Origin of the sequence: Mycobacterium sp. (assembly GCF_052144515.1) — a bacterium.
Classification (GTDB): Bacteria; Actinomycetota; Actinomycetes; order Mycobacteriales; family Mycobacteriaceae; genus Mycobacterium.
The window spans coordinates 1-57,093 of record NZ_JBKQQD010000294.1; the positions used below are offsets into that span (position 1 = coordinate 1).

Annotated in this window: 56 protein-coding genes and 2 pseudogenes (1 of these 58 only partly in view); 31 read left to right on the forward strand and 27 right to left on the reverse strand. The window is 66.8% G+C overall.

Annotation, left to right across the window (positions count from 1 at the left end; all coding sequences use genetic code 11):
• The coding region (locus tag ACLP9N_RS19415; RefSeq protein ID WP_442408936.1) for a GAF domain-containing protein at positions 1-1,140 on the reverse strand (1,140 nt) is incomplete at its 3' end.
• Between the two features lie 463 nt (positions 1,141-1,603).
• The gene (glnA, locus tag ACLP9N_RS19420; protein ID WP_442408937.1) at positions 1,604-3,040 is read right to left on the reverse strand and encodes a type I glutamate--ammonia ligase; all 1,437 of its coding nucleotides are present in this window, start codon (positions 3,038-3,040) and stop codon (positions 1,604-1,606) included.
• 196 nt (positions 3,041-3,236) lie between these two features.
• Here glnA and ACLP9N_RS19425 point away from each other — a divergent pair, with 196 nt between their 5' ends.
• Positions 3,237-3,659 (forward strand): RDD family protein, encoded by a 423-nt coding sequence (locus tag ACLP9N_RS19425; RefSeq protein WP_442408938.1) that lies wholly within the window; start codon positions 3,237-3,239, stop codon positions 3,657-3,659.
• 58 nt (positions 3,660-3,717) lie between these two features.
• On the opposite strand, the gene ACLP9N_RS19430 is transcribed toward ACLP9N_RS19425, so the two are convergent.
• The 5 genes from ACLP9N_RS19430 to ACLP9N_RS19450 form a co-directional block, all read right to left on the reverse strand.
• Positions 3,718-4,470, reverse strand: a complete 753-nt coding sequence (locus ACLP9N_RS19430; RefSeq protein ID WP_442408939.1) for a DUF4191 domain-containing protein — start codon at positions 4,468-4,470, stop codon at positions 3,718-3,720.
• 27 nt (positions 4,471-4,497) lie between these two features.
• On the reverse strand, positions 4,498-5,427 hold the full coding sequence (gene lipA / locus ACLP9N_RS19435) for a lipoyl synthase (protein ID WP_442408940.1): 930 nt from the start codon (positions 5,425-5,427) through the stop codon (positions 4,498-4,500).
• A 9-nt stretch (positions 5,428-5,436) separates the two neighbouring features.
• Positions 5,437-6,141: a lipoyl(octanoyl) transferase LipB gene (gene lipB, locus ACLP9N_RS19440; protein WP_442408941.1), complete on the reverse strand. Its 705-nt coding sequence runs from the start codon at positions 6,139-6,141 to the stop codon at positions 5,437-5,439.
• A gap of 168 nt (positions 6,142-6,309) precedes the next feature.
• Positions 6,310-6,675, reverse strand: a complete 366-nt coding sequence (locus ACLP9N_RS19445; RefSeq protein ID WP_442408942.1) for an ester cyclase — start codon at positions 6,673-6,675, stop codon at positions 6,310-6,312.
• Between the two features lie 72 nt (positions 6,676-6,747).
• Positions 6,748-7,392: an NADPH-dependent F420 reductase gene (locus tag ACLP9N_RS19450; RefSeq protein ID WP_442408943.1), complete on the reverse strand. Its 645-nt coding sequence runs from the start codon at positions 7,390-7,392 to the stop codon at positions 6,748-6,750.
• A 111-nt stretch (positions 7,393-7,503) separates the two neighbouring features.
• Between ACLP9N_RS19450 and ACLP9N_RS19455 the strand changes: the two genes are divergently transcribed.
• A complete protein-coding gene (locus ACLP9N_RS19455; RefSeq protein ID WP_442408944.1) occupies positions 7,504-7,827 on the forward strand; it encodes a winged helix-turn-helix transcriptional regulator in 324 nt (107 codons plus the stop codon).
• A gap of 158 nt (positions 7,828-7,985) precedes the next feature.
• Here ACLP9N_RS19455 and ACLP9N_RS19460 read toward each other — a convergent pair whose 3' ends face one another.
• Positions 7,986-8,897 carry a TIGR01777 family oxidoreductase gene (locus ACLP9N_RS19460; RefSeq protein WP_442408945.1) on the reverse strand — a complete coding sequence of 304 codons (912 nt, stop codon included), beginning with the start codon at positions 8,895-8,897 and terminating at the stop codon, positions 7,986-7,988.
• A 4-nt stretch (positions 8,898-8,901) separates the two neighbouring features.
• Positions 8,902-10,701: a 2-oxoglutarate dehydrogenase, E2 component, dihydrolipoamide succinyltransferase gene (gene sucB, locus ACLP9N_RS19465; protein WP_442408946.1), complete on the reverse strand. Its 1,800-nt coding sequence runs from the start codon at positions 10,699-10,701 to the stop codon at positions 8,902-8,904.
• 156 nt (positions 10,702-10,857) lie between these two features.
• Between sucB and ACLP9N_RS19470 the strand changes: the two genes are divergently transcribed.
• The 5 genes and pseudogenes from ACLP9N_RS19470 to ACLP9N_RS19490 all read left to right on the forward strand — a co-directional run bounded on the left by ACLP9N_RS19470 (position 10,858) and on the right by ACLP9N_RS19490 (position 15,151).
• A complete protein-coding gene (locus tag ACLP9N_RS19470) occupies positions 10,858-12,630 on the forward strand; it encodes an SDR family oxidoreductase (RefSeq protein ID WP_442408947.1) in 1,773 nt (590 codons plus the stop codon).
• Positions 12,631-12,945: 315 nt separating this feature from the next.
• Positions 12,946-13,386: pseudogene (locus tag ACLP9N_RS19475) on the forward strand (AMP-binding protein); the annotation flags it as partial.
• A 51-nt stretch (positions 13,387-13,437) separates the two neighbouring features.
• A complete protein-coding gene (locus ACLP9N_RS19480; protein WP_442408948.1) occupies positions 13,438-13,830 on the forward strand; it encodes a hypothetical protein in 393 nt (130 codons plus the stop codon).
• A gap of 297 nt (positions 13,831-14,127) precedes the next feature.
• Complete coding sequence (locus tag ACLP9N_RS19485; protein WP_442408949.1) at positions 14,128-14,376, forward strand: hypothetical protein; 249 nt, start codon at positions 14,128-14,130, stop codon at positions 14,374-14,376.
• Between the two features lie 31 nt (positions 14,377-14,407).
• Entirely contained in the window at positions 14,408-15,151 is a 744-nt protein-coding gene (locus ACLP9N_RS19490) for a hypothetical protein (protein WP_442408950.1), read from the forward strand.
• Here ACLP9N_RS19490 and ACLP9N_RS19495 read toward each other — a convergent pair.
• The 3 genes from ACLP9N_RS19495 to ACLP9N_RS19505 form a co-directional block, all read right to left on the reverse strand.
• A complete protein-coding gene (locus tag ACLP9N_RS19495; protein WP_442408951.1) occupies positions 15,148-15,519 on the reverse strand; it encodes an aminopeptidase in 372 nt (123 codons plus the stop codon). The two genes, ACLP9N_RS19490 and ACLP9N_RS19495, sit on opposite strands and share 4 nt — an antisense overlap.
• Before the next feature lie 112 nt (positions 15,520-15,631).
• A complete protein-coding gene (locus tag ACLP9N_RS19500) occupies positions 15,632-17,182 on the reverse strand; it encodes a leucyl aminopeptidase (protein WP_442408952.1) in 1,551 nt (516 codons plus the stop codon).
• Between the two features lie 31 nt (positions 17,183-17,213).
• Complete coding sequence (locus tag ACLP9N_RS19505; RefSeq protein WP_442408953.1) at positions 17,214-18,326, reverse strand: adenylate/guanylate cyclase domain-containing protein; 1,113 nt, start codon at positions 18,324-18,326, stop codon at positions 17,214-17,216.
• A 44-nt stretch (positions 18,327-18,370) separates the two neighbouring features.
• Between ACLP9N_RS19505 and gcvT the strand changes: the two genes are divergently transcribed.
• Both gcvT and ACLP9N_RS19515 read left to right on the forward strand, forming a co-directional pair.
• Positions 18,371-19,465 (forward strand): glycine cleavage system aminomethyltransferase GcvT, encoded by a 1,095-nt coding sequence (gene gcvT, locus ACLP9N_RS19510; protein ID WP_442408954.1) that lies wholly within the window; start codon positions 18,371-18,373, stop codon positions 19,463-19,465.
• Between the two features lie 56 nt (positions 19,466-19,521).
• On the forward strand, positions 19,522-20,628 hold the full coding sequence (locus ACLP9N_RS19515; RefSeq protein WP_442408955.1) for a branched-chain amino acid aminotransferase: 1,107 nt from the start codon (positions 19,522-19,524) through the stop codon (positions 20,626-20,628).
• 62 nt (positions 20,629-20,690) lie between these two features.
• On the opposite strand, the gene ACLP9N_RS19520 is transcribed toward ACLP9N_RS19515, so the two are convergent.
• The 4 genes from ACLP9N_RS19520 to ACLP9N_RS19535 are packed head-to-tail and all read right to left on the reverse strand — an operon-like array spanning position 20,691 to position 23,706.
• Positions 20,691-21,434 (reverse strand): adenosylcobinamide-GDP ribazoletransferase, encoded by a 744-nt coding sequence (locus tag ACLP9N_RS19520; protein WP_442408956.1) that lies wholly within the window; start codon positions 21,432-21,434, stop codon positions 20,691-20,693.
• Positions 21,431-22,489 (reverse strand): nicotinate-nucleotide--dimethylbenzimidazole phosphoribosyltransferase, encoded by a 1,059-nt coding sequence (gene cobT, locus ACLP9N_RS19525; RefSeq protein ID WP_442408989.1) that lies wholly within the window; start codon positions 22,487-22,489, stop codon positions 21,431-21,433. The genes ACLP9N_RS19520 and cobT overlap by 4 nt, the downstream gene beginning before the upstream one ends.
• The gene (locus ACLP9N_RS19530; protein WP_442408957.1) at positions 22,486-23,031 is read right to left on the reverse strand and encodes a bifunctional adenosylcobinamide kinase/adenosylcobinamide-phosphate guanylyltransferase; all 546 of its coding nucleotides are present in this window, start codon (positions 23,029-23,031) and stop codon (positions 22,486-22,488) included. The genes cobT and ACLP9N_RS19530 overlap by 4 nt, the downstream gene beginning before the upstream one ends.
• Positions 23,032-23,058: 27 nt before the next feature.
• Positions 23,059-23,706 carry a DUF3043 domain-containing protein gene (locus ACLP9N_RS19535; protein ID WP_442408990.1) on the reverse strand — a complete coding sequence of 216 codons (648 nt, stop codon included), beginning with the start codon at positions 23,704-23,706 and terminating at the stop codon, positions 23,059-23,061.
• A 240-nt stretch (positions 23,707-23,946) separates the two neighbouring features.
• Here ACLP9N_RS19535 and ACLP9N_RS19540 point away from each other — a divergent pair, with 240 nt between their 5' ends.
• The gene (locus ACLP9N_RS19540) at positions 23,947-25,023 is read left to right on the forward strand and encodes a glycerate kinase family protein (RefSeq protein ID WP_442408991.1); all 1,077 of its coding nucleotides are present in this window, start codon (positions 23,947-23,949) and stop codon (positions 25,021-25,023) included.
• Between the two features lie 66 nt (positions 25,024-25,089).
• Entirely contained in the window at positions 25,090-25,449 is a 360-nt protein-coding gene (locus tag ACLP9N_RS19545; protein ID WP_442408958.1) for a HesB/IscA family protein, read from the forward strand.
• On the opposite strand, the gene ACLP9N_RS19550 is transcribed toward ACLP9N_RS19545, so the two are convergent.
• Positions 25,442-26,053 (reverse strand): Rv0361 family membrane protein, encoded by a 612-nt coding sequence (locus tag ACLP9N_RS19550; RefSeq protein ID WP_442408959.1) that lies wholly within the window; start codon positions 26,051-26,053, stop codon positions 25,442-25,444. The genes ACLP9N_RS19545 and ACLP9N_RS19550 overlap by 8 nt on opposite strands.
• 224 nt (positions 26,054-26,277) lie before the next feature.
• Between ACLP9N_RS19550 and ACLP9N_RS19555 the strand changes: the two genes are divergently transcribed.
• Positions 26,278-27,252 (forward strand): carbohydrate kinase family protein, encoded by a 975-nt coding sequence (locus ACLP9N_RS19555; RefSeq protein WP_442408960.1) that lies wholly within the window; start codon positions 26,278-26,280, stop codon positions 27,250-27,252.
• Positions 27,253-27,340: 88 nt separating this feature from the next.
• On the opposite strand, the gene asnB is transcribed toward ACLP9N_RS19555, so the two are convergent.
• Positions 27,341-29,296: an asparagine synthase (glutamine-hydrolyzing) gene (asnB, locus tag ACLP9N_RS19560; protein WP_442408961.1), complete on the reverse strand. Its 1,956-nt coding sequence runs from the start codon at positions 29,294-29,296 to the stop codon at positions 27,341-27,343.
• Positions 29,297-29,504: 208 nt separating this feature from the next.
• Between asnB and ctaC the strand changes: the two genes are divergently transcribed.
• The 6 genes from ctaC to ACLP9N_RS19590 all read left to right on the forward strand — a co-directional run bounded on the left by ctaC (position 29,505) and on the right by ACLP9N_RS19590 (position 33,506).
• Positions 29,505-30,587, forward strand: a complete 1,083-nt coding sequence (ctaC, locus tag ACLP9N_RS19565) for an aa3-type cytochrome oxidase subunit II (RefSeq protein ID WP_442408962.1) — start codon at positions 29,505-29,507, stop codon at positions 30,585-30,587.
• Between the two features lie 8 nt (positions 30,588-30,595).
• Positions 30,596-31,015 carry a cytochrome c oxidase subunit 4 gene (locus ACLP9N_RS19570; protein WP_442408963.1) on the forward strand — a complete coding sequence of 140 codons (420 nt, stop codon included), beginning with the start codon at positions 30,596-30,598 and terminating at the stop codon, positions 31,013-31,015.
• Positions 31,016-31,198: 183 nt separating this feature from the next.
• A complete protein-coding gene (locus tag ACLP9N_RS19575) occupies positions 31,199-32,116 on the forward strand; it encodes an MmpS family transport accessory protein (protein ID WP_442408964.1) in 918 nt (305 codons plus the stop codon).
• On the forward strand, positions 32,116-32,760 hold the full coding sequence (locus ACLP9N_RS19580) for a DUF2561 family protein (protein ID WP_442408965.1): 645 nt from the start codon (positions 32,116-32,118) through the stop codon (positions 32,758-32,760). Before ACLP9N_RS19575 ends, ACLP9N_RS19580 begins: the two co-directional genes overlap by 1 nt.
• Positions 32,761-32,839: 79 nt before the next feature.
• Positions 32,840-33,106 carry a type II toxin-antitoxin system Phd/YefM family antitoxin gene (locus ACLP9N_RS19585; protein ID WP_442408966.1) on the forward strand — a complete coding sequence of 89 codons (267 nt, stop codon included), beginning with the start codon at positions 32,840-32,842 and terminating at the stop codon, positions 33,104-33,106.
• A 4-nt stretch (positions 33,107-33,110) separates the two neighbouring features.
• On the forward strand, positions 33,111-33,506 hold the full coding sequence (locus ACLP9N_RS19590; RefSeq protein WP_442408967.1) for a type II toxin-antitoxin system VapC family toxin: 396 nt from the start codon (positions 33,111-33,113) through the stop codon (positions 33,504-33,506).
• Positions 33,507-33,606: 100 nt separating this feature from the next.
• Here ACLP9N_RS19590 and qcrB read toward each other — a convergent pair whose 3' ends face one another.
• The 4 genes from qcrB to ctaE are packed head-to-tail and all read right to left on the reverse strand — an operon-like array spanning position 33,607 to position 37,916.
• The gene (qcrB, locus tag ACLP9N_RS19595) at positions 33,607-35,265 is read right to left on the reverse strand and encodes a cytochrome bc1 complex cytochrome b subunit (protein WP_442408968.1); all 1,659 of its coding nucleotides are present in this window, start codon (positions 35,263-35,265) and stop codon (positions 33,607-33,609) included.
• Positions 35,262-36,437, reverse strand: coding sequence for a cytochrome bc1 complex Rieske iron-sulfur subunit (gene qcrA / locus ACLP9N_RS19600; RefSeq protein ID WP_442408969.1), 1,176 nt, complete (start codon positions 36,435-36,437; stop codon positions 35,262-35,264). Before qcrA ends, qcrB begins: the two co-directional genes overlap by 4 nt.
• Positions 36,434-37,294 carry a cytochrome bc1 complex diheme cytochrome c subunit gene (gene qcrC / locus ACLP9N_RS19605; RefSeq protein ID WP_442408970.1) on the reverse strand — a complete coding sequence of 287 codons (861 nt, stop codon included), beginning with the start codon at positions 37,292-37,294 and terminating at the stop codon, positions 36,434-36,436. Before qcrC ends, qcrA begins: the two co-directional genes overlap by 4 nt.
• Before the next feature lie 10 nt (positions 37,295-37,304).
• Positions 37,305-37,916, reverse strand: coding sequence for an aa3-type cytochrome oxidase subunit III (gene ctaE / locus ACLP9N_RS19610; RefSeq protein ID WP_442408971.1), 612 nt, complete (start codon positions 37,914-37,916; stop codon positions 37,305-37,307).
• A gap of 127 nt (positions 37,917-38,043) precedes the next feature.
• Between ctaE and trpD the strand changes: the two genes are divergently transcribed.
• Positions 38,044-39,111, forward strand: a complete 1,068-nt coding sequence (gene trpD / locus ACLP9N_RS19615; RefSeq protein ID WP_442408972.1) for an anthranilate phosphoribosyltransferase — start codon at positions 38,044-38,046, stop codon at positions 39,109-39,111.
• Here trpD and ACLP9N_RS19620 read toward each other — a convergent pair.
• Positions 39,049-40,875 (reverse strand): annotated as a pseudogene (locus ACLP9N_RS19620) (DEDD exonuclease domain-containing protein); the annotation flags it as partial. The gene trpD and the pseudogene ACLP9N_RS19620 overlap by 63 nt on opposite strands.
• A 119-nt stretch (positions 40,876-40,994) precedes the next feature.
• Here ACLP9N_RS19620 and ACLP9N_RS19625 point away from each other — a divergent pair.
• The 4 genes from ACLP9N_RS19625 to pimB all read left to right on the forward strand — a co-directional run bounded on the left by ACLP9N_RS19625 (position 40,995) and on the right by pimB (position 44,680).
• Positions 40,995-41,261 carry a hypothetical protein gene (locus ACLP9N_RS19625; protein ID WP_442408973.1) on the forward strand — a complete coding sequence of 89 codons (267 nt, stop codon included), beginning with the start codon at positions 40,995-40,997 and terminating at the stop codon, positions 41,259-41,261.
• A 195-nt stretch (positions 41,262-41,456) separates the two neighbouring features.
• Positions 41,457-42,620, forward strand: a complete 1,164-nt coding sequence (gene ripC, locus ACLP9N_RS19630; protein WP_442408974.1) for a peptidoglycan hydrolase RipC — start codon at positions 41,457-41,459, stop codon at positions 42,618-42,620.
• A 37-nt stretch (positions 42,621-42,657) separates the two neighbouring features.
• Complete coding sequence (locus ACLP9N_RS19635) at positions 42,658-43,515, forward strand: hypothetical protein (RefSeq protein ID WP_442408992.1); 858 nt, start codon at positions 42,658-42,660, stop codon at positions 43,513-43,515.
• A gap of 10 nt (positions 43,516-43,525) precedes the next feature.
• Positions 43,526-44,680, forward strand: a complete 1,155-nt coding sequence (pimB, locus tag ACLP9N_RS19640) for a GDP-mannose-dependent alpha-(1-6)-phosphatidylinositol monomannoside mannosyltransferase (protein WP_442408975.1) — start codon at positions 43,526-43,528, stop codon at positions 44,678-44,680.
• A gap of 37 nt (positions 44,681-44,717) precedes the next feature.
• On the opposite strand, the gene ACLP9N_RS19645 is transcribed toward pimB, so the two are convergent.
• Complete coding sequence (locus tag ACLP9N_RS19645; RefSeq protein ID WP_442408976.1) at positions 44,718-46,520, reverse strand: AMP-dependent synthetase/ligase; 1,803 nt, start codon at positions 46,518-46,520, stop codon at positions 44,718-44,720.
• 131 nt (positions 46,521-46,651) lie between these two features.
• Here ACLP9N_RS19645 and ACLP9N_RS19650 point away from each other — a divergent pair, with 131 nt between their 5' ends.
• The 5 genes from ACLP9N_RS19650 to ACLP9N_RS19670 all read left to right on the forward strand — a co-directional run bounded on the left by ACLP9N_RS19650 (position 46,652) and on the right by ACLP9N_RS19670 (position 50,073).
• Entirely contained in the window at positions 46,652-47,041 is a 390-nt protein-coding gene (locus ACLP9N_RS19650) for a polyketide cyclase / dehydrase and lipid transport (RefSeq protein WP_442408977.1), read from the forward strand.
• A 102-nt stretch (positions 47,042-47,143) separates the two neighbouring features.
• The gene (locus ACLP9N_RS19655; protein ID WP_442408978.1) at positions 47,144-47,581 is read left to right on the forward strand and encodes an SRPBCC family protein; all 438 of its coding nucleotides are present in this window, start codon (positions 47,144-47,146) and stop codon (positions 47,579-47,581) included.
• Positions 47,574-48,848 (forward strand): ArsA family ATPase, encoded by a 1,275-nt coding sequence (locus ACLP9N_RS19660; RefSeq protein WP_442408993.1) that lies wholly within the window; start codon positions 47,574-47,576, stop codon positions 48,846-48,848. The genes ACLP9N_RS19655 and ACLP9N_RS19660 overlap by 8 nt, the downstream gene beginning before the upstream one ends.
• Positions 48,845-49,258, forward strand: coding sequence for a hypothetical protein (locus ACLP9N_RS19665; protein WP_442408979.1), 414 nt, complete (start codon positions 48,845-48,847; stop codon positions 49,256-49,258). Before ACLP9N_RS19660 ends, ACLP9N_RS19665 begins: the two co-directional genes overlap by 4 nt.
• A gap of 86 nt (positions 49,259-49,344) precedes the next feature.
• Positions 49,345-50,073 (forward strand): lysophospholipid acyltransferase family protein, encoded by a 729-nt coding sequence (locus tag ACLP9N_RS19670; protein ID WP_442408980.1) that lies wholly within the window; start codon positions 49,345-49,347, stop codon positions 50,071-50,073.
• On the opposite strand, the gene ACLP9N_RS19675 is transcribed toward ACLP9N_RS19670, so the two are convergent.
• Entirely contained in the window at positions 50,066-51,370 is a 1,305-nt protein-coding gene (locus ACLP9N_RS19675) for a glycosyltransferase 87 family protein (protein WP_442408981.1), read from the reverse strand. The genes ACLP9N_RS19670 and ACLP9N_RS19675 overlap by 8 nt on opposite strands.
• Positions 51,371-51,480: 110 nt before the next feature.
• Here ACLP9N_RS19675 and ACLP9N_RS19680 point away from each other — a divergent pair, with 110 nt between their 5' ends.
• The 3 genes from ACLP9N_RS19680 to ACLP9N_RS19690 are packed head-to-tail and all read left to right on the forward strand — an operon-like array spanning position 51,481 to position 54,287.
• Complete coding sequence (locus ACLP9N_RS19680) at positions 51,481-52,353, forward strand: hypothetical protein (RefSeq protein WP_442408994.1); 873 nt, start codon at positions 51,481-51,483, stop codon at positions 52,351-52,353.
• A 16-nt stretch (positions 52,354-52,369) separates the two neighbouring features.
• Positions 52,370-52,864 carry a polyadenylate-specific 3'-exoribonuclease AS gene (locus ACLP9N_RS19685; protein WP_442408982.1) on the forward strand — a complete coding sequence of 165 codons (495 nt, stop codon included), beginning with the start codon at positions 52,370-52,372 and terminating at the stop codon, positions 52,862-52,864.
• A gap of 34 nt (positions 52,865-52,898) precedes the next feature.
• Complete coding sequence (locus ACLP9N_RS19690; RefSeq protein WP_442408983.1) at positions 52,899-54,287, forward strand: class II 3-deoxy-7-phosphoheptulonate synthase; 1,389 nt, start codon at positions 52,899-52,901, stop codon at positions 54,285-54,287.
• A gap of 47 nt (positions 54,288-54,334) precedes the next feature.
• On the opposite strand, the gene ACLP9N_RS19695 is transcribed toward ACLP9N_RS19690, so the two are convergent.
• Positions 54,335-55,789, reverse strand: coding sequence for an FAD-dependent oxidoreductase (locus ACLP9N_RS19695; RefSeq protein WP_442408984.1), 1,455 nt, complete (start codon positions 55,787-55,789; stop codon positions 54,335-54,337).
• Between the two features lie 104 nt (positions 55,790-55,893).
• Positions 55,894-57,093 carry the 3' portion of a protein kinase domain-containing protein gene (locus ACLP9N_RS19700; protein WP_442408985.1) on the reverse strand. Its footprint extends 24 nt past the window's final position, so only the last 1,200 of its 1,224 coding nucleotides appear in the window; the start codon falls outside the window, past its right edge — the gene reads right to left on this strand; its stop codon occupies positions 55,894-55,896.

The following is a 57,093-nucleotide window of genomic DNA, read 5'->3' on the forward strand; positions in this document are numbered from 1 at the left end:
ATCCTCGGATGGCGCTGCGCCAATTGACCGGTATCGCCCGTCCGCATATGCAGCTGCGCCGTCTGTCTGGCAGAGCTCCAGCAGGTCACCGGAAGCCGACGTGAGTCCCTCAGCAATAGTCGGCGCGCTGTGCATCGCTGCCCTGAGCCGTGTCCGGATAGATTCGCGGCTGGCCGCATCGCTCAGTCTGGAGATCTGTTCAGCTGCAGAGACTTGGAGTTTCGCCTGCAGGACTACCAGTTCACACCACCTACGCCTCGAGCGCGAGAGCCATCGGGGGTTTTCAGATATGCACGAGACGAGCCTTGTCAGCCGGCCTCCGTCGGCCATGGAGAACGAAACACTCGCTGCTGTCTCCATATTGCGCATGTATTCGAGGTGGATAGGGGAAACGCTTCGCAGCGCAGCGCGGCTCAGGTCAAGACTTGTGCCGGCCATGCGCGGCGATGCGATCAAGGCGACGTCGCCCTCGTCGACGTCGGGAATGTAGCGCGACGCTTTGCGGGTGTAAATCTGGCGGGCTTGGGGCGGAATGTCGCTCGCCGGAAAATGATGCCCAAGGTACCGGACCAGTCCTGGAAGACGATCCTCAGCGACGATCTCTCCGTGCTCGTCTTCATGGAACCGGTAGACCATCGCGCGGTCGAATCCGGTCAGTGCGCGCATTGCGCTCACAACGGCCGCCTCAACTTCGGGCACGCTCGTCGCCTCGCCGATCGCCTGTGAGGCATACAGAACCGGGACGAGATCGGCTTGATCATCCACGTGCGCCCTCTCGATCTCGATGACGATCTGGCCGCCGACTTGATGCAGAATCGCATCGACCTTGCCGTCGAATGCAGCTGCCAGGCACATCCCATACAGATCGGGCGAGGAAGGCCTGTAGCCAGTCTGCTCGATCCCCTGCTCGAGCCGCTGCTGTTCATCGGGGGCGAAGATGCTCATCACCGGCGAATCGAAAAGCTGATCTGGTCGCGTCCCGATCAACTCAGGCGTGTTGGCGCTGGCGTACGTGATTCGGCGATCTTGCAGATCGGCGGCAATCAGCGCTCCATGGGTTTGAATTCGGCCGGACAGGTGCAGCTGCTCGCTCGCGCAATCAGCCAGAGCCTGCGCGTTCTGATGCGGTTGGGCAGTCATCAGATCGCTTTCGGCGAGGCATCCGGCGCGCTCAGAATGTCACGGATCAACGCATAAGCGGCCAACGCGCCCGCAATGACCCGGGCGGAGTCCGGGGGTGAACCGGGCCCGGGCCCGCGTTCACTTGCATGATCCACTCTCGGAGAATAGAGCGTCGTGTCTTACCGGCGGTGTAAAAGCAGCCCGACGTAGTTTTACCCGAAGATCTGGAAATTCTCGGCGAACTCAGAACCAGACCCCGAACCCTAGATCAACGCAACCGATTCGGCAGCCATCGCACAACGTCACCAAGGTGGCGGAACCTTCGTCGGTCGACATTAACACTGCATGCCGATGAGTCCACCCGCTCGGCAATCGGTACCGTGTTCGCGGAGCGGATGGACTCAGTCGGTGTTGCTGCGGACAGACTGCGGACGAAAGTCACCTAATCGGGACGTAAGTGCCGGTCAGCGGGTTAGCGGGCTTATACGTCGTAGTACAGCGCGAACTCGTAGGGATGCGGCCGGATGTTGACCGGTGCGATCTCGTTCTCGCGCTTGAAGCTGATCCACGTCTCGATCAGGTCAGGCGTGAACACGCCTCCCTCGGTGAGGTATTCGTGGTCTGCCTCGAGACGGTCGATGACGTCGGCCAGCTGGGTCGGGGCCTGCGGGATGTTGGCGGCCTCTTCCGGCGGCAGCTCGTAGAGGTCCTTGTCGACCGGCGACTGCGGCTCGATCTTGTTCTTGATGCCGTCCAGGCCCGCCATCAGCATGGCGGAGAACGCCAGGTACGGGTTGCCCGACGAGTCGGGGCAACGGAACTCCAGCCGCTTGGCCTTCGGGTTGCTGCCGGTGATCGGGATACGCACGCACGCGGAGCGGTTTCGCTGGCTGTAGACCAGGTTGATCGGGGCCTCGAAGCCAGGAACCAGGCGCTTGTAGGAGTTTGTCGTCGGGTTGGTGAAGGCCAGCAACGACGGCGCGTGGTGCAGCAGGCCGCCGATGTAGTGGCGGGCGGTGTCCGACAGACCGGCGTAGCCCGTCTCGTCGTACATCAGCGGGTTGCCGTCTTTCCACAGCGACTGGTGGGTGTGCATGCCGGACCCGTTGTCGCCGAACAGCGGCTTGGGCATGAACGTGACGGTCTTGCCGTTCTGCCACGCGGTGTTTTTGACGATGTACTTGTACAGCTGCATGTCGTCGGCCGCGTGTAGCAGGGTGTTGAACTTGTAGTTGATCTCGGCCTGCCCGCCAGTGCCGACCTCGTGGTGGCCCTTCTCCAGGCTGAAGCCGGCGTTGATCAGGTTGGTCAGCATCTCGCCACGAAGGTCGGCGTAGTGGTCGACCGGGGGGACCGGGAAGTACCCACCCTTGGGGCGGACCTTGTAGCCGAGGTTGCGGCTGCCGTCAAACTCGGTTGGCTCTCCGGTGTTCCACCACCCGGAGATCGCGTCGACCTCGTAGAAGGAGCCGTTGGTGCGCGAGTCGAAGCTCACCGAGTCGAAGATGTAGAACTCGGCTTCGGCGCCGAAGTACGCGGTGTCGGCGACACCGGTGCTGACCAGGTATTTCTCGGCCTTGCGTGCGATGTTGCGCGGGTCGCGCGAGTACGGCTCCAAGGTGAACGGATCGTGCACGAAGAAGTTGAGGTTCAGCGTCGTGGCGGTGCGGAACGGGTCGATGACCGCGGTCTCCGGGTCGGGGAGGAGCAGCATGTCGGACTCGTGAATCGACTGGAACCCGCGAATCGACGAGCCGTCGAATGCCAAGCCGTCGTCGAACACGCTCTGGTCGAAGAACGAAATCGGAATTGTGAAGTGCTGCATGATGCCGGGCAGGTCACAGAACCGGACGTCGACGAACTCAACGTTTTCGTCTTTGGCCAGTTTGAAGACGTCGTCGGGCGTCTTTTCCGTCACAGAAGGCTCCTTTGCTTGGTGATCCGCGGCAGACGCTATGAAGTTGTTGTTGCTCTTGGATCAACCCCATGTTGCGCCGACGTTACGTGACCACGCCGCCCGCAACGCAACCCGGGTAACCCCGGCCCTATTGTGAGGCCATGGCCTGCAAGATCGTAACCGGCTGTGCTATCAGCCGGGACCCGGGATTGCGTCGATGACGGCAGGATCGCAGCCAGGTTACCCCGGTGAAACGCTCGGTTTGCCGCGGAGCGGGCCGCGTTCGTTGGCCTCGATGGGGCGCCGGCTGGTGGCGCTGCTGATCGACTGGCTGATCTCCTACGGCCTGGCGCTGCTGGCCCTGGGTGTCGGCGCCATCTCGAAAGCGACGTTGTCGACCGCGATCCTGGTCATCTGGTTTTTGCTTGGTGTGGTGGCGGTGCGCCTGTTCGGGTTCACGCCGGGTCAGTTGTCCCTGGGTCTGCAGGTGGTGGTGATCGACGGCCGCGTGCCTGTCGGGCTTGGCCGGCTGGCGGTGCGGGGGCTGCTCATCGCGCTGGTCGTCCCGGCGTTGTTCGTCGATGCGGACGGGCGCGGGCTGCAGGATCGGGTGACCGGGACCGCGGTGGTGCGGCGCTAAACCTCGATGGTGGCGACCCGCTTCGCCCGGCTGCGCCGCGCTCGCGATCGCCACGGCGCTACCGGCGGCGCACCGTGCGCTGCACGCCACGCATCTTGCCGGCGTTGGGCAGCGGCCCCTTCGGCATGACACTGGCACCGGTCCGCGAGCCCAGCGCGGCCAACCGCGACTCCAGCGCGTCCATTTGTTTGGCGGAGATGTTGGCCGGCAGGCGGGTGAGGTGACGCTCGAGCTTGGCCAGCGGAACCTCGCCTTCGCCATTGCCGACGATGATGTCGTAGATCGGAATGTCGCCGACCAATCGCGCGGTGCGCTTTTTCTCCTGCGCCAGCAGCGGTTTAACCCGGGCCGCGGATCCCTCGGCGACGAAGATGACGCCGGGGCGGCCGATCACCCGATGCACCGCGTCGAAGTTACCGGTGGCGGCCACACCCGGGCTCACCCGCCACTTGCCGCGCAAATTGTCCAGCGCCCAGGCCGCCGCGCCGGTTTGGCCCTCGGCTTGGCGGTAGATGCTCTTCTGAGCGCGCCGGGTGAAGATGATGAAGGCCACCAGCGCGCCCAGCACCACGCCCAGCGGGATCATGGTGATCATGGTGAACCCGCCGGCCCACACACCGACCGCCACCGAGACTCCCACGATCAGCACGAAGGCGGCGATCATGTACGGCAGCAGGCGCTTGTCCTGCTTGCGCTGCAAGTTAAACGCCTGCCACAGCTGAGCGCGCCGCTGCCGGGCGGCCGCCTTGCCGGCGGCCTTTGCCTGGGCCCTGGCGGCCTTGTTCTCAGCGGTGTTTCGCGGTTTAGCCATAGTCACCAAGGATACGGTCAGCGCCGGTTAGAGCGATGCCGAGGAGGCGCGCGCCTGCTCGTAGAGCCGGCGCGCCCGGTACGACGACCGCACCAGCGGCCCGGCCAACACCCCCGAGAAACCCAGCCCTTCGGCGTGCTGCGCGTGCTCGACGAACTCCTCGGGCGCTACCCAGCGCTCGACCGGGTGATGGCGGGTCGACGGGCGCAGATATTGGGTGATGGTGACGATGGCGCAGCCGGCATCGCGCAGGTCGGCCAGAGCCGTCCGCACCTCGTCGGGGGTTTCGCCCAGGCCGAGGATCAGGTTGCTCTTGGTGACCAGACCGAAGTCGCGCGCGGCGGTGAGCACGTCGAGGCTGCGCCGGTAGGCGAAGGCGGGCCGAATCCTTTTGAAGACGCGGGGCACGGTTTCGACGTTGTGCGCCAACACCTCCGGGCGGGATTCGAAAACCTCGGCAAGCCGGGCGGGCTCACCGTTGAAGTCGGGAATCAACAGCTCCACACCGGTCGACGGGTTGAGCTCCTTGATGGCGCGCACGGTCGTGGCGTAGAGCCATGCCCCGCCGTCGGGCAGGTCGTCACGGGCCACGCCGGTGACGGTGGCGTAGCGCAGCCCCATCGTTCGCACGCTCTCGGCGACCCGCCGGGGTTCGTCGCGGTCCAGGGCGGCCGGCTTTCCGGTGTCGATCTGGCAGAAGTCGCAGCGGCGGGTGCACTGGTCGCCGCCGATCAGGAAGGTGGCTTCGCGGTCCTCCCAGCATTCGAAGATGTTGGGGCAGCCCGCCTCTTCGCAGACGGTGTGCAGGCCTTCGCGACGGACCAGGCTCTTGAGTTCGGTGTACTCCGGTCCCATCCGGGCCCGCGTCTTGATCCACGGCGGCTTGCGCTCGATCGGGGTCTGCGCGTTGCGCGCTTCGAGGCGCAACAGCCGCCGGCCTTCCGGAGCTACGGTCACCCTGCCAGTTTAAGCCGATGCTACGCGGGCGGCGGTGGGCGCGGCGGTATGCGCGGCCACCACCAACACGCCGTCCAGGGCGTTGCAGACGGCGTCGGCGACCGCCGACCGGACCTCGTCAACGGCAACCGTGCGTCCGAGTTCGGCCGACAACGACGTGACCCCGGCGTCGCGGATGCCGCACGGCACGATGCCGGCGAACGCGCCCAGATCGCAATCGCAGTTGAGCGCAAACCCGTGCAGGGTCGTCGCACGCGCCACCCGAACCCCGATGGCGGCCACCTTGCGTTCGGGCCGCCCGGCGCCGGCCGGCACCCACACCCCGGACCGACCGTCGACCCGGATCGTGTCCAGGCCCAGGTCGGCGCATACCCTGATCAGCGATTCTTCAAGGCGCCGAACGTAATTGATCACATCGAGCGGTTCGGCCAGTCCGATGATCGGGTAGCCGACCAGCTGCCCGGGACCGTGCCAGGTGATCTTGCCGCCGCGGTCGGTGTCCACCACTGGAGTACCGTCCGTTGGCCGTTCGTGCGGCTCGGTGCGCCGTCCCGCGGTGTAGACCGGCGGGTGCTCCAGCAGCAGCAGCGTGTCGGCGCCGCCGGCCACTCGGGCGTCGGCGAGATCGCGCTGCAGCTGCCAGGCGGCGAGGTAGTCGAGCGTCCCCAGCTGGCGGACGTCGATCGCGCCCAGGTTCGAGCGGATGGAGCTCATTGTCGCGAGGTTACTCAGGTGGTCCCGGGCGCGGCTTCGCGCGTCGGCATTGGTCGCCTCAGGACGTGAAATCTGTAAGGTCCCATGGCCCTCAGCGACCTCCGGCTGGCGCGTGGCTCGCGGGGGACCGGCCCACACCGGTGGTGGCGTCACCCGCCGAGAAACCCGTCACCACCGGACGGTGCGGCCAGTGAGCTCCTGTATCGGAGTCACCGTTGCCCAGCGCTCGACGATCTTGCCATTGGCCAGCCGCCACAGTACGAACCCGTGGAATTCCACACGCTTACCGGTGTGCGCGTCGGTGCCGGTCCAGACGTTGCGCACCATCACCTTGTCACCTTCGGCGAGCGATTCGACGACCTCGACGTGGAGGTCGCGGATCGACTCGTGCAGGGCCGCCATCATCATGCGGTCACCCTCGCGGTCGCTCGGCCTTCCCCCCGGACCGTCGTGGTCGTAGAAGTCGACGGACATATTCCGGTCGATCGCGCCCAGGTCCTTGTTGTTCACGAACTCGTCAAAATGGTCAATCACCAACCGACGGTTCCGTTCGAGTTCCGACGCCCCGACCCCTGAAGACACGTTAAACCCCCTTATCTGTCGGAATCACTCGTCAGCTGTGTCCCGGAGCAGGGCGAAGGCGAAATTCGTGCCGAACCCGCGCCGCAGCGCAAGGTGAATCCAGAGCAGGCCGTAGGGCTCCAGCAGCCGGGCCACGGTCAGGTCTCCGGCATCGACTGTTTCGAAGCCCAGTTCTGCGACCAGCGCGGTGGCGACGTCCTTGGCGCCGTCGTCACCGCATAAGAACATCACTGGTGTGCCCGGCAACCGGGGATGGTTCATCAGCGGTGTGCCAATCTGGTTCATCGCCTTGCACACCCGGGCGCCGGGTGCCCACCGGGCGACGTGCTCGGCACCGGAGGTGGTGTGCCCGACAGTCAGCCCGGTCAGGTCGGGTGTTAGCGGATTGGTGCAATCCATGAGGACCGTGCCGGACAGGTCGCCGCATGCCTGGACGGCTTCTTGGGTGTTCTCCCACGGCGTGCACAACACCACGACGTCGCTGCCGTTGGCGGCGGCGTCATTGGTGACCACCGGTGAGCCGAGGTCGCCATATTTGGGATTGTCGGGGTTGCGCACGCCGTAGGTGACGTCGTGCCCGGCACTCCACGCGCTCCCCAGCGCGCTGCCAACATTGCCGGCTCCGATTATTGCGATCTTGATTCTCGGCTCCCTTGCGATGGTTTCCACCCGGCGGGATACTGCTGCTCGCAGACCGCGTCGACCTTAGGCGAGGCTATGGCCGGGCGAGGACGCAGACAAGAACGCACCTTGAGGTGCGTTACTGACCGGGAGGTTAGTGTGGACAACGACTTCGGCTGTCCGGTGGAAGCCACGCTTGCGGTGATCGGCGGCAAATGGAAAGCCGTGCTGATCTTCCACATGATGAACGGCGGTACCCATCGATTCGCCGAACTCCGGCGTAAGACAACGGGAATCAGCGAACGCGTGCTGTCTCGGCAATTGCGTGAGTTGGAGGCCGACGGAATTTTGCGTCGGGAGGTGTTTCCGGAAGTGCCGCCCCGCGTTGAATATTCGCTGACCGAATACGGTATGTCATTGCGGCCGGTCACCAAGGCTATGTGCGAGTGGGGGAAGCGGCATATCGCGGCGGGCGCCGCCTGACCCCGGGCGGTGGCCGCCTGATCGTGGGAAGCGGGAATTGCCCGGCATCGACGCGCCGGTTGAGGCCTTCGGGTGGACTCGGGCCGGCTGACGCCTCCGGCCGCTGACCGGCGTGGCCCCCCGCAAGCGGGCGTGCGCCCAGCTGGGCGGCAAAGCGTCTAGTCGTGGTCGCGTCGCGCGGTGGCGTAGCCCAGCGCCTCGCCGATGGTGTTGTGGTGGAACTGGAAACCGGCGCGCTCCAGCGCGGCCGGGATCGCGCGCTGGCCGGTGAGCAGCGCCTCGTCCGCAAACTCACCGAGCGCGGCGCGCACGGCGAAGCCGGGCATCGCCAGCGCGGTGGGGCGGTTGACCGCACGACCGAATGCGGTGGTGAATTCGGCGTTGGTGACGGGAGCGGGCCCGGTCAGGTTCACCGGACCGGACAGCGCGGGTTGCGAGATGGCAAACAGCAGCGCCCGCACCTCGTCTTCGAGGCTGATCCACGACATGTACTGGCGGCCGCTGCCCAGCCGGGCGCCCAGACCCACCGAAAACAGTGGCCGCATCGGGCGCAGTGCACCACCGCCCGGGGCCACCACCAAGCCCGTGCGGACCAACACGACACGGGTCCCGGCATATTGGGCCGGCAGCGTGGCGGCTTCCCAATCCACGCACAGCTGGGCCAGGAAACCCTTTCCCGCCGAGGCGGTTTCGTCGACGACGCGGGCCCTGGTGTCGCCGTAGTAGCCCACTGCGCTGGCATTGATCAGGATTTCGACGCCGGCGTCGGCGACTGCGGCCGACAACACTTCCGTGGGTGTGATGCGGCTGTCGCGCAGACTCTGCTTGAAGGCGCCCGACCACCTCCGCTGGCCGACATTGACGCCGCACAGGTTGACGACGGCGTCGACCTCGGCCAGTGCGTCGGCGTCGAACGCGCCACTCGCGGGATTCCAGTGCAGTTCTTCGGAATTCGCCGGTATCCGGCGAACGATGCGCAGCACCGGGTGGTCGGCGGCTCGTAGCGCCGCTGCCAAAGCCGAACCGATCAGACCGGAAGAACCCGCTATTGCGACTACGGCTTTGGCCACCCCGTCACAGCCCCAGATCGGCCTCGAAAGCTCCGTCTTCGAGCCGGTGCTTGATGGTGGTGAGGAAGCGCCCGGCATCGGCGCCGTCGATCAGCCGATGGTCATAGGTCAGCGGCAGATAGCAAATCGAGCGGATCCCGACCGACTCGTTGCCGAAGGCGTCGACGACCACCCGCGGGCGTTTGACGATAGCGCCGGTGCCAAGCATGGCGGCCTGTGGCGGAACCAGGATCGGGGTGTCGAACAGCGCTCCCTGGCTGCCGATGTTGGTGATGGTGAAAGTGCCGCCGGACAACTCGTCGGGTTTCAGGTTGCCCGACCGCGCCCGGTTGGCGATGTCGGAGATCGCCCTGGCCAGCCCGCCCAGCGACAGGTCACCGGCGTTGTGGATGACGGGGGAGAGCAGTCCCTGCTCGGTGTCGACGGCGAAGCCGAGGTGCTCGGCGTCGTAGTAGGTGATCTCTTTGGTGTCCTCGTTGTAGCTGGCGTTGATGTTCGGGTGGATCTTGAGGGCGTCGATCACGGCCCGGGCGATGAACGGCAGGAAGGTCAGGTTCACGCCCTCGCGCTCGGCGAAGGCCGCCTTGGCCGCGGCCCGCAGCGCCACGATCTTGGTCATGTCGACCTCGTGGGTTTGCGTGAGTTGCGCCGTGGCCTGCAGTGATTCGCGGGTCTTGTTGGCGGTGATCTGACGGATCCGGCTGGCCTTCTGCGTGGTGCCCCGCAGGTGAGCCAGCGCGGGTGCGGGCGCGCCTGCCTTACTAGCTGGATCGGTGGCCTTGGCGACCGCGGGAGCCGGCGCGGCAGGTGTCGGCTCCTGCTTGGGTTGCTTCTTCCGCTCCGCTGCGGCCAGCACGTCCTGCTTGCGGATCCGGCCACCGACACCGGTGCCGGTGATCTCGGCGAGGTCGATGCTGTTCTCGTTGGCCAGTTTTCGCACCAGGGGAGTCACGTACGGCGCGCCGTCGGTTCCGGCATCCCTTCCGGCTTCAGAAGCCGGCCGAGGCGGTACGGGTTCGGCCTTGGGCGCAGGCGCCGACAGAGCGGCCGGTTCGGGTGCCGCCGCGGCCTCGGGCTTGGGTTTGGGTTCCGGCTTGGGCGGCGCGGGAGCCGGGGCGGGCTCGGGAGCGGACGGGGCGCCGGCGTCGGACGCCGCACCGATCCGTGCCAGCTCGCCGCCGACCGGGACGGTGGCGTCCTCGTCCGCGGTGATGCTGAGCAGGACGCCGGCCACCGGCGACGGGATCTCGGTGTCCACCTTGTCGGTGGACACCTCCACCAGAGGGTCGTCGACCTGAACCGGATCTCCGACCTTCTTGAGCCAGCGGGTCACCGTGCCCTCGGTGACCGACTCGCCAAGCTCGGGCATCAGCACCGGCGTCGCGGTGCCCCCAGCGGAAGCCGGCTGGGCGGCCGCTGCCGGCTCGGGTTCGGGCTCGGGTTCCGATTGGGCCGGCGCTGCGGGTTCCGGCTGCGCCTCAGCTTCGGGTTGGGCCTCAGGTTCGAGCGCTGCCGCCGGCGCCTCGGGCGCGGCCGGCGCCGCGGGTGCCTCTGCGCCGCCGTCCGACGCGTCGCCGATGACGGCGAGGTCACCGCCAACCTCGACGGTGTCGTCCTCCTGGGCGATGATCTTGGTCAGCACACCCGCGGCCGGCGAGGGGATTTCGGTGTCGACCTTGTCGGTCGACACCTCGACGAGGGGCTCGTCGAGTTCGACCGTGTCGCCTTCCTGCTTGAGCCACCGGGTGACCGTGCCCTCGGTGACGCTCTCACCGAGTGCCGGCATCTGGACTGAGAAGGCCATCGTTTGACTCCTCGATCGGTCGTCGGTCGGCTCAAACCGACATCTGGCTTACCACACCGTGTGGTACCGCGGGTGGAACCAACTAGATGTCGTAACTATCCTGTCATGCGGCTTCGGTGACACACATCCAGGTCGAAGCGGGTCCAGGGAGGTCGGATGTCGGAAATGCAACAGACACCCCAGTTCGTCGACAGCGCGGACGGTGTCCGCATCGCGGTCTACGAAGACGGCAACCCCGAGGGTCCGCCCGTCGTCCTGGTGCACGGTTTCCCCGATTCACACGTGTTGTGGGACGGCGTCGTTCCGCTGCTGGCCGAGCGGTTCCGGATCATCCGGTATGACAACCGCGGTGTCGGACTGTCGTCGGTGCCCAAGCCTGTTTCGGCCTACACCATGGCCCGCTTCGCCGACGACTTCGCCGCGGTCACCGGCGAGCTGAGCCCCGGGCGGCCGGTGCACGTGCTGGCCCACGATTGGGGTTCGGTGGGCATGTGGGAGTACCTCACCCGGCCCGGTGCCAGTGATCGGGTCGCGTCGTTCACGTCGGTGTCCGGACCGAGCCAGGACATTCTGGTCGACTACATCTTCAGGGGTCTGCGTCAGCCCTGGCGCCCGCGACGATTCGCGCGGTCGATCAGCCAGACGTTGCGGTTCAGCTATATGGCGCTGTTCTCGATACCGCTGCTGGCGCCGCTGTTCCTTCGGTTGACGTTGTCGATCCCAGCGTTGCGGCGCAACGCGGTCGACAACATCCCCGTCGATCAGATTCATCACTCCGACAACTTGGCCAAAGATGCCGCCCGCTCGATAAAGACCTACCCCGCCAACTACTTTCGGGCACTCAGTTCTCGCCCCCGCGAGCACGTCTTCGACGTGCCGGTGCAGCTGATCGTCAACACCCAAGACAAGTATGTGCGCCCCTACGGGTACGACGAGGCCGCGCGGTGGGTGCCGCGGCTGTGGCGCCGCGACATCAGAGCCGGTCACTTTTCACCGATGTCGCACCCGCAGGTGATGGCGGCGGCGGTGCGCGAGTTCGCCGACCTGGCCGACGGCAAACCGCCGAGCCGCGCCCTGCTGCGCGCGCAGGTAGGTCGCCCGCGCGAGGCCTTCGGCGACACCCTGGTGTCGGTCACCGGCGCCGGCAGCGGGATCGGCCGCGAGACCGCGTTCGCCTTCGCGCGCGAGGGCGCCGAGGTGGTGGTCAGCGATATCGACGAGGCGGCCGTCAAGGACACCGCGGCGCAGATCGCCGCGCGCGGCGGTGTCGCGTACCCCTACGTGCTCGACGTATCCGACGCCGACGCGGTCGAGTCATTCGCCGAGCGGGTCAGCGCCGAACACGGCGTGCCCGACATCGTCGTCAACAACGCCGGCATCGGGCAGGCGGGGCGGTTCCTGGACACCCCGCGCGAGCAGTTCGATCGCGTGCTGGAGATCAATCTCGGTGGCGTGGTCAACGGTTGTCGGGCGTTCGGGCGGCGGCTGGTGGAGCGTGGCACCGGCGGCCACATCGTCAACGTGTCGTCGATGGCCGCCTACGCCCCGCTGCAGTCGTTGAGCGCTTATTGCACATCCAAGGCCGCGACTTTTATGTTCTCTGATTGCCTGCGCGCCGAACTCGACGCCGCCGGGGTCGGGCTGACCACGATCTGTCCTGGTGTCATCAACACCAACATCATCAACACCACCCGGTTCGACGCACCGCTCGGGAAGGACGACGAGCACGTCTCGGACCGGCGGGGGCAGATCGACAAGATGTTCGCGTTGCGCCGCTACGGGCCGGACAAGGTTGCCAACGCGATCCTGTCTTCGGTGAAGAAGAACAAGCCGATCCGCCCGGTGGCGCCGGAAGCCTATGCGCTGTACGGCATTTCGCGTGTGCTGCCGCAGGCGCTGCGCAGCACCGCGCGCGGCCGGGTTATCTAGCGGGCGGCGCTTCGCGGCGTATGCGGGCTATCAATATCCGGTTCTCTGGATTTTTCAGCAATCAATTTGATGCCCACTAGCGGGAATATCGCGACAATATCCAATTTATTGGTCGTTGCGTCCAATTAGTTGGACGTAACAAAAAGTACATCGAATTTCTGCTTTTTGACCACCATGCAAAATTCGACTTATTATGCATTACCCCCACGTGTTTAGGGCCATGTTGTACCGATGTTGTATATATCGTGGTCCGAATCGAACTATTAAGGTGGCCGCAGTGATAGCACTCCCCTCGCCAGGCGCGGCACGGTCCACATGACAGGTTGTGATGGGCACGAAGCGCGTGTGAAGTCCTGTATCCCGGCTATGCTGCGCGATCGTGCCCGGCTGCAGCCCGATGACACGGCGTTCACATTTGTTGACTACGAGCAGGATTGGGAAGGAGTTTCCGAAAGCCTGACATGGTCTCAGCTTTATCGGCGAGTGCTCAGCGTTGCACAGGCGCTCAGCGTCCGTGGGTCGACCGGTGACCGGGCGGTGATACTGGCACCACACGGGCCGGAATACGTCGCCGCGTTCCTGGGGGCACTGCAGGCCGGACTTGTCGCGGTTCCGCTTTCGCTTCCGCTGGGCGGGTCCAGCGATGAGCTGGTTCTTGCGGTGCTGCGCGACACGTCGCCCGCTGTCATTCTCACGACGTCTTCCGTGGTCGGCAGCAGCTACGGGATCCCATGGTCGCCGGCCGTGCGGATTGTCAACCCCTAGAGCAGGATCGAGTGCTCGCCGCAGACGGCCGGTGAGATCTGGGTGCACGGCGACAACGTCGCGATGGGCTATTGGCAGAAGCATCACGAGAGCGAGCGGACCTTCCGTGCCAGGCTTCTCGCTCCGTCGCCCGGAACTCCCGAAGGACCGTGGCTGAGAACCGGTGATCTGGGCTTCTTCTCCGACGCTGAGCTGTTCATCATGGGCAGAATCAGGGATCTGTTGATCGTGGACGGACCCAATCGTTATCCCGGCAAGGTGCCGATATCCGCCCCTTCTCGTCACACCGACAAACTGGTCGCGATCGGCGATCAACGTCGCGACGTCTCCCGCGAAGACCCCACGGATCCGAGGGGCAGGTTCAGCGATTTTTTGCCTTCCCGGGCGACGCCTCCAAAAAACGGCGAATCGATTCCTTACAAAATGTTTGGCTGACCGACGCCGAGCAATTTATTGGGCGTGCGCTGAATAACGAGGAGGATGGCCGGTCCGATTGAATGGAATCTGAGGCCGCAATGCAGATGCAGTTCACAGATTTAGCGATAGTCGTACTTTTAGTGTCAAAGTGTCCGAGAAATCGGATACGGTGCACGAATGTACCCCGACGACACTCGCAAAGACCTCGCTACGGTCTTCTCGTACTTGGCGGGGCGCTCCCTCAGCAGGGAAGAGATCTGGACCGCGATGGAGTTGCCGCGGTCGACGTATTAAGACCAGCTGGACAAGGGAACGTTGGTCACCGCCGACAACTTGTGTACCGCGGCGGGCAACCTGCGTATCAACCGTGCCGAGCTGTTGACTCGGTATCGGTTCATCGACCCCGAGGAGATCGCCTCGCTGGCCGACGAGATTCGGGGACATTCCCATCGGGCGCATCCGGTCCATCCAACAACCGTGTTGACCGACGCGGCGGTGAAGACCGTCCGGAAACGACCAACGATCGCCGACTTGCGCCCCCGGCCCGACGCGCCGCCGCTGTAGCTGGCCCGAGAGATCTTGCCGAGGTGTAGCTGTGGCCCTTACCGCTCTCATCATCATCATCACCCTGGCATCCATTTCGTGGAGCCTGTGGATACGGCGCCTCACCTGGCATTGCCGGTGGGAAGTGGCCGCCACGCTCAACTTCGCGTTACAAGGATGCGCCGTCGCGCTGATGTCGCCGATGGCCTCCGACACCATCGGGGTTGCTCTGCATCGTCTCACCGGCGAGTGGAACCTGCAGAGCTACCTCGGGCACGACTGTTACATCGTCGCGGCCTCGGCGATCGTCTACAACGCACTTGGCCGCCTTGGTGACGACAACACCATGCAGGCGTCGTTCAAGCAGTATGTGGAGCGGCCGGCGACTCTGTGTATTCCGTTGCTGCTGGCCGCTTTCTCGCTCAGTTGCGGCAGCCGCACCTATGCGCGCGACTTCTTCGACCTGCGCACCGACTTCTGGCTGACCGTGTACTGGGTGCTGCTCTGTGCAACCCTCATTTATCTGCTGCTGTTGGGCTCACGCGCACTGCTGATCCTGCGAAAAGATCCACGATCGAGGCGCGTGGCCAGTGTCTATCTGTTCGCGACGGCCTCCGGGATCGCGACGTGCGTGGTGCGGGCCATCACCGCGCTGGTTCCGCCGTTCCAGGGGCCGGTCGGCGCGGCCCTGGTGTGGCTGTTCGCGTGTCTGTGTGGCGTCGTTTTCGCGTTCAGCTCAACGCACTCGTGGCGGCAGAGGGTCCGCTGGTTCCAGCGGCCAGCGCTGCGCGGCTAGCCGGTCCCGGACAGGCCGCCACCAGTGGCGGCTCGCGGGCGCCGGGCCTGCAGCTCCGGGAGTGCGGCGCCGACGACAACGATTAGCCCGACGACTGCCAGCGGTATCGACCACGAACGTCGGCTCGACAACGACGACTGGCACTCGGAGACGTAGTCGGTGTGCGGGACCAACTGGCCGACGATCGGGATGTTTGCTCCGGTCTTGTCGTTTGCGCTGCGGGCACTTTGCAGATTGGAAGCGATCGCGTTGCCGCACCCAATTGACCCACCGTTGCCATCCGGTACAGACACCGGAATCAACAGCCCGATCACTCCCGCCAGCAGAAGCACCGCGCCTACCACCATGATCAACCGTCGTACACTCACAGCTCGCGCCTTTCAGAAAGATTGCGGACCGTGCATGGTTAGCCGATTTGTACCGCGGCTAAACGCGTGGTCGGCGGCGAGGCCGTGGGCCCAGCCCTTTGCTAGCCCTTCGCTAACCATTTTCAGAGATATCGGCCAGGACCGCGAACATGGTGCGGGTCGGCACCCCGGTGGCCCCCTTGGGCGTGTAGCCCCACGCGCTGCCGGTGTTGTAGGCGGGACCCGCCACGTCGATGTGCGCCCAGGCCACGCCGTCCGCGACGAATTCGCGCAGGAAGACCCCCGCCACCAGCATGCCGGCAAAGCGCTGGTTGCTGACGTTGGCCAGGTCGGCGACGGTGGACTTCAGGTCGTCCTTGAGCTCGTCAGGCAGCGGCATCGGCCAACCGTTCTCGCCGATCCGTTGCGAGATTTCGGCGACCCGGTCGCGGAACTCGTCGCTGCCCATCACCCCGGGTATGCGGGCGCCCAGCGCCACCGTCTGCGCACCGGTCAGCGTGGACGTCTCGATCAGGTAGTCCGGATTGTCCTCGCACGCCCGGACGATGGCGTCGGCCAGGATGAGCCGGCCCTCGGCGTCGGTGTTGAGCACCTCGACCGTGGTTCCGCCGTACTGCGTCAGGACGTCGCCCGGCCGCTGCGCCGTGGCCGACGGCATGTTCTCGGCCATCGGCACGGTAGCGATCACGTCGATCGGCAGTTCCAGCCTCGCGGCCAGCACCACCGTTGCGATGACCGCTGCCGCTCCGCCCATGTCCGAGGTCATGTAGTGCATCGACGCCGCCGGCTTGATCGAGATGCCGCCGGTGTCGAAGGTGACGCCCTTGCCGACCAGGGCCACTTTCTTGGCCCGCTTCGGGTTCTTGGCTAGCTTCGAGCCTCGATGGATCAATCGCACCAGCCGCGGCGGCCGCGACGAGCCCTGGCCGACACCGATCACCCCGCCGTAGCCGGCCTTCTTCAGGGCCTTATCGTCGAGCACCTCTACCTCGAGACCCGCCGATTCACCCAAAGCCTTTGCACGCTTTGCGAATTCGGCGGGAAACAGGTGACTCGGGGGAGTGTTGACCAGGTCGCGGGCGGTGGTCACCGCGGTCGCGACGGCCGCACCGTGCGCGCTCGGTTTCTTGGCGTCTTTGCTGCTCGCCAACACCGTAATCTTGCGCAGCCCATCGTCTTTCGGCGCCGTCTTACCGCTCCGGAAGGCATCGAACCGGTAGCTGCCCAAGATCAGCCCCTCAACCGCGGCCGAGCAGAGGTCGTCGCCGGGCAACTCGCTCAGCGTGGTGATCGCCGCCTCGGCACTGCCAAGCGACCGGGCGGCCACGCCGGCGGCACGACGGATGATGTCCGCCGGCCACTCCGACCGCGGTTTGCCCAGGCCGACCGTCAACACGCTGCTCACCGGCAGCGACGACACCACGAGCCGGTGCACCTGTTCACTGCCGCCCGTCGCGGCCAGCGCCCGCAGGCCGGCCTCGATTTCGGCGACCGCATCGGCGGTCAGGAACGGCTCGGCGGCGGCAACGACTGCGCCCGGCCGGTCGTCCTCACCGGTCGAGACGACCGGCACGATCAATACCGATGAACCCGCGGCGCGCTTCGGCAGCGACGTGGCGACGTTTACAGCAGGGACCTGGTAGCCCGATTCGGTGGTGGTCACGGGCATTCACCCTAGTCACCGGGGCTCGGGGCTAGGTCGGCAGCGTCCCGGTGTGCAGATCGAAGGCGGTCACCGGGACGTCAAACCCCTTGAGCGTCAACGGGCCTTGGGCGACCGCCGGCCAGTCGGGCAACTCGTCGTGCAGCTCTGAGGTGGCCAAAATCTGTCCCGGTGCGGCCGCCGCCACGAGTCGGGCGGCCAAGTTGACCGGGTTCCCGAAGTAGTCCCCGTTGATGGCCAGGACCGTGCCGTAAGCGAGACCGGCGCGGACCTGCAGTCCTTCCTGGCGCGCCTTGGGGTGGTCGACGAGATCAACCGCCGCCTGCACGAGCCGCGCGGGCGACGCGCTCACCCACATCACCTCGTCGCCGATGAACTTCACCACCCGGCCGCCGTCGGCATGAACCACGTCGGAGACGGCGCCGGCGAACTGGTTGAGCAGCTCGGACAACTCCGCGGGCGTCAACGCCTGGGTCAGCGCCGTGAAGCTGGACAGGTCGGCAAAACCAATGCCGCACACCACGGCCGCCGACGTGTCGCGGAGGACACCCTCGAAGTGCGTTCGGGCGCTGATCAGATGGTGGCGGTGCACGGTGTCGATCAGGGTCCCGAGCCGGGGGATCAACTCGGCGACGGCACGGTAGGCCTGCGCGGTGGCGAGCTCGTCGTGGGTGTGGGCCATCTGAATGTCCGGCGTCCCGGCGCGGATCATTGTCGACTCGGCCTCCGCGAGCCGGGCCATCGCGGCGCCGAGCACTCGCAGCAGACCGTAGGCGCCGCTCTCGCCCACCGCCGTCTTGAGCGCCAGCCAGGTCGCCAGGGCGTCGACGTCGGCCTGGCTCAGCGCAGGAATATCGGGACAGGCGACGGTCAAGCCGAGCAAGGCCCATGCCCGCGCGACATCCTCGGCTGCGATCCCGAGTTCCTCGGCCGCGGTCTGCAACGTGTATGTCGGGCGCCCTGACCACGACAGGACGTCCCCGGCGAGCCCGAACAGCCGGCCGCGCCGTTCGGCTTCGACCATCTCCTCGACGGTGAAGCCAAGTCCGTCCAGGTACTTGATCAGGTCGGCCCGGCCGCGCGGATCGGCGATCCCGGCCGCCTCCAGCGCTTGGAAGTCGGGGAAGTCCTGGGAATCGGACACCTGCCCAAGTCTGCCAGCAGCGCCGCGGATTAGGGTGGGACGCCGTGACTGAACTACTGGACGGGCCATTGGAAGAGCGCCATCGCGAGTTGGGCGCCAGCTTCGCCGAGTTCAGCGGCTGGCTGATGCCCGTGTCGTATGCCGGCACCGTCAGTGAGCACAATGCCACCCGCAACGCCGTCGGCCTGTTCGACGTCAGCCACCTCGGCAAGGCGTTGGTCCGCGGTCCGGGCGCGGCGCAGTTCGTCAACTCGGCGCTTACCAACGACTTGGGTCGCATCGGGCCGGGCAAGGCGCAATACACACTGTGCTGCACCGAATCCGGCGGCGTCATCGACGACCTGATCGCCTACTACGTCGACGACGACGAGATCTTTTTGGTGCCTAACGCCGCCAACACCGCCGCGGTGGTCGACGCGCTGCAGGCCGCCGCACCGGCTGGTCTGACGATTACCAATCTGCACCGCTCGTACGCGGTGCTGGCGGTGCAGGGGCCCAGGTCGACCGACGTGCTGAGCGCGCTGGGGCTGCCCACCGCCATGGATTACATGGGCTATGCCGACGCCTCGTATTCCCTTGTGCCGGTGCGTGTTTGCCGCACCGGGTACACCGGCGAGCACGGCTATGAACTGCTGCCGCCCTGGGAGTCCGCGGCTGTGGTGTTCGACGCGCTGGTGACGGCGGTCGCCGACGCGGGCGGCGAGCCGGCGGGTCTGGGCGCCCGCGACACGCTGCGCACCGAGATGGGCTACCCGCTGCACGGGCACGAACTCTCCCTCGACATCTCGCCGCTGCAGGCCCGATGCGGCTGGGCGATCGGCTGGAAGAAGGACGCGTTCTTCGGCCGCGACGCGCTGCTGGCCGAGAAGGAGGCCGGACCGCGGCGGCTGTTGCGGGGGCTGCGCATGGTCGGCCGGGGCGTCTTGCGGCCGGGGCTGGCCGTGCGCGCGGGGGAAACCGAGGTCGGAGTCACCACGTCGGGAACGTTCTCCCCGACGTTGCAGGTCGGCATCGGGCTGGCACTGGTCGACACCGACGCCGGCATCGAGGACGGCCAGCACATCACCGTCGACGTGCGCGGCCGCGCGGTCGAGTGTGAAGTGGTGCGTCCGCCCTTCGTCGATGTGAAGACCCGATAGCGGACGAGCATTCGCGTGGCAAAAACCCATTCGCGCGCGGATATACAATCGGCGCCATGACCAGCGGCTCACTCGAGTTCACGGTTACGCGCGCGTCAAACCGGGCGACGGACGCCGAACGTGAATCCATTCTGGCCGAGCCGGGCTTCGGCAAATACCACACCGACCACATGGTGTCCATCGACTACGACGAGGGCAAGGGTTGGCACGACGCGCGGGTTACCGCTTACGGCCCGATACAGCTGGATCCGTCGGCGATCGTGTTGCACTACGCGCAAGAGGTGTTCGAAGGGCTCAAGGCGTACCGCTGGGCGGAAGGGTCGATCGTGTCGTTCCGCGCCGAGGCCAATGCCGCCAGGCTGCGCTCGTCGGCGCGGCGCCTCGCCATCCCTGAACTGCCCGACGAGCTTTTCATCGAATCGCTGTGTCAGCTCATCGCTGTCGACAACGCCTGGGTGCCCGCCGCCGGTGGGGAAGAAGCCCTGTACCTGCGGCCGTTCATCTTCGCCACCGAACCGGGACTGGGGGTACGCCCGTCCAAGCAGTACCGGTATCTGCTGATCGCGTCGCCGGCCGGCGCGTATTTCAAGGGTGGCATCAATCCCGTCAACGTGTGGGTGTCGACGGAGTATGTGCGGGCCTGCCCGGGCGGCACCGGTGCGGCCAAGTTCGGCGGCAACTACGCGGCGTCGCTGCTGGCTCAGGCCCAGGCCGCCGAGAACGGGTGCGACCAAGTGGTGTGGCTGGACGCCGTCGAGCGGCGCTATGTCGAAGAGATGGGCGGGATGAACCTGTTCTTCGTGCTCGGCAGCGGCGGATCGGCCCGCCTGGTCACCCCGGAGCTGTCCGGCTCGCTGCTGCCCGGCATTACGCGGGATTCGTTGCTGCAGTTGGCCATTGACGCGGGCTTCGCTGTCGAGGAACGCAAGATCGATATCGACGAGTGGCAGAAAAAAGCCGCCGCCGGTGAAATCACCGAGGTGTTCGCCTGCGGCACCGCCGCCGTCATCACCCCGGTCGCGTGCGTGAAGTACGGCGACACCGAATTCACCGTCGCCGACGGCCAACCGGGCGAAGTGACGATGGCGCTGCGCGACACCCTGACCGGGATCCAGCGCGGCACCTTCGCCGACACGCACGGCTGGATGGGCCGCCTGGGCTAGGCGGCGCGAGCAGTCGCAAAAGCCCCTTCGCGCCCGGCGTGTCGGGGCTTTTGTGTCTCGGCCTAGAACCGCGCCAACCCCGCGAGCGCTCCTAATGTCAGGGCGCTCACCGTCGTGGTCAGTTCGATCGCGGCGCCCAGCACGTCGCCGGTGATGCCGCCGAACCGGCGCAGACAATGCGCGACCAGGACCGCAGCACAGCACACCGCCACCAGCACCGCGACCGGCCCCTGCCACAACCGCGGACCGGCCAGCACTGAAACGCCCAGCAGCACCGCCAGCCAGGCCGCCACCACCGGCAAGGGCTGTGTGCCGGCGACCCGGGCCCCCAGGACGCTGCCCTCGGCCGCCGGCACGGATCGGCGACACGCCAGCACCGCAGCCACCCGGCCGGCAAACACGGCAGTGACAATGCCCGACGCACTGAGCACCGAAAATGCCAGCCCCTGCAGCAGGATCACCAGCGCGACGGCCGCCACGCCGAACGGCCCGGTGGACCCGTCGCGCATCACCGCCAGTGCTCGCTGCGGTGGCCCGTAACAGCCCAGCCCGTCGGCCGTATCGGCCACACCGTCGATGTGCAGGCCGCGCGTGCCGAGCAGCAGGGCTGCCACTGCGAGCAGTCCGGGCAGCGGGCTGGACGGGCCGAAGGCCAGCGCGCCGGCCCACGAGACGGCCGCGGCCAGAGCGCCCAGCGCGACGCCAACCACCGGCAGCGCGGTCATGGCGCCACGGCCCATGGCAGCGCCCCCGGGAACGGGCATGACCGTCGCGAAGGCGAAAGCCGTTGCCAGCGAACGTATCACGGTGAGTCAGTCGGGGACCGGGTGGATACACCGGCCTCGGTGAAGGTAGCCATCAATGACAGCGCGGCCACCGCGGCGCGCAGCAGCGGCAGCGCCACCGTGGCGCCGGTACCCTCACCCAGCCCCATCCGCAGGTCAACAATCGGGTCTAAGCCCAGCTCTGCCAGGGCCAGGGCATGTCCGGGTTCGGTGGATTTGTGCCCGGCCTGCCACCACTGCCGCGCGCCGGGCGCCAGCCGCTCGGCGACCAGCGCGGCGGCGGTAACCGCCATGCCGTCGAGTATCAGCGGGGTGCGCCGCACCGCAGCCTGCGCACAGAAGCCCGCCATTGCGGCCAAATCCGCGCCGCCGCCGCAGCGCAGCAAACCGACCGGGTCGGGCAACACCAACCGCGTTCGGAACAGGGCGTCGCGCACCGCGGCCGTCTTGCGGGCCCAGCCGGCGTCGTCGATCCCGGTCCCGAAGCCGACGACGGCGACGGGCTCGGCGCTCGTCATCGCCGCGACCAAAACCGCCGCCGGCGTGGTGTTTCCGATCCCGATGTCGCCGGCGATGAGCAGGTCGGCGCCGGCGTCGACCTCCTCGTCGGCGATCTGCTGCCCGGCCGCGATCGCAGCGGTGGTCTCGTCGTCGGTCAGCGCGTCCGCCACGGCGATGTCCCCGCTGCCGCGCCGCACCTTGTGGACGCCGATCTGCTGTGACAGCGGGTCGGCATCCACGGCCAGATCCGCGACACGCACCGTCGCGCCGGCGATGCCGGCCAGCGCGTTGATCGCCGCTCCGCCGGCGTCGATGTTGGCGACCATCTGGGCGGTCACCTCCGGCGGGTACGCCGACACCCCGGCGCGGGCGACACCGTGGTCGCCGGCGAACACCACCACCCGGGCGCGCTCGAACTGCCGCGGCGGGCACTGGCCCTGGCACGACGACACCCAGACCGAGAGGTCCTCGAGGCGGCCCAGCGCGCCGCGCGGCTTGGTCAGCGTGTCCTGGCGGGCGCGGGCGGCTGCGGCGGTGCCCGCATCGGGCGGCGGCACTGGCGCGAATTCCATCAGATTCCCGACGGCTTGATCGGAACGGCCTGCCCGGCCACCACCAGCACCACCCGGTCGCACACCGCCGCGATCCTCTGGTTGAGGGTGCCCAGTTCGTCGGCGAACCGGCGGCCGGAGCCGGTAGCCGGCACCACGGTCAACCCGACCTCCGGGCTCACCAGCACCAGCGTCGATGCAAACGCGCCGACCGCGGCGAGCACGTCTTCGATCTCGGCTCGGACGGCAACCGGCACCGATCTGCCGTCCCAGCCGTGATGGCGGTCCAGCGTGCCGGTCAGCCAGACACCGAGATCGTCGACGAGCGTCGGGGTACGCGACTCCCGCAATTGGGTTGCGATTCCATCGGTTTCGACGGTGGACCAATGCGCGGGCCGACGATCGCGGTGTTCGGCGACCCGGTGCGCCCACGCCGCGTCTGCAGAGCCGGCCGGCCCCGGGGCCAGGTATCGCACCGGCTGATCGGGTGCCAGTGACGTAGCAATGGCTTCCTCCGCCCACCGGGATTTACCCGACCTGATCCCGCCGAGCACCAGGGTGCGCACCGGGGTCAGACGGCTTTCGGGCGATTCTTAACGAGCACTGCCGCCGCGCTCGACCTGGGGTCGGGGCGCGCGCATCCGGCGCATTTGCGAAGCCCGTCCCGCGGCGTACATGCCTAGCTTCCAATGGCTTTCGGTGTTGGTCGGAAACTTCGCATCGACCATCTTGCCAACCTTGCGGCCCAAGATGACCGCGTCGACACCCATCACGGCCATCAGACCCACCATGACGGGAGACATGTACAGCTGCAGCTGAGGCACACCCAGCGAGATGAATAGCAAAGCCAGCGCCGAGGGCATGAACAAGCCGAGCAGATTGCGGCGGGAGTCCACCACGTCGCGGACGTAACGGCGGATCGGCCCCTGGTCGCGCGGCAGCAGGTAGGCCTCTTCGCCGGCCATCATCCGTTCCCGGCGATCAGTCATCTTGGCCCGGTTGCTAACCCGTTGGGCCCTGCGCTCCTCGCGGCTCAGCTTGGGGCCGGCCAGTGACTTGCGCCGGGCGCGCGCCTCGGAGGCGGTCCTGGGCGCGGGCGCGATCGGGCCCTTTCTCGTGCCACGCCGGGCCGCTTCGTCGCGCTTGGGCGTGGGCCGGCCCTTGGGGTCGGTCTTGCGTGACCCGCGCGGTGCCGCCCCCGAATCGGCGTCTAAGTCGTCGGGTGTCGCCAATCCCGCCAATTCAGCGGCGCCTTCTTCATGGCCCTTTTTGCGGCCCAGCAGCTTCACAGTCGCCAGGTTACTGTGCGGATCACCCGGCGCGGAAAGGTCCCGTAAGGGCGCCCCGACTGTGCATGCGCCAGTGTGTCCCTTGGCCCTACGCTTACGGTTGATGAACGGCTACCTGTGATGGACGACGGCTCGATGGCCTCGGATGATGCTGACAATGGCCTCGCGCCCGGTCGTCTCCAGTTGCCGGCGATGCTGGTGTTGGTGGCCCCGGATTGCTACGGCGACAGTCTCTCGGCCACCGAGGCGGCCGCTGCCATCGCGACGGGCTGGACGCGGTCACGTCCGGGCGATCGGTTCATGATCGCCCCGCAGTCCGACGGTGGCCCGGGTTTCGTCGAAGTGCTGGCCGGCCAGCTGGGGGAGACGCGCCGGCTGCGGGTGTCCGGGCCGCTGGACACCCCGGTGGAAGCCGCCTGGGTGTTCGATGGCGGGTCGAAAACCGCCTACCTGGAGTGTGCGCAGGCGTGCGGCCTGGCCTTGCTCGACGGCCCGCCCACGCCGGAAACTGCGCTGGCAGCCAGCAGCAGGGGAGTCGGGCAGCTCATCGCCGAGGCGCTGCGGGCCGGGGCGCGCCGGATCGTGGTCGGGCTGGGAGGCAGTGCGTGCACCGACGGAGGTCAGGGGATGGTTGCCGAGCTCGGCGGCCTGGAAGCCGCCCGCGAACAGCTGGCCGGAGTCGAGCTGATCGCCGCCTCTGACGTCGAATACCCGCTGCTGGGCCCGTGGGGTGCGGCCAGGGTTTTCGCGCCGCAGAAGGGTGCCGACACGCCGACCGTGGCCGCGCTCGAAGTCCGCCTCGAGGCGTGGGCACTCGAACTGGAAGCGGCGGCCGGACGGGACGTCAGCGGGGAGCCGGGCGCTGGCGCCGCCGGTGGCATCGGCGCCGGGCTGCTAGCGCTGGGCGGCCGATGCAAGTCCGGCGCGGCGATCATCGCCGAACAAACCCACCTGGCCGAAAACCTTGCCGTCGCCGAGCTGATCGTCACCGGTGAGGGCCAGTTCGACGAGCAGTCCCTGCACGGGAAAGTGGTCGGTTCGCTCGCCGACGCGGCCCGTCCCCTGGGGATTCCGGTGGTGGTGCTCGCCGGACAGGTGTCCCTGGACAAGTCTGCGTCGCGATTAGCGGGCATCATGGCCGCCTTATCGATCGCCGAGTACGCCGGTTCGGTGCGGTTGGCGCAGGCCGATGCGGCCAATCAGCTCATGGGTTTGGCGTCTGTTGTGGCGGAGCGACTCGGGAATAGCGGCGCTGCAAGGTACCGTTGATGGGGTGGACTTTCCCCGGGTGGAACATCCGCCGGGATACATCAAGTGAGGCATGTAGGAGAAGCAATGACCGTGCAGAACGAGTCGAGCGCTACGACGACCCATGGCGTGATCTTGACCGAGGCTGCCGCCACCAAGGCGAAGTCCCTGCTGGACCAGGAGGGACGCGACGACCTGGCGCTGCGGATCGCGGTCCAGCCGGGCGGGTGCGCCGGGCTGCGCTACAACCTCTTCTTCGATGACCGCACCCTGGACGGCGATCTGACCGTGGAGTTCGGCGGGGTCACCCTGACGGTGGACCGGATGAGCGCGCCCTACGTGGAAGGTGCGTCGATCGACTTCGTGGACACCATCGAGAAGCAGGGTTTCACCATCGACAACCCCAACGCCACGGGTTCGTGCGCCTGCGGGGATTCATTTAACTGAACGAGCCCGCGTTCCGCAGCAGGTACGAGCACACCAAAATCTGGTTGCGCTGAAACAACAGCTGCGCGATGCCCTGCACTTGTCCGTGCATCGGGCCGCCGGCGACCGGCGACACCTTCATGGTGAACAGCGCCTGAGTCTGGTACTGCGACAAGTACACGACCTTGTCGATCGCGGTCACCTCGACCTCGGAGAACTGATTGCGAAACGCGTCGCTGCTCAGCTTGGCCAGGGCCTGGTCGGAGCGCCGGTCCCGGACGCCGTCGTACAGGCCGCACAGCGCGTTGCGTTCGATGGTGTCGACGTCGCGGTGTGCGAGAGCGTCCAGATACCCCTGAATCGCCGTCTTGACCGATCCTTCGGAGAACGCGGCGCCGGTGTTGGCTCCGTTGGTGCGCACCCCGTACACGATTGCCGCCGTTGTCGCGGCCACCAGCGCGACCGCCACCAGAATGCCGATGATCAGCCGCCTGCGCCGCGGTTTCGGGTGTGCGGGGTAGTTGCCCGGATACTCCAAGGGCGCAGGCCGGTGGGGTTCGCCCTCGGTGTGAGGCGGCGGTCCGTCGGCGCCGACAGTAGGATTCGGCGAGTGCGGACCGGCCATCGTGATTCTCCTACGGTGGTGTACGGGGCAAAGAGTCCCGATGATTGGCTGCCGCTGAACTTTGGTGCTGTCGGAGTGCTACCGGCAACCCAGTGACTCTCAAGGCAGGCTAGCGCAACCGCGGCCCGCGGCCTTGATTACATCGGGGCTGCATCGGGGCAGCCGTCGCGGCCCGACTTCCGTGGGTAAGCTAGGCGGGCTAACGAAGGAAGGGTGAAATTTTCGTGACGATCGCGGTGACCGGTTCGATTGCGACTGACAATCTGATGCGCTTTCCCGGCCGATTCTCCGAGCACCTACTGGCCGATCACCTGCAGAAGGTATCGCTCAGCTTCTTAGTCGACGACCTGGTGATTCACCGCGGCGGTGTGGCGGGAAACATCGCGTTCGCCATCGGTGTGCTGGGCGGCGACGTGGCGCTGGTCGGTGCGGCCGGTGATGACTTCGGCGACTACCGCGAATGGCTGCAGAGCCACGGTGTCAACTGCGACAACGTGCTGATCTCGGAAACCGCGCACACCGCACGTTTCGTCTGCACCACCGACCTCGACATGGCCCAGATCGCGTCGTTCTATCCCGGTGCCATGTCGGAGGCCCGCAACATCAAGCTCGCCGACGTCGTGTCGTCCGTCGGCAAACCGGAGCTGGTCATCATCGGCGCCAATGACCCCGACGCCATGGTGGTGCACACCGACGAGTGCCGTGAGCTCGGGCTGGCCTTCGCCGCCGACCCGTCCCAGCAGCTGCCTCGCCTGTCCGGAGACGAGATCAACCGGCTCATCGACGGTGCGGCCTACCTGTTCACCAACGATTACGAGTGGGAGCTTTTGCTGTCCAAGACCGGCTGGTCGGAGGACGATGTGCGGGAAAAGGTCGGCCTGCGGGTGACGACGCTCGGCCCCAAGGGTGTCGACATCGTGGAGCGCGACGGCACAACCACGCACGTCGATGTGGTGCCTGAGACCAGCCAGACCGATCCCACCGGCGTCGGCGACGCATTCCGGGCCGGTTACCTGACCGGACGCAGCGCCGGTCTGAGCCTGGAGCGTTCGGCACAGCTGGGCTCGCTGGTCGCCGTGCTGGTGCTGGAGTCGACCGGAACCCAAGAATGGGCGTGGGACCACGAGGTCGCGAAGACTCGCTTGGCCGGCGCCTACGGCGACGACGCCGCCGCCGAAATCACCGCGGTGCTGGCTTAGTCAGCGCGAGACACAAAAGCACCGGAAAACCGGCGTGTCGCGGCGCTTTTGCTGGGGGCACCTCCCGCTTGCGGGGGACTGCTCGGCCTCATAACTCGACCGGATAGACCGGCTCGCTGATCTGCGGCACCACGGTGTGCTCGACAAAGATCGCGTGCCAGAGCATGAAGATCAGCACCGTCCACAGCCGGCGGCTGTGATCGGCGGCGCCGGTCCGGTGCTCGTCAAGCATCCGCCGCACGGCGGCTAGGTCGATGAGGTGATCGGCGTGCGACGAGTCCACCATCGCGTACGCCCATTCCAGCAGTTCCCCGGCGCGCAGCCAGTGCCGGATCGGGACCGGGAACCCGAGCTTGGGCCGGTGCAGCACGTGCGCCGGGACGATGGGCTCCAGCGCCCGCCGCAGCGCGTACTTGGTGGTGGTCCGGGTGATCTTGGCGTCCACCGGAAGCCGGGAGGCCACGGCGAACACCTCGGGGTCCAAAAACGGCACCCGAAGCTCCAGCGAGTTGGCCATCGTCATCTTGTCGGCCTTGACTAAAATGTCGCCGCGCAGCCAGGTGAACAGGTCGATGTGCTGCATGCGGGCCACCGGGTCCCAGCCGGCCGATTCGGCGTACAGCGATGCGGTGACGTCGGTGTGGTTCCAGTCCTCGCGGAAAGCCACCAGCACGTCGCGCAGCTGCGCGTCGGAGAAACTGCGGGCATTGCCGTAGTAACGCTCCTCGAGCGTGAGCGACCCGCGGTGCAGCAGGCTCTTGCCACGCATGCCGTCGGGCAGCGGTTTGGAGACCTTGCGCATCGAGCGCCGCAGCGGCCGCGGCAGGTAGTCGAAGGGCTTCAACGACAGCGGCTCCCGGTAGATCGTGTAGCCGCCGAACAGCTCGTCGGCGCCCTCGCCGGATAGCACCACCTTGACGTGCTTTCGCGCCTCGCGGGCGACGAAGAACAACGGAACCAGCGCGGGGTCGGCGACCGGCTCATCGAGGTACCAGACGATCTCGGGCAGCGCGGCGACGAACTCGTCGGGGCTGACCACCTTGGCGATGTGGCGGGCACCGATCGCATCGGCGGAGGCCACCGCGACATCGATCTCGGAGAATCCCTCCCGCTCGAAACCCGTGGTGAACGTGATCAGCCGCGGGTTGTGCCGGATGGCCAGCGCCGCGATCGCCGTCGAGTCGATTCCTCCGGAGAGAAACGCCCCGACGGTGACGTCGGCGCGCATGTGCTTGGCCACCGAATCCTCGAGCACCGCGGTGATCTCGTCGTAGCGGGCCTGTTCGGTGCCGGGGGTGATCGGCGTGGCGGCAAAGCGCGGCACGAAGTAGCGGGTGATCTCGGGCGCCACGCCGGGCCGGATCCGGGCGTAGCAGCCCGATTCCAGCCGGCGCACCCCGCGGTGCAGCGTCTCGGGCTCCGGGACGTATTGCAGGACCGTGTAGTGCTGCACTGCCCGCTCGTCGATGCGAGTGTCGAACCCGATCAAATCGGCCAGATCCAGCAGGCATTTCTTCTCACTGGCCACCGCGGTGCCGCCGCTGCCGGTCGCCATGAACAGCGGCTTGATGCCGAAAGGATCGCGGGCACAGAACAATTCACGGGTCACCGTGTCCCACAGCGCGAAGGCGAACATGCCGCGCAGGCGCCTCAGCACATCGGTGCCCCAGTAGTGGTAGCCGGCGACGATGGCCTCGCCGTCGCCGTCGGTGGCGAAGACAGCGCCGTGCCGGGTGCGCAATTCCTCGCGCAGTTCGAGGTAGTTGTAGATCTCGCCGTTGAACACCAGCACGTAGCGGTCGTGGGCCTGCCGCGGCCCCCACCTCAGCGGCTGGTGCGAATGCGCGATGTCGATGAAGGACAGCCGATTGAAGCCGAATACGACGGTCCCATCACCGTCGGGGTCAAACAGTCCGCCGGGCTCGTCGGGCCCGCGGTGACGCATCAGTCGTAATGCGCGAGCAATGGCGGTGTCGGCCTCGATCGCGGCAGCGGGGCTCTCGCCGTCGGTCGGCGCCGCTATCAAGGCCAGCAGTCCACACACGGCGCCCCAGTATGCCAGCACTCGGCGCCGTTCACGCCTCGTGAGTGCGCCCTTTAGGGTCCGTTTCGGCCCGCATCGTCGCCCGCGTGAGCGTCGTGGTCTACGCTGCGTAGTATTCGGATCCGAGTTAGCCGAGAATTGCGGACTCGCCAGCCGCACTCGGGGCTCGGACGCAAACGGCCCAGCTTGTGATACAGGAGGCGCCAACGTGACACCTCGCGGGCCAGCCCGTTTTTCGAAGCCCGCCGACGGCGGTGTGGGCTCCGTACACGCACGTCGGTTCCGATGGCTGGCGTTGGTCGGCACGCTGGGAGTGCTGGCCGTCACCCTGAGCGGATGCAGTTGGTCGGAAGCCCTGGGCATGGGCTGGCCCGAGGGCATCACCCCGGAGGCTCACCTCAACCGGGAGCTGTGGGTCGGAGCGGTGATCGCCTCCCTTGTGGTCGGCGTCATCGTGTGGGGCCTCATCTTCTGGTCGGCCGCCTTCCACCGGAAGAAGCAATCCGACACCGAGCTGCCGCGCCAGTTTGGCTACAACATGCCGCTGGAGCTGGCGCTGACCGTGACGCCGTTCCTCATCATCTCGGTGTTGTTCTATTTCACGGTGGTGGTGCAGGAGAAAATGCTGCACATGGCCAAGGACCCCGAAGTCGTGGTCGACGTCACAGGCTTCCAATGGAACTGGAAGTTCGGTTATCAGCGGGTCAACTTCAAAGACGGCACCCTGACCTACGAGGGTGCCGACGAGGCGCGCAAGAAGGCCATGGTCTCCAAGCCGGAGGGCAAAGACGCCCACGGTGAAGAGCGGGTCGGGCCGGTGCACGGGATCAACACCGAGGACCGGACCTATCTGAACTTCGACAAGGTCGAAACGCTGGGAACGAGCGACGAAATTCCGGTGCTGGTGCTGCCCGCCGGCAAGCGCATCGAATTCCAAATGGCCGCGGCCGATGTGATCCACGCATTCTGGGTGCCGGAATTCTTGTTCAAGCGCGACGTGATGCCGCACCCCGCGGAGAACAACTCCGTCAACGTTTTCCAGGTCGAACAGATCACCAAGACCGGGGCATTCGTCGGGCATTGCGCCGAGATGTGCGGAACGTATCACTCGATGATGAACTTCGAGGTTCGGGTGGTCTCGGCCAACGACTTCAAGGCCTACCTACAGCAACGCATCGACGGAAAGACCAACGCGCAGGCTTTGCAGGCGATCAACCAGTCCCCGGTAGCGACAAGCACGCACCCCTTCGACGCCCGCCGCGGTGAGTTGGTCGGAAGGCAGTCAGGTTAGGACACCCCATGCATATCGAAGCGAGGCTGTTCGAATTCGTCGCCGCGTTCTTCATCCTGGTCGCGGTGCTGTATGGGACTTTGACGACGATGTTCGCCAATGGTGGTGTGGAGTGGGCGGGCACCACGGCGCTCGCGCTGACCGGTGGCCTGGCGTTGATCACGGCCACCTTCTTCCGCTTCGTGGCGCGTCGGCTGGACACCCGGCCCGAGGATTATGAAGGCGCCGAGATCAGTGACGGCGCAGGCGAATTGGGTTTTTACGCCCCGCACAGTTGGTGGCCAATCCTGGTCGCGTTGGCCGGCTCGGTGGCCGCGGTCGGTATCGGCCTGTGGCTGCCGTGGTTGATCGTTGCCGGGGTGGTGTTCATCCTGGCCTCGGTGGCCGGCCTGGTCTTCGAGTACTACATAGGCCCCGAGAAGCACTGATCGGCACCATAATGGTCACAATCAGGGCATCAGTTGATCGGTGGCGATGTCGCGGATACTTCTTTGCCCCGCTCGGTTCGGTAGGGTTTGCCCAAGCACAATGAGAAGCTCCCCAGCGTGCGCGCAACGAGGTAACTGCGGGGCCTTGCGCGCTGGAGATGCAGTTGGACAGGGCAGGCAAACATGAGCGGGCCGAATCCCCCGGGACCGGGACGTGAGGAAGCCGATTCCGCCAGCGAGCTCAGCGGCGAATTGGATTCCGGCAGCGGGCCCGTCCCAGAACCGGGATCCCCGGACCACAGCGGCGAAATAGGCGAAATAGCCGAAATAGAGGCGCACGACCACACGAGCGAGACCGACGCATATTCGCGGGCCTATTCGGCTCCGGAGTCCGAGCACTTCACGAGCGCCCCATATATGCCGGCCGATCTCAGGCTCTACGACTACGACGACTACGACGAGCCGTCCGGGGACGATGAGCGTCGTGCCCCGCGCTGGCCGTGGGTGGTCGGTGTGGCCGCCATCGTGGCCGCGATCGCGCTCGTGGTTTCGGTGTCGCTGCTGGTCGCGGGCACCGATACCAGCAAGCTCGCCGCCCCCGGCACCACCATGACCACCACCCCGGCCGGCCCGCCCGTGCAGGACCAAATCACGACAACCACGCCGCCGCCCCCGCCACCGCCGACGGCTACGGAGACGCAGACGGTGACGGTGACACCTTCACCTCCGCCACCCCCACCCCCGGCGCCGGCGCCGACCACAGCGGCACCGCCGCCGGCGACCAGTACCGCCGCGGCGCCCCCGCCGCCGGAGACCACGACGCCGGCCGCTCCGCGGCAAGTCACCTATACGGTGACCGGCACCAAAGTGCCGGGCGACATCATCACGGTGACCTACGTCGACGCCTCTGGCCGGCGACGGACCCAGCACAACGTGTACATCCCGTGGTCCTTTACCGTCACACCGATCTCGCAATCCGATGTCGGATCTCTCGAGGCGTCCAGCCTTTTCCGGGTCAGCAGGCTCAACTGCTCGATCACCACCAGCGACGGAACGGTGCTCTCGTCCAACAACAACGACGCACCGCAGACGAGCTGCTGATGACGAGTAGATATGCGGCATACCGGCATGGGTCGGACACCGTTCCGCCCGACGTCGTCGATCGCATTCTGGTGGGGGCGTGCGCGGCGGTCTGGCTGGTGCTGATAGGCGTGAGCGTGGCCGCCGCCGTGGCGCTGGCGAACCTGGGCCAGGGCTATCACAAGTCGGCCGCTAGCCAGCACACCCCGTGGGTGTTGTACGCCGTCATCATCGTCTCGGCGCTGATCATCGCGGGAGCGATCCCGGTGCTGGTGCGGGCTCGCCGCATGTCCCGCACTGAGCCGCCGGCTCAACTGGCGGGCGCATCGGCGCGCGGTGCGGCCAGACAGCTGGTCAGGACCGGGCACCCCGCGGCGCGTCCCGCGGCCGACCGGGCACGCCCCGCGAGGATCCAGCCGTCGGCGCCGGCCGCAGAGTCGCCGGGCTCAGCCGCGGACCGGATCTGGTTGCGCGGCACCGTCGCACTGACCGGCACGCTAGGGGTCGCGCTGATCGGGGTCGCGGCGGCGACCTATCTGATGGCCGTCGGTCACGACGGAGCGTCGTGGGTCGCCTACGGGCTGGCGGGGGCCGTCACCGCCGGGCTGCCGGCGATCGAGTGGTTCCACGTGCGGCAGCTACGCCAAGTGATCGCCGCGCAGTAGTGCGCGGGCCGCAACTCGCCCGTCCGGCCCAAGCTGCCGTCTGCGCATCCCTTTGGCCTCATGCGCTACCATGTAGCACATGAGGAGTATCGGCGTCCGCGAACTGCGTCAAAACGCCAGCAAGTACCTCGAGGACGTGGCAGCGGGGGAGTCAATCGAGATCACCGACCGGGGCCGTCCGGTCGCGCGCCTGGTGCCCGTGTCGGGCGATCCGTGGCAAGACCTGATTAATGCTGGAGACGTCGTGTTGGCGTCGCGTTCGTTGAAGGCTGACGACATCAGGCCCGAGACCTACCCGCACAGCGCCAGCAAAGCCCTCGAGCAACTGCGCCGCGACGAACGCTAGTCCGATGCGAACCTACATGGACACCTCCGCGCTGGTGAAACTCGTTGTCACCGAACCTGAATCGGGGGCGCTGCAAGCCTTTTTTGCCGAGCGCAGCCACGACACCCTGTTCTCAGCGGCTTTGGCCCGCACTGAACTCGTGCGGGCGGTCGCCGCAAACGGACCCAAAGCCATCGTTGGAGCCCGAGACCTCCTGCGGGGACTGGACATGGTCGTGCTGACCCGACAACTGCTCGACGACGCCGGCACATTGCTCCCGTTACGCCTTCGCAGCCTGGACGCCATCCACCTCGTTGCCGCACAGCGCGCCGGTGACACCCTGCGCGCGATCATCACCTACGACACTCGAATGCTTTCAGCCGCAGCAGATCTCGGCATCGCGACAGAATCACCACGCTAGGCGCTGCAAACAAACGGCCATCCTGACCCGCCTGCGCAGCCACGTCCGCTTCCAGGCGCGATCCTGCTGGCGAGCGGCGAAACCGCGCTCCCGGCTGCGGCTAGTGCTCGCCGTGCTCGCCATCGGTGGAACCGGTGATGGCCTCCTGGTATTCGCGCAGCGCCGTGAGCACACGCTCTTCGGAGGCGTGCGACGCCTCGCGCAACGCCCTGTCCTCCGAAACCGGATCGGCACGCAGGAAGCTCCCGGAGCCCGGTGTGCCGGCTGAACCAAGCTTGTTCATTCGCTTGGGAACCGCGGCGCCCTGGTACTCCAGCGGGATCGGGTGGCCGTGGCCGTCGACCGGGCCGAGCGGCTGGTGCAGCTCGATGTAAGCGCCGTGCGGCAGCCGCTTGATGATGCCGGTTTCCACGCCATGCTCGAGCACCGCGCGGTCACTGCGCTGAAGTCCGATGCACCAGCGATAGGCGATGAAGTAGACGAACGGCGGAAGGATCACCATGCCGATGCGCCCGATCCACGTCGTCGCGTTCAGCGAGATGTGGAACTTGAACGCGATCACGTCGTTCATCGCCGCGAGCGTGAGGAGCATGTAGAAGGAGATCGCCATCGCGCCGATCGAGGTGCGCACCGGAACGTCGCGCGGCCGTTGCAGCAGGTTGTGGTGCGCGTAGTCGCGACTGAACCGCTTCTCCAGGAATGGGTAGATGATCAGCAGGACGAATACCAGGCCCATGATGATCGCGACCCAGACCACGGCGGGAATGGTGTGATGCCAGAAGTAGAACTCCCACGGCGGCCAGATACGGGCCAAGCCCTCGGTCCACATCATGTAGAAGTCCGGCTGTGAGCCCGCCGAGATCTGGGATGGCTTGTAGGGACCCAGGTTCCAGATCGGGTTGATCTGTAGCAGGCCGCCCATCAGGCCAAGCACGCCGACGATGGGCGCGAAGAACGCGCCGGACTTGACCGCGAACACCGGCATCACCCGCACGCCGACGACGTTGTGCTCGGTGCGTCCCGGGCCGGGGAACTGGGTGTGTTTCTGGAACCACACCATCGCCAGGTGCAGCCCGATGAGCGCCAGGATGATGCCGGGTAGCAGCAGGATGTGCAGCACATACATCCGGGGGATCAAGATGGCGCCCGGGAAATCGCCGCCGAACAGGGCCCAGTGCAGCCAGGTCCCGATCACCGGCATTCCCAGCGTGATCGATGACAGTGAGGCCCGGATCCCGATGCCCGAGAGCAGGTCATCGGGCAGCGAGTAGCCGAAGAAGCCCTCGAACATGGCCAGGATCAACAGCAGCGACCCGATCACCCAGTTGGCCTCGCGCGGCCGCCGGAACGCGCCGGTGAAGAAGATGCGCGCCAGGTGCACCATGATCGCCGCGGCGAACATCAGAGCGGCCCAGTGGTGGACCTGCCGGACGAACAGGCCGCCGCGGACTTCGAAGGAGATGTCGAGCGCCGTTTCATAGGCGCGCGACATCTCGACCCCGCGCAGCGGTTGGTACACGCCGTGGTAGGTGACCTCGGTCATGGACGGATCGAAGAACAGCGTCAGGTACACGCCGGTGAGCAGCAGCACGATGAAGCTGTACATCGCGATCTCGCCGAGCAAGAACGACCAGTGCGTGGGGAAGACCTTGTTGAGCTGACGCCGGACGGCCGCCGAGGGGTGATAGCGCGTGTCGATATCCTCGCCTTGTTTGGCCAGGACGTCACCGATCTTCGGGGGACTCAGTTTCGGGCTCATGTTGTTGTGCGCTCCCAGAATGCCGGTCCGACGGGCTCGATGAAGTCACCGTTGGCGACCAGATACCCGTTGGAGTCGATCGTGATGGGCAGTTGCGCCAGCGCGCGCGCCGCCGGGCCGAAGATCGGCTTGGCGAAGTGCAACGCGTCGAACTGCGACTGGTGGCAGGGGCACAGGATGCGGTAGGACTGCTGCTCGTACAGCGACGACGGGCAGCCCAGATGCGAGCAGACCTTGCTGAAGGCGAAGAACTCGCCGAAGTTGAAGCTTTCCTGCCCTTGACGCTTCACCACGCGGCCCATGTCGCTGGGCTTGATGCGGATGAGCATCACCGGATTGCGGACACCCATCTTGATCGCCGACAGCTTTTCGTGTGACTCCACGGTGGTGCCGTCGCCGTCCGACTCCCGCCACGGGAAGACGGTCTCCATCGCGCCGGCATCCATGTCTTCGGGGCGCATCTTGACGAACGGCGCGCCTTCGCTGGCGCCGGTTGCGCGGGCCAGATAGATGGTTTCGCCGTGATAGCGCGGGGTCCAGCCCGACGTCCACAGCACGGCCTTCTTCCCGTCGGCGGTGTCCACGACCGGCTTCCATGGGTTCTTGATGAGGCCGCCGGCAAACGCCACCAAGGTGGACAGGCCGAACGCGCCCAGGCCCAGGCCCAGCGAGGCGCCGACCAACTTGCGGCGCTTGATCGTCGAGCCCTCCAGCGCGTCGGTCAGGTTCGCCACGACCGTCTTGCGGTCGATCTCGCGGGAAGCGCCGTCGTGTCGCTCCTGGATCGAAATCTCTTCCGGGATAAACCGTTTCTGGTACAGCACGGCGCCGATGGCGATCGACAGCACGGACAGCCCGAAGGTCAGACCGTACAGCGGGGTAGCCAGCGTATACAGCAGGCTACCGGCGGCCCCCTTGGGTTTGTATTCCCACGGCCAGAACAGGAAGACCAGCAGCAACGCCAGGCCGAAAGCGCCGCCCAGCAAAAGCCACAGGGCGACTCCCCGCTCGGCGCGCTTCTCGGCCCGGGTGCCCTCGACCGGCCAGCGGGGCTCCTTATAGGCGATCTGGACGCCGTCGAGCTTGCCGCCCAGGTCCAGCAGTTCCTTATTCGACATCGAGGCCAAGGCGGCCTCGTCAGGTTCGAGACCGGGTTTCCGCGCTTCGCTCATGATCGCGCCCCAATCCACAGTGCCAGCCCGATCGCGGCGACCATTCCGATGATCCAGAAGGCCATGCCCTCGGGCGCGGGTCCGAATCCACCGAGGCCATAGCCGCCAGGCGCGCGCTCTTCGGCGACGGTCCTGACGTAGCCGATGATGTCCTTCTTCGCGTCGAGGGAAAGCTGGCGGTCGGAGAACTTCGGCATGTTCTGCGGGCCGGTCAGCATTGCGGCGAGGATTTGCTGTTCGTTGGCGGGCCCGAGGTCGGGCGCGAACTTGCCTGACGACAGCGCCCCGCCCTTTCCGGTGAAGTTGTGGCACGAGGCGCAGTTGAGCCGGAACAGGTCACCGCCGCGGCCCAGGTCATCGCCGCGCAGCGACTTCATCGCGAGGCTGCCGTCCGGGTTGCGCAGCACGGTGGGGCCACCGCCGTTGGCTTGCACGTAGGCGCCGATCGCGTCGATCTGCGACTCGTCGAAGATCGGATCCTTGCGGACCGCCTGGGCCTCACCACGCATGGCAGGCATCCGGCCGGTGGACACCTGGAAGTACACGGCGGCCTCGCCGACGCCGATCAGGCTGGGCCCGTGGTCGCTCACACCTTGCAGGTTGGCACCGTGGCAGGACACGCAGGAGGTGTCGAACAGCTGCTTGCCGGTACGCAGCAGCGCCGAGTTGTTCTCGTCGGCGACCGCTACCTGGGGTGAGGGGGTGAGGACCGCCGCCAGTCCCCCTGAAACGGTCAGCGCTATCAGCAGCAGCAGGCCGCCCGACAATCGGCGCCGCAAACGCCGCCGGGCGATCGGCTCACCCCGGCCAGTCGGGCCATTCGGGCTAGCGAATCGACTGAACCCCAGTTTCTTCAACCGCTCACTCCTATCGAATGAAATAGATCACGGTGAACAGCGCGATCCACACGATGTCGACGAAATGCCAGTAATACGAGACGACGATGCTGGCGGTCGCCTGCGCGGGTGTGAATTTGGTCATCGCGGTGCGGGCCAGCAAGAAGATGAAGGCGATCAGGCCGCCGGTGACGTGTAGCCCGTGGAAGCCGGTGGCCAGGAAGAAGACGGTGCCGTAGGAGCTGCTGGGGATCGTGGTCCCATGGGTCACCAGGTGGAAGTACTCGTAGCCCTGGCCGAGGACGAAGAACAGGCCCATCAGAAACGTGATGACATACCAGCGGCGCAGCCCGAAGATGTCGCCGCGCTCGGCCGCGAACACCCCCATCTGGCAGGTGAACGACGAGGCGATCAGGACCAGCGTCACCGGCACGGCCTGATACAGATTCAGCTCGGTCGGCGGCGGCGGCCACTTCCCGCCGGCCTGAGCTCGTGCCGTGAAGTACATCGCGAACAGGCCAGCAAAGAACATCAGCTCACTGGAAAGCCAGACTATGGTGCCAACACTGACCATGTTGGGCCGATTCAGCGAATGAACTCGCGACGTGATCGCAGTACCCGAGGTTCCTACAGCGCTCGTCACATCCGCAAGTATGACGCTTTGTAGTTGTTGAGCACTACCCGGGTCAGAAATTTGTTGCACGCGTCGTTTCCGGCCTCGTTTCTCAAGCGTCTTTTGGGGCGGTTGGTGATCGTGGGACCATCGGCGCGTGGAACACCTTTCATGGCCGCAGGTTCTGGGGCGTCTGACGGACGGACAGCACCTGGCTCGGGGCCAAGCCGCCTGGGCAATGGACCAGATCATGGCCGGCAACGCCCGGCCGACTCAGATCGCGGCTTTCGCGGTGGCGATGAAGATGGAGGTTCCCAGCGCGGCCGAAGTCGGTGAGCTGGCCGACGTCATGCTCAGCCACGCACGCCAGATGCCCACAGACGCGATCCGCAGCGACAGCGGAGACATCCGAGACTCCGTTGACATCGTCGGCACCGGCGGTGACGGCGTCAACACCGTCAACCTGTCCACCATGGCCGCCATTGTGGTTGCGGCCGCGGGTGTGCGGGTGGTCAAACATGGCAACCGCGCGGCCTCGTCGCTGTCCGGCGGCGCCGACACGCTGGAGGCGCTCGGGGTGCGCATCGACCTCGGGCCCGAGCAGGTCGCGCGCAGCGTCGCCGAGGTGGGGATCGGGTTCTGCTTCGCGCCGATTTTCCATCCGTCGTACCGGCACGCGGCCGTGGTGCGACGCGAGCTCGGGGTGCCGACGGTGTTCAATCTCCTTGGGCCGCTTACCAATCCGGCTTGGCCGCGGGCGGGGCTGATCGGCTGCGCGTTTGCCGACCTCGCCGAGGTGATGGCGGGCGTGTTCGCCGCACGCCGCTCCAGCGTGCTCGTCGTGCACGGCGACGACGGGCTCGACGAGTTGACCACCACCACGACGAGCACCATCTGGCGGGTGCAGGCCGGCACGGTGGACAAGCTGACCTTCGATCCCGCCGGATTCGGCTTCGCCCGCGCCGAGCTCGACGAGCTGCTGGGCGGCGACGCGCAGGCCAACGCGGCCGAAGCGCGTTCGGTGCTGTCCGGTGCCAAGGGCGCGGTGCGAGACGCCGTCGTGCTCAACGCGGCCGGCGCGATCGTTGCCCATGCCGGGCTATCCAGCCGCGCTGAATGGCTGCCCGCGTGGGAGGACGGGTTGGCGCGTGCCGGCGCGGCCATCGACTCCGGCGCGGCCGAACAGCTGCTCGCGCGATGGGTGCGGTTCAGCCAGCAGGTCTGAGCCCCGGTCCTGCTCGCCGGCCAGCCGAGCCGAGCGCGCCAACGTCGCCCACGCCGCCCAGGCGCCCGCCGACCGCAGCGGCGAAGCCCACCCGTCCCCGGAGACGCGGACGATGCGCACCCCCGGCGCGGCCAGCCAGCGCGCGATGAGCGCGGTCTCCTCGACCAGCCCGCCGCCGAGCGGGGCCGGCGCGGGCAGGATCACCTGGGCGCCGGCCCGGATGGCGTCCACCACCGGCGTCGGCGGCACCCCGCGGGGGGCGGTGCCGGCGGCGGCCAGTTGGCCGTGCCGGATGACGGCGAGGTGGTAGCCGCCCTCAGCATTCGGGCTGTCCGGCGCCGCGGCGATCAGCTCGGGCAACGCGGCCAGCGCACGCAGCCGCTGGGCCCGCCACAGCGCCTCGACAGCAGCGGCGGTGCGGTCACGCAAGCGCGCGGCGCTCTCGTAGTGCCGGCGCTCGGCCAGCGCGGTGACCTGGTGCACGGCCGCGGCCAGCGCGGTGTTGTCCAGCCCATCGATCAGGGCCGCGGCGCGCGCCACCGCCGCGGCGTACTGGATGGCCGTCACGTCGCGGGCGGCCGGGCACGGCGACACCTCGAGCAGAGGACAGGCGGGCCCGTGCAGCGCCGACCGGGCCAGCCGCGCGGTACAGGTCCGCAGCCCGGTGAACCGCGCCAGCAGCGCCGCTGTTTCGGCGGCGTCGGCCCGGGACCGAAACGGTCCGACGGCGCGGTCGTGCCGCGGCGCACGCAGCGCCGAAAGCCGCGGAAACGCTTCGTCGGTGAGTGCCACCCACCACCAGCGCTGCGGAAACTTCGACCGGCGGTTGTACGGCGGCGCATGCGCGGCCAGCATCCGCAGTTCCCGCACACCGGCCTCCAGCGAGTGTGCGCACTCGACGTGGTCGACCGCTTCGGCCAGCGTGACCATCTCCTTCATCCGGCCGCGGGTGTCGGCGCCGGTGAAGTACTGGCTGACCCGGCGCCGCAAGTCCACGGCGGTGCCGACATAGAGCACCTCGCCCGACGGCCCGCGGAACAGATAGACCCCCGGCCGGTGTGGCAGTCCCTGGGCGAGCACTCTTTTGCGGCGCTGGGTCGGCGTCACGTTCGGCAGATACGCGCGCAGGTCGGCGTAGGAGTACACGCCCTGGTTGCCGACTCGCTCAATGAGGGCGTGCAACACGTCGACGGTGGCGCGGGCGTCGTCGAGGGCGCGGTGGGTGGGCTGGGAGGCGGCGGTGAACAGCCGCGCCAAGGCGGCCAGCCGCACGCTGGGGGCTTCTTCGCGGCTCAGCACCCGGCGGGCCAGCCGGACAGTGCACAGCACTGGCGGCCGGGGCCAGGCGATGTTGCACCGTTGCGCTGCGGCGCGCAGGAATCCGATGTCGAATCCGGCGTTGTGGGCGACCAGCACCGAATCGTGGGCGAACTCCAAAAACATCGGCAGCACGGCGTCGATGGTCGGAGCGTCACAGACCATCGCCGACGTGATGCCGGTGAGCTGCACGATCTGCGGGGGGATGCTGCGCTGCGGGTCCACCAGGGTGGCGAACTCGCCAAGCACGACGCCGCCGCGGACCTTGACCGCGCCGATCTCGGTGATCGCATCCGGGGGCTTTTGCTCGGTGCCCGTCGCTCGTCCGCCCGTCGTCTCGAGGTCGACCACGACGAAGGTGGTCTGACGTAGCGACAGTGCGCCGGCCGAATCGAGGGCCGACTCCAGCCCGGCGAAACTCAGCTGATTCGAGCCGGTCACACCCATGGTCGTGACCGTAAGCACCTGCACCGACAGCCCCGGTGCCGCCACGCCGCGGCAAGTTGTCGGTGCCTGCGGTTAGCGTTCGGGCAGCCCGACTGAGCTCGATCGAGAGGACCGACCCCATGGCACACATCAGCGCCTCCAGAAGCGGACCCGACGGCGAAAGCGTCCCGGTGCCCGCGCCGGGGACACCGGTGGTCATCGACTGTGACGACTGCGCGGTGCGCGGTCCGGCCTGCCGTGATTGCGTGGTCAGCGTCCTACTCGGGGTACCGGAAACGTTGTTGCACGACGAGCGTGCCGCGCTGGAAGTGCTCGCGGAGGTCGGGCTGGCCCCCAGGTTGCGCTTAGTGCCGATCCGCCGCGATCGCGGATCCGGTGTCGCTTGATTGCCTTGCGCGCCAAAAAAACACAGACATGGATCAATGAGGCGGCCCTAATGCGCTTCTCAAACTTTTGACAGAATTCTTTCTATTTTCTTAACCGCTCCCTTTGGACAAACGCGTATATCGTTTCGTAACCTATTTGAGACCTAAACCGGCTCGATGGCGACACGCCGACGGCAGTTTTAAGGAAACTTTCTTTTGAGGCTTGGCTTTAAGTATCCGTTCGTGCGCGTTGTTACGCGTTGTTGCATCGGAACGCTTGCGGGCTTCACCGTGTTATCCGGTGCTCTGGCCCCCCACGTGGCGGCCGATCCCGCAGGTGACGCACTCGCAAAACTCAACGAATTGTCTCGCCAGGCCGAGCAGACCGCCGAGGCGATGCACAGCGCTCAGCTCGACCTGAACGCCAAGCTGGCCGCTCAACACGCGGCGGACACGAAGCTCGCGGATGACCAGGCCGCCGCCGCGGCCGCGAAGGCGCGCCTGGGCACGTTCCAGACGGCGGTCAACAAGCTGGCGGCCGCGACGTACATGGGCGGTCGCACCGACGGCATGAACGCCATAATGACTGCCGAGTCGCCTCAGCAGCTCATCGACAAGATGGCCCTGCAGCGGGTGCTGGGGACGCAAATGTCCATCCAGATGACCAGCTACCGGGCCGCCGGAGAGCAGGCCGCCAAGGCCGAGCAGGCGTCGCTCAAGTCCGCCGCCGAGGCCAAGAATGCGGCCGAACAGGCCGCCGCGGTGCGGGCGGGCCTACAGAAAAAGCAGAGCGAGTTGCAGGTCCAGATCGCCGTCGTCAAGTCGCAGTACGTCTCGTTGTCGCCCCAGCAGCGCACAGCGCTCGCCGATCCCGGGCCGGTCCCGGCGGTGGCGGTGCTGCCCAATGGGCCGGCTCCGGAGGCCGCACCACCTGGTGCGCCGCCGCCGGACGCGGCTCCGCCAGGTGAGGCTCCAGCGCCCTGGGGATTGCCCGGGCTGCCGGGGCTACCCGGATCAGCCCCAGCGCCTTCCGGTGATCGCGCGACCGTCGTGCAGGCGGCGTTGACCCAGGTCGGATCGCCTTATGTGTGGGGCGGTGCCGCACCCGGCGGGTTCGACTGCTCCGGATTGGTGATGTGGGCGTTCCAGCAGGCTGGCATCTCGCTGCCGCACTCCAGTCAGGCGCTGGCCCAGGGCGGTCAGCCGGTGTCGCTGTCGGACCTGCAGCCCGGTGATGTGCTGACCTTCTATTCAGATGCCTCGCACGCCGGCATCTACGTCGGTGACGGCATGATGATCCATTCCTCCACCTACGGTGTGCCGGTGCGGGTCGTGCCGATGAGCTCGTCCGGCCCGATCTACGACGCGCGTCGCTACTAAATGCCTCGGCGCGCGCCGGCGCCGATGGTCTCCGATACTGCTGGCCTCGGTGTTGGTCGTTGAGCTGATCACGGCCTCGTTGTTCGGGGGAGCTGTGCCGCTCCATGCCGAACGTGACAGGGCTATCAGACACGCGCAGGTGATAACGCCTGCTCACGCCCACGCGAGCCCGGTGACGCGGCAATTCCGTGTCGGCGACCGGCACGTCCGGTTGCTCGGTTCGAATGTCCCGGCCGTCGAGCGCCTGATGTCGCGAATCCAGGCGGACATCGGCGGCGCGGTCCAGGCGGTGCAGGCCTTCTGGGGAGTAGATTGGTCGCGCGATATCTCGATGGTGGTCGCCGGCACGGACGAAGAGTTTCACGCCGCCGCCGGAGGAGGCCCGGAACGGCAGTGGGCGGATATCGCGGCGGTGACTGTCGCCGACCGCGTCGATCCTGTCCGACGACTGGCGGTCGGCGAACGGATCGTGTTCGCGCCGGGTGCGGCCGGTATGAGCGAAAAATCCTTACGAATTGTGTTGACGCACGAGCTTTTCCACTACGCGGCTCGCGCCGACACCGCGCTGGACGCACCCCGGTGGCTGACCGAAGGGGTTGCTGACTTCGTCGCGCGGCCACCCACCGCCGTGCCCGTCGATGCGCTGCCGGTGCCGCTGACGCTGCCGTCGGACGCCGACCTGGACACCCCGGGGCCGCAGCGCTCCTCGGCATACGACCGCGTGTGGTGGTTCGCCCGCTTCGTGGCCGACACCTACGGGACGGCGAAGTTGCGCGAACTCTACGTGGCCACCTGCGGCGCCACCCACGTCGACGTGCCCACCGCACTGCACGACGTGCTGGCCGATGACGCGGCGATCGTGCTGGTGCGCTGGCATCAGTGGGCGGCCCGCTAAATTTACCCAGGTGAGCCGGGTCCTGCTGGTAACCAACGACTTTCCGCCCCGACGCGGCGGCATCCAGTCGTACCTGGGAGAGTTCGTCTCCCGGCTGGTCAGGGCGGGGACACACGAGATAACGGTGTACGCGCCGAAGTGGAAGGGCGCCGATGCCTTCGACGAGGCGGCCCGCGCAGCCGGCTATCGGGTAGTGCGTCATCCCGGCACGCTGATGCTGCCCGTTCCCGCGGTCGATCGTCGGATGCGACGGCTTATCGCCGAGCACGACATCGACACCGTCTGGTTCGGCGCCGCGGCACCACTGGCCCTGCTGGCGCAGCGTGCCCGGCAGGCCGGTGCGGCGCGGGTGCTGGCCAGTACACACGGGCACGAAGTGGGCTGGTCGATGCTTCCGGTGGCCCGGTCGGTGCTGCGCCGCATCGGTGACACCACCGACGTCGTCACGTTCGTCAGCCGGTACACGCGGTCGCGGTTCGCGCCGGCCTTCGGGCCCGCGGCATCGCTGGAGTACCTGCCGCCCGGGGTGGACACCGATCGGTTCCGGCCCGACCCGGCCGGCCGCGCCGAATTGCGGGACCGCTACGCGCTGGGCGCGCGGCCCACCGTGGTGTGCCTGTCGCGGCTGGTGCCGCGCAAAGGCCAGGACGTGCTGATCAAAGCGCTGTCGTCGATCCGGCGGCGCGTCGACGGAGCCGCGCTGGTGATCGTCGGGGGCGGTCCGTATCTCGAGACACTGCGCGGGCTGGCCCACGACTGCGGTGTGGCCGACCACGTGACGTTCACCGGCGCCGTTCCGGGCGACGAATTGCCCGCTCATCACGCATTGGCCGACGTGTTCGCGATGCCGTGCCGTACCCGCGGTGGGGGCATGGACGTCGAGGGCTTGGGCATCGTGTTCCTGGAGGCCTCGGCCACCGGCGTGCCGGTGATCGCCGGCGACTCGGGCGGAGCTCCAGAAGCCGTGCAGCACAACAAGACTGGGCTGGTAGTCGATGGTCGCTCGGTGGACGAGGTCGCCGGCGCCGTCACCGAATTGCTGACCGATCGCGACCGCGCCGCCGCGATGGGTGCGGCCGGACGGCAGTGGGTGACGTCCCAGTGGCGCTGGGACACACTGGCCGCGCGGCTGGCCGACCTGTTGAGTGGCAGTGGCGATCGCTAGCCGGCGGAGCCGGGCGCAGCGGGTCGCCACCATCGGTCTAGTCCTTGCTGTAGATCGCCTCGATCTCGGAGGCGAACTTTTCGGTCACCACGTTGCGCTTGACCTTCATCGTTGGTGTCAACTCACCGGTGTCCTCGGTGAAGTCGACCGGCAGAATGCGGAACTTACGGATCGATTCGGCATGTGACACCGCCATGTTGGCCTGCTTGACAGCCGCCTCCACCTCGGCGACCAGATCGGGGTCGGTGGCCAGATCGCCCAACGAAGCGCCGGCCGCCTTGTGGTGCTGGCTCTTCCAGCCGTCGAACGCCTCGGGGTCGATGGTGATCAGCGCCCCGATGAACGGCTTGGAGTCCCCGACCACCATCGCCTGGCTGATCAGCGGGTGTGCCCTCAGCTGATCCTCCAGCACGGCGGGGGCGACGTTCTTGCCGCCCGCGGTAACGATGATCTCCTTCTTGCGGCCGGTGATGGTCAGGAAGCCGTCGTCGTCGACCGCGCCGAGATCACCGGTCCGAAACCAGTCGTCGGTGAACGCCTCGTCGGTGGCCTGCTCGTTGCGCCAGTAGCCGCTGAACACCACGCCACCGCGCACCAACAGCTCGCCGTCGTCGGCGATGCGCATGCTGTTGCCGGGCACCAGCTTTCCTACGGTCCCGATCTTTAGGGCGTCGATCTGGTTGACCGTGATCGCGGCGCTGGTCTCGGTCAGGCCGTAGCCCTCGTAGATGGTCACGCCCACGCCGCGGTAAAAGTGGCCCAGCCGCGCACCCAGCGGCGCCCCACCGGAGACCGACGCGTGACAGTTGCCGCCCAGCGCCGCGCGCAGTTTGCGGTACACCAGCCGGTCGAACAGCGCATGCTTGGCGCGCAGCACCAACCCCGGTCGGCCGCTGTCGCGGGCCCGGCTCCAGTCGACCGCGGTCTGCGCCGCCGCCTTGAAGATCGGTCCCTTGCCGTCGTTGGCGGCGTTCTGCTCGGCGGTGTTGTACACCTTCTCGAACACCCGCGGCACCGACACCACGACAGTCGGTTTGAACACCGCCAACATCGGCAGCAGATTTTTGATGTCGCTGGTGAATCCGACCGTCAGCTTGCTGGCGAACGCCGACAACGTCAGTGCCCGGGCCAGCACGTGGGCCAGCGGCAGGAATACCAGCAGCCGCTGACCCTTGGACAGCAGTGTCGGCAGGCACTCCTGGGTGCCACGGATCTCGTTGAGCAGGTTGGCGTGCGTGAGTTGGCAGCCCTTGGGACGTCCGGTGGTGCCCGAGGTGTAGATGAGCGTCGCCGCGTCGGTGCAACGCAGCCCGTCCAGCCGTGCGGTCAGCTCGGCCTTGTCGACCGACGCGCCCTCCTGCACGAGCTGGTCGAGCGCCTTGGGGCCCGAACCGTCGATGTGCAGCACCCGGCGCAGGGCGGGCAGCTCGCCGGTGAGCTCGCTGACCATCGCGGCCTGCGCGTCGGTTTGGGCAAACGCCAAAACGGCTTCGGAGTTCTGCAGCACCCAGCGCACCTGCTCGGCCGAGGACGTCTCATAGATCGGCACGGTGACGCCGCCCACCGCCAGGATCGCGAGGTCGAGGATCGCCCACTCGTAGCAGGTGGCCGAGAAGATGGAAACTCGGTCCCCGGGCTGTACCCCCAGCGAGATCAAACCCAGTGCCGCAGAACGAATTTGGTCCGCCGCCTGGGCGCACGTGACGTCGGTCCAGTTGCCGTCGATCAGGCGCTGGTAGATGACGAAGTCGGGATCGTCGCGCTCGTGTTCGAACACCATTGCCGCGATGCTTTCGCGCTCGTCGACATTGAAGCGTGCAGGGACACTTAACTCACGCACTGGTAATACCTCGTTTGACCTCGTGTGACGTTTCTCAGGTGCCGGCTTGGTGTGGCCCAGCCTAATCCGAGTTTTCGTGCGCCATGGAGACGGCCGGTTTGCCCGGTGAATTGGTGTGCAAAGCTGAAACGGTGAACAGCATCCAGGTCGCCGACGAGATGTTTGTCGCCGCCCACGGCGCGCAGGTCGGTGCCGCGATCGCCGATCGGGCCAGTTGGCGCCGGTGGTGGCCCGACCTGAGGCTGCAGGTCGTCGAGGATCGTGCGGAAAAGGGGATCAGGTGGGCCGTCACCGGCGCCCTGACCGGCACCATGGAGGTCTGGCTGGAGCCCACGCTGGACGGGGTGCTGCTGCACTATTTACTGCACGCCGAACCGTCCGGCGTGGCGGCCTGGCAGCTGGCCAAGATGAATTTGGCCAAAATGACACACCGCCGCCGGGTTGCGGGCAAAAAAATGGCCTTCGAAGTGAAAACCACCCTCGAACGGTCACGTCCGGTGGGTATTTCTCCGGTAGTTTAGCCGGATCAGGGTTGGCCCGGAGAGTACCGTTTCGCTCCGCAGGCGGCGTACTCCCGCAGAGATGGGGGGCCACCCGCTTGCAGGAGAGAGAGAAGTAGCCAGGTGGCGGACAAGACGACGCAGACGATCCACATCGACGCGGACCCGGGCGAGGTGATGAAGGCGATTGCCGACCTCGAGGCCTACCCGGAATGGATTTCGGAATACAAGCAAGTCGAAGTACTAGAAGCCGACAACGAGGGTTACCCGAAACGGGCGCGGATGTTGATGGACGCCACCATCTTCAAAGACACCTTGATCATGTCCTACGAATGGCCCGCGGACCGCCAATCCTTGAGCTGGACGCTGGAATCCAGCTCGCTGCTCAAGGCCCTCGAAGGCTCATATCGCTTGGTGCCCAAAGGATCTGGCACCGACGTCACCTATGAGCTCTCGGTCGACCTCGCCATCCCGATGATCGGAATGCTCAAACGCAAAGCGGAACGCCGGCTGATTGACGGCGCGTTGAAGGATCTGAAGAAACGAGTCGAGGCTGAGTGAATCGGGTGCGCCCACCCCGGCCCGGATCAGTCTCTTCGTTGGCAAAGGTGGGGTAGGAAAATCCACCCTGGCGTGCGCCACAGCGGTCCGTGATGCGAGCCAGGGGAGCCGAGTGCTGGTCGTGTCCACCGACCAGGCGCATTCGTTGGGCGACGTGCTGGGCGTCGCGGTCCCGCCCACCGGTCACGGTGAACCGGTTCGGGTGTTCGCCGAGCTCGAAACCGGGCCGGTACAGAAGGGGGGTGGCTTTCTCGACGCACTGGCGCTGGACACCCTGGCCCTGCTCGAGGCCCGCTGGCGCGACGTGGTCGACACCGTGGACCGGCGGTTCCCCAACTCCGAGTTGAGCACCATTGCCCCAGAAGAACTTTCGGCATTGCCGGGTGTTCAGGAAGTGCTCGGCCTGTATGCGGTGGGCGAGCTCGCGGCGACCGGCCGATGGGACCGCATCGTGGTCGACTGCGCCTCGACCGCGGACGCATTGCGAATGCTGACCCTGCCCGCCACCTTCGGGCTGTATGTCGAGCGCGCCTGGCCGCGTCATCGCAGGCTGTCCGTCGTCGCCGACGACACCCGGTCGGCGGCGATCGTGGAACTGCTGGAGCGCGTCAGCGCCAGCGTCGATCGACTCGGCGCACTGCTGACCGACGGAGATCTGGTCAGTGCGCACCTGGTGCTGACTCCCGAGCGGGTGGTCGCGGCCGAGGCGACCCGGACCCTGGGTTCACTGGCGCTGATGGGTGTGCGTGTCGCGGAGCTGATCGTCAATCAGGTTCTTCTGCAAGACGAGTCCTACGAGTACCACAGCCTGCCCGCTCATCCCGCGTTCTATTGGTACGCCGAACGCATCTCCGAGCAGCGCGCGGTCCTCGACGAACTCGACGCCGCCGTCGGTGACGTGGCGCTGGTCCTGACTCCGCATTTGTCCGGCGAGCCGATCGGCCCCAAGGCGCTGGGCGGACTGCTGGACAGCGCCCGCCGGCGGGGCGGGGCGCCACCGCCGGGTCCGTTGCGCCCTATCGTGGACCTGGAATCGGGATCGGGACTGGAGTCGGTATACCGACTGCGGCTAGCGTTGCCCCAGCTTGATGCCGGAACGCTGACGCTCGGCCGGGTCGACGACGACCTGATCATCAGCATCGGCGGACTAAGACGCAGAGTGCGGTTGGCGTCCGTACTACGGCGCTGTACGGTGCTGGACGCACACCTGCGGGGCAGTGAGCTGACAGTTCGTTTCCGACCAAACCCGGAGGTGTGGCCAACGTGAGCAGGGCTCATCCCGACTTAGGCCCACTAGGTCCCGAGCTGCGCCGGCTCGCCCAGGCGATCCTCGACGGAATCGACCCCGCGGTGCGGTCGGCGGCCGCGCTGGCGGCGGGTGCCCCTGTCGGGACCGGCAAGTGCCAGCAGGTGTGGTGTCCGGTGTGCGCGCTGGCGGCGTTGGCCACTGGTGAACAGCATCCGTTGCTCACTGTCGTCGCGGACCACAGCCTCGCACTGCTCGACGTGATCCGCGCCATGGTCAATGACGTCAATGACATCGACCGGTCGGAGAAACCTCCACCGGACGGTTCGCCCGGGGGCGGCCAAACCGCCGAGCCCCCACCCGGCACAGCCGAGGGGGATGGCGCCGTGAAGACCCGCTATGAGGCGATCCCGGTCACCGTTGAAGAGTGAGCCGTTCGGCGCGCGAGGTGGTCCCATGCGTCGCTGATCGGTACAGTTGGCGCAAACAACATCCGATGCGAGCGAGAGGGAGGGCCATGTGGTACTGGCTGTTCAAGTACGTCTTCATGGGCTGGCTGTTCACTCTGCTCGGTCGGCCGAAAGTTGAAGGGCTGGAAAATATCCCGAGTTCCGGACCGGCGATACTAGCCAGTAATCACCTCGCTGTGGCCGACAGCTTCTTCCTTCCGCTGGTGGTGCGCCGCCGGATCACCTTCCTCGCGAAAGCCGAATACTTCACCGGCACCGGACTCAAGGGCTGGTTCTACCGCTGGTTCTACAGCTCCGCCGGCCAGGTGCCCATTGACCGTTCCGACGCCGACGCCGCGCAGGCCGCCTTGGACACCGCCCAGGGGTTGCTGGAGAAGGGCAAGTTACTCGGCATGTACCCGGAGGGCACCCGGTCGCCGGACGGTCGGCTGTACAAGGGCAAGACCGGGCTGGCGCGGCTCGCGTTGGAGACCGGGGTTCCGGTGATTCCTGTCGCGATGATCGGAACCAACGTGGTCAACCCGCCGGGCAAAAAGATGTTGCGATTCGGCCGGGTCACCGTCCGGTTCGGCAAGCCGATGGACTTCTCGCGTTTCGAGGGATTGGCCGGCAACCGTTTCATCGAGCGGGCCGTCGTCGACGAAGTGATGTACGAGCTGATGGGACTGTCCGGCCAGGAGTACGTCGACATCTACGCCGCCACAGCTAAGGAAGCCAAGGAGGCCGGCGAGGGCGGGGCGGAAGCCGCGCGAATCCCCGAGACAGCCGTTAGCTGACCGCCGGTACCGGCGTCGGGGTGCGAGCCGTCGTGTCCTGCGCAGTCCTGCTGGCGGTAACGGCGAATCCGGCGGTCACGATGACCGCCAGCGCCCACCACACGTAGGACATCCCGACGAGCTGATGCCACCAGTTCGCGGTCTCCTCGTGGTGCTTGGGCAGCAGGTCGATCGGCGTCCACCTCATCAGCGCCACCCCGGCGACACTGACCACCGCCAACGCGATGTTGCGGCGCCGCCACGCCAGAATCGCCGTCACCAGCACCGCCGGCAGCACCCACACCCAATGGTGTGACCACGACACCGGCGAAACCATCAACCCGAACAGGGCAACGCAGATCACGGCAAGCGTCGGCTCACCGGCCCGCAACACCCGCCGCATCGCCCAGATGGTCAACGCCAGCACCGCCAGGCAGCACGCCACCCACAGCAGGAAACGCTCGTGCTCGCCGAGCCCGATCCGGGCCAGGGCGCCCGCGATGTTCTGGTCGGTGTTCAGCGCCGCGGAGCCGATGCGATCGGTGTGGTGCACGGTGTGGGTCCAGTATTCCCACGAGTCTCTGAAGGCCATGACGAACCCGACCAGCGTCGCGGCGGCGAAAGACGCCAACGCCGTGATTGCCGCCCGGCTATCGCGGCGCAGCAGGAAATACAGCAGGAACACGGCCGGGGTGAGTTTCAACGCTATCCCCACGCCCAGCAGCAGCCCGCGGGGCCATGGCGTGCGGCGCGGCATGCAATCGGCGATGACCAGCGTCATCAGCACGACGTTGATCTGACCGAACGCGAAGTTCGAGGCGATGGGCTCCATCCAGATCGAGGCCGGCGCCACGATGACGACGGCCAACCACAACCGGCGCAGCCAGGCCGGCCCGGGCACCAGCGTCGAGGTGCTCCAGACGTCGAGGCTGGTCAGCACTATCACCGTCGAGACGATCAGCAGCACCAGCGTCAAGGCGGTGATCGCAACGCTGGCGGCGGGCATGTGCAACCAGGCGAACGGGCAGAACGCGATGGCCGCCAGCGGGGGGTAGGTGAACGGCAGATCGAGCCCGATGGGTGTGTGTAACTTCACGTCACCGCTGTACAGCGGGCGTCCGTCCAGCCAGGTCTGACCGCCCATCTGATACACATCGATATCGATGCGGTAGGGGATGTGGCCGAACAGCTGCCAGGCCGTGTTGACCAGCGCCGCGGCGGCCAGCAGCCACAGCAGGCACCACACCAACACCCGCCCGCGGCTAACACTGGTAGGGGGGCCAGTAGAGCCCAGGTCGGGCACCTGCCATCTAGTCATGTCGCAAGACAGCGTAATGGGTTTCTCGCGCGCGGCCGCGTCGCACAGCGCGGCTCCGCCGTGTCACTCTAGTGCGGGCGTAGGTTTTTAGGGTGTTCCACTGGTTCGTGCTGGGCGTGTTGCACTGGTTCTCTCACGACATCGTCGACCGTGGCCGCCTGCCCTTACTGTGTTGTCTGCTTGCCTTCATCCTGACCTTCTTCGTCACGCGCACCTTCGTGCGGTGGATCCGGCACCGCGCCGACGCCGGCCTGCATAGCAGGTGGTGGCACCCGCGCAATGTCCACGTCGGGACGGTGCACATTCATCACGTGGCGTTCGGTGTGGTCCTGGTGCTGGTCTCGGGGCTGACACTGGTGACGCTCTCCGTTGACGGACAAGAGCCCGAATTCATCGTGGCAGCGACTCTTTTCGGGATCGGGGCCGCGCTGGTGCTCGACGAGTATGCGTTGATCCTCCACCTCTCCGATGTGTACTGGGAGGAAGACGGCCGGGCGTCGGTGGACGCGGTGTTTGCCGCGGTTGCGGTGGCGGGACTGCTGATCATGGGCCTGCATCCGCTGATGTTTTTCCTGCCGATCTGGCATGGCGCCGACGCGGTGGCGCTGCGTGCCGGGGTGGGCGGCACGCTGGCGTTGACGCTGCCGCTGGCCGTGGTGGTGCTGCTCAAGGGCAAGTTGTGGACGGGCCTGCTCGGCATGTTCATCGTCGTGCTGCTGGTCGTCGGCGCGATCCGGTTGTCGCGTCCGCATGCCCCGTGGGCGCGGTGGCGCTACACCACCCAGCCGGACAAAATGCGCCGTGCGCTGCAACGGGAACGGACATGGCGGCGACCGGTCGTGCGGGCCAAGTTGTGGCTGCAGTGCGCGATCGCCGGAACGCCGCGCCTGCCCGACGAGCGCACCGTCGACGCCGAGCTGGACCGCGAGGTCCATCCCGCGCCGCCGCCCGAGGGAACCGAGCCCATCCTGATCGGCGGATAGCCCCTAGGCTTTTTGGGTGCGGTACTTCTATGACACCGAGTTCATCGAGGATGGCCGCACCATCGAGCTGATCTCGATCGGAGTGGTCGCCGAGGACGGTCGCGAGTATTACGCGGTGTCCACGGAATTCGACCCCGAGCGAGCCGGCAGCTGGGTGCGCTCAAATGTGCTGCCCAAGCTACCGCCGCCGGCCTCGCAGCTGTGGCGCGCGCGCAGCCAGATCCGGCTGGACCTGGAAAAGTTCTTCGGCATCGACGGGACGGAGCCGATCGAGCTGTGGGCCTGGGTGGCGGCTTACGACCATGTGGCCTTGTGCCAGTTGTGGGGGCCGATGACCGCGCTGCCACAGGCGATACCGCGTTTCACCCGGGAACTGCGCCAGCTGTGGGAGGACCGGGGACGTCCCCGGATGCCACCGCGGCCACGCGACGCTCATGACGCGCTGGTGGATGCGCGAGATCAGTTGCGCCGGTTTCGCCTCATCACCTCGGACGGCGAGCGTTCGCCCTGATCGGGCGGTGCCGGCGCCCGGTTACCATGGACCGATGAACTGGACCGTCGACATCCCGATCGACCAGCTGCCGCCGCTGCCGCCGCTGCCAGCGGATTTGCGTGCGCGGTTGGACGCCGCGTTGGCCAAGCCGGCTGCCCAGCAACCTACCTGGCCCGCTGACCAGGCCACGGCGATGCGCACGGTCTTAGAGAGCGTGCCGCCGGTGACCGTGCCGTCCGAGATCGTGCGGCTGCAGGCGCAGCTGGCGCAGGTCGCAAAGGGTGAGGCGTTTCTGCTGCAGGGCGGCGACTGCGCGGAGACGTTCACCGACAACACCGAACCCCACATCCGGGGCAATATCCGCACGCTGTTGCAGATGGCGGTGGTGCTGACCTATGGCTCGAGCATGCCGGTGGTCAAGGTGGCCCGCATCGCCGGTCAGTACGCCAAGCCCCGGTCGGCCGACGTCGACGCGCTGGGCCTGAGGTCCTACCGCGGCGACATGATCAACGGTTTCGCGCCCGATGCCGCGGCGCGCGAGCACGACCCGTCGCGGCTGGTGCGGGCCTACGCCAACGCCAGCGCCGCGATGAACCTGGTGCGCGCGCTCACGTCGTCGGGCTTTTCGGGGCTGCACCTGGTGCACGACTGGAACCGGGAATTCGTCCGGACCTCGCCGGCCGGTGCGCGCTATGAGGCGCTGGCCACCGAGATCGACCGCGGGCTGCGCTTCATGAGCGCCTGCGGGGTGGCCGACCGCAACCTGCAGACCGCCGAAATCTACGCCAGTCACGAGGCTTTGGTGCTCGACTACGAACGGGCCATGTTGCGGCTGTCCGAAAGCGATGAGGGGGAGCCGCAACTCTACGATCTGTCGGCGCACACCGTGTGGATCGGCGAGCGGACCCGCCAGCTCGACGGCGCACACATCGCGTTCGCCGAGGTGATCGCCAACCCGATCGGCGTCAAGATCGGCCCGACGATGACCCCCGAGCTGGCCGTCGAATACGTCGAGCGACTTGACCCGCACAACAAGCCGGGTCGGCTGACGTTGGTGAGCAGGCTGGGCAACAACAAGGTGCGCGACGTGCTGCCGCCGATCATCGAGAAGGTGCAGGGGACCGGTCACCAGGTGGTCTGGCAGTGCGACCCGATGCACGGCAACACCCACGAGTCGTCCAACGGGTACAAGACCCGCCATTTCGACCGCATCGTCGACGAAGTCCAGGGTTTCTTCGAGGTGCACCGCGCGCTCGGCACGCATCCCGGTGGCATCCACGTCGAGATCACCGGAGAGAACGTCACCGAGTGTCTTGGTGGCGCGCAAGACATTTCGGACACGGATCTGGTCGGCCGCTACGAGACGGCGTGCGACCCGCGGCTGAACACCCAGCAGTCGCTGGAGTTGGCGTTCCTGGTCGCGGAGATGTTGCGCGACTAGCTTAGCTAAGCTAGCTTTCGCGTCGGCTCACCACTCGTCGCCGTTCATCACGTTGCCTTGACGGTGACTGCGGCTGGCCGCGGTCGCTGCGCGCCGGCGACGGTTCTGGCCGCGCGGTTTCGCTTCTGCGTGAACAACGCCCGCATGTTACCCATCACGATGCGCGGTATCAGGGCGGGATCCCGGAGCTGTGATGGTGGATCAACGAAGTTGGTGACCCGCAGGAAACGTTCGGTAAGAACGATGTCGTGGGCGGCGGCGTTCAGTGTTGCCCTTGCTGTCCAGCTCTGCAGCCGCTCCCGCGTGGAACGCCGCCTGCGGGTGGGTGAAGTGACCCCGGCCCTGGCCCGATTACGGGTCCACGTCGAGCCGATGTATCGGGCAGTCGCGCAGAAAAAACGTTGTGCCAGTTGAGCATCGCCCGATCGTAGACAGTCGCGCAGGGTAAGAGCTTCCAGTGCGGCGATCGTCATGCCTTGGCCGTAGGTCGGATCGAGGCTGCATAGTGCGTCCCCGATTACCAAGAGTCCCGAGGGGAATCTGGACAATTGGTCGTAGCGTCGCCAGATTGCCGCGCTGTGGCGATACGTCACAGCTTCCCCGAGGGGCTCTGCACGGCGCAGCCCCTCGACGATGGCCGGGGGTAGGGACTGCTCAGTCAGCGCGAGCATCGCGTCGAAATCGGTTGGCGGCTCACCGGCGTCGGTCATCTGGCCGATCGCCAGCATCCACGTGTCGTGCTCGCAAGCAAGCAACAGGCCTCCGGGTTTGCCGCCTCCCGGGTTGAAGAGCACCAGCCGTTGGGCGATGGATCCCGGGGGAATGCTCAACTGGTGACTCGAGTAGCCCAACTTGGCTACCGCCTGGTTCTCAGTCGGCCGTTCGTACCCCAGGCTCTCCAAAAACGCCGGGGTGCGCGCGGTCCGACCCATGGCGTCTACCACCAGATCGGCCTCCAGTGTCGTGAGAAACCCGTTGTAGCTCCTGATGATTCGCACGCCGGTGACGGCATTTGCGGCGGCACAGGGTTCGACCACATCGTGCCCATCAAGAAATGTCACATTGGGCAGAGCCTTGACGCGCCGGCGCACGTGGAACTCCATAAACGGCCGGCTCGCCATATAGAGCGCTAACGCCGCCGGGTCGGCCAACTTGCCCGAGCGCTTCAGCTCATGGCGCCCGATGCGCCCGTAGAAATTCGACAACTCCCCGCCGTCGACGACGACCGCTCCGGCTGTAGCCAGGTCCTCAAGTAGGCCGGGGAACAAGTCCCCCAACACCTGCAGGCCGCGGCTTAAGAAATTGTGCACATGGCGCCCCTGCGGGATGCCCCTCCGGTGACACGGGTAGTTGGGCAACCTGTCCCGCTCGACCACACTGACCGAATCGTAAAACTCCGAAAGCACACGCGCGGCAAGCAAACCCGCCATTCCGGCACCCAGTACGACTGCGTGCTCGCCGAGCCAGTTCGGCGAGTCCACGCGCTGCATTGTCGAACCCATGCAGCAGTACGGTACACCAAAAATAAGAAAAGTAAGAGATTCTTGAGGTTATATTAAGATTCGTGTCGTCAGCAGGGCTGTCCCCTGCCTTCGGGGGCTGAGGGTCAGAGCAGTCCGCTCAGGTGGCTGCCGATCGTCCATGCCGCCGTCGCAACCAGCCCAGTGAGCGCCACCACGACCGCCACCCAGATCAGCACCATCCGCCGGGAACGCTCTCGCGCCCAGACGAATTCGCTCATCGCGATCCCCGCGAATTCGCCGGAAATCGGCTCATATTCGTAATCGTCCTCGTCATCGGGTTCGCGGGTCATCTGGCGGGTTGGGTGGTGAACCGGCGCTTTGGCGGCCGGCTGAACGGCGGGGGGTGGCTGCTGCGCGCCAGCGCGCTGCTCGATCATCTGGCTGCGCTGCAGCGCGGCCGAGCGGTGTTGCGCCGAGTTGCGTGGCGCCGGTACCCGGAACGGCGGGAGCGCCAGGTCGTCGGCGATCGCGTCCACCTCGTCGGCCATCTCGATCGCATCGGCATACCGATCAGCCGGGTCGCGGGCGGTCGCGCGCGCCACCAGCGCGTCGAATTGCGGTGGCACGCCGTCGATCACGGCGCTGGGCTGCGGCACATCGTGATCCAGCCGTTGGTAGGCGATCGACAACGTCGTGTCGCCGGTGAACGGTGTGCGCCCGGTCAGCAGCTCGTAGGTGAGGATCCCGGCGGAATAGACGTCGCTGCGGGGACCGGCTCGAGTGGATGAGCCATCACTGACCTGCTCGGGGGAGAGGTAGGCCGCGGTTCCCAGAATGACGCTGGTGGAGGTGATTCCGGCGGCGGCGACAGCGCGAACCAACCCGAAATCGGCGATCTTGACGTCACCGTCGTCGGAGATCAGGACGTTCTCGGGTTTGACGTCGCGGTGCACCAGACCCGCCCGATGCGCGGCGGCCAGGCCGCCCAGCACCGGGCGCAGCACCGCCACCACGGCGTGCGGCGGCATCGGGCCCCGCTCGGCTAGCAGCTCGCGCAGCGTGCCGCCCTCGATGAGCTCCATGACCAGAAACGGGTGCCGGGCGTCCAGACCCTGGTCGTAGACCGCGACCAGCCCGGGGTCCTTCAGCCGGGCAACGGTGCGGGCCTCTAACTGGAAGCGGGTCAGGAATTGGTCGTCGCCGGCGTATCGGGAGTCCATCACCTTCACCGCGACGGGGCGGTCGAGGCGCACGTCAACGCCGCGGTAGACCGTGGAGGTTCCGCCGCTGGCGATCGGAGTCTGGACGAGGTAGCGGCCGTCCAGCAACGTGTTGACCAACGG

Coding starts and splice junctions, on each gene's coding strand:
- ACLP9N_RS19425 (WP_442408938.1), top strand. CDS start 3,237: ATGACGGCAGGATCGCAGCCAGGTTACCCCGGTGAAACGCTCGGTTTG.
- ACLP9N_RS19430 (WP_442408939.1), bottom strand. CDS start 4,470: ATGGCTAAACCGCGAAACACCGCTGAGAACAAGGCCGCCAGGGCCCAG.
- lipB (WP_442408941.1), bottom strand. CDS start 6,141: ATGAGCTCCATCCGCTCGAACCTGGGCGCGATCGACGTCCGCCAGCTG.
- sucB (WP_442408946.1), bottom strand. CDS start 10,701: ATGGCCTTCTCAGTCCAGATGCCGGCACTCGGTGAGAGCGTCACCGAG.
- ACLP9N_RS19470 (WP_442408947.1), top strand. CDS start 10,858: ATGTCGGAAATGCAACAGACACCCCAGTTCGTCGACAGCGCGGACGGT.
- ACLP9N_RS19515 (WP_442408955.1), top strand. CDS start 19,522: ATGACCAGCGGCTCACTCGAGTTCACGGTTACGCGCGCGTCAAACCGG.
- ACLP9N_RS19540 (WP_442408991.1), top strand. CDS start 23,947: ATGCTGGTGTTGGTGGCCCCGGATTGCTACGGCGACAGTCTCTCGGCC.
- ACLP9N_RS19545 (WP_442408958.1), top strand. CDS start 25,090: ATGACCGTGCAGAACGAGTCGAGCGCTACGACGACCCATGGCGTGATC.
- ACLP9N_RS19550 (WP_442408959.1), bottom strand. CDS start 26,053: ATGGCCGGTCCGCACTCGCCGAATCCTACTGTCGGCGCCGACGGACCG.
- ACLP9N_RS19570 (WP_442408963.1), top strand. CDS start 30,596: ATGCATATCGAAGCGAGGCTGTTCGAATTCGTCGCCGCGTTCTTCATC.
- ACLP9N_RS19575 (WP_442408964.1), top strand. CDS start 31,199: ATGAGCGGGCCGAATCCCCCGGGACCGGGACGTGAGGAAGCCGATTCC.
- ACLP9N_RS19580 (WP_442408965.1), top strand. CDS start 32,116: ATGACGAGTAGATATGCGGCATACCGGCATGGGTCGGACACCGTTCCG.
- ACLP9N_RS19585 (WP_442408966.1), top strand. CDS start 32,840: ATGAGGAGTATCGGCGTCCGCGAACTGCGTCAAAACGCCAGCAAGTAC.
- ACLP9N_RS19590 (WP_442408967.1), top strand. CDS start 33,111: ATGCGAACCTACATGGACACCTCCGCGCTGGTGAAACTCGTTGTCACC.
- qcrB (WP_442408968.1), bottom strand. CDS start 35,265: ATGAGCCCGAAACTGAGTCCCCCGAAGATCGGTGACGTCCTGGCCAAA.
- qcrA (WP_442408969.1), bottom strand. CDS start 36,437: ATGAGCGAAGCGCGGAAACCCGGTCTCGAACCTGACGAGGCCGCCTTG.
- ACLP9N_RS19625 (WP_442408973.1), top strand. CDS start 40,995: ATGGCACACATCAGCGCCTCCAGAAGCGGACCCGACGGCGAAAGCGTC.
- ACLP9N_RS19670 (WP_442408980.1), top strand. CDS start 49,345: ATGTGGTACTGGCTGTTCAAGTACGTCTTCATGGGCTGGCTGTTCACT.
- ACLP9N_RS19675 (WP_442408981.1), bottom strand. CDS start 51,370: ATGACTAGATGGCAGGTGCCCGACCTGGGCTCTACTGGCCCCCCTACC.
- ACLP9N_RS19690 (WP_442408983.1), top strand. CDS start 52,899: ATGAACTGGACCGTCGACATCCCGATCGACCAGCTGCCGCCGCTGCCG.
- ACLP9N_RS19695 (WP_442408984.1), bottom strand. CDS start 55,789: ATGGGTTCGACAATGCAGCGCGTGGACTCGCCGAACTGGCTCGGCGAG.